Source organism: Azospirillum agricola (genome assembly GCF_020005195.1).
Classification (GTDB): Bacteria; Pseudomonadota; Alphaproteobacteria; order Azospirillales; family Azospirillaceae; genus Azospirillum; species Azospirillum agricola.
In genome coordinates, this window is record NZ_JAIFZR010000008.1 from 56,827 (window position 1) to 114,497 (window position 57,671).

General features: G+C 69.0%; 49 protein-coding genes (2 of these 49 only partly in view). 23 read left to right on the top strand and 26 right to left on the bottom strand.

All coding sequences use genetic code 11. The features are described 5' to 3' along the window. The 3 genes from JN22_RS32595 to JN22_RS32605 form a co-directional block, all read left to right on the top strand. A protein-coding gene (locus JN22_RS32595; protein WP_085558075.1) for a bifunctional protein-serine/threonine kinase/phosphatase crosses the window boundary here: on the top strand, positions 1–1,548 show its 3' portion. Its footprint begins 150 nt before the window's first position; only the last 1,548 of its 1,698 coding nucleotides appear in the window; its start codon lies beyond the left edge, outside the window; the stop codon is at positions 1,546–1,548. Between the two features lie 240 nt (positions 1,549–1,788). Further along, positions 1,789–3,138 (top strand): sigma-54-dependent transcriptional regulator, encoded by a 1,350-nt coding sequence (locus tag JN22_RS32600; protein WP_085558076.1) that lies wholly within the window; start codon positions 1,789–1,791, stop codon positions 3,136–3,138. Between the two features lie 16 nt (positions 3,139–3,154). Further along, positions 3,155–5,290, top strand: coding sequence for a cache domain-containing protein (locus tag JN22_RS32605; protein ID WP_223678021.1), 2,136 nt, complete (start codon positions 3,155–3,157; stop codon positions 5,288–5,290). A 38-nt stretch (positions 5,291–5,328) separates the two neighbouring features. Here JN22_RS32605 and JN22_RS32610 read toward each other — a convergent pair whose 3' ends face one another. Together JN22_RS32610 and JN22_RS32615 are read right to left on the bottom strand one after the other, a co-directional pair. Beyond that, positions 5,329–6,669 carry a caspase family protein gene (locus JN22_RS32610; protein ID WP_085558077.1) on the bottom strand — a complete coding sequence of 447 codons (1,341 nt, stop codon included), beginning with the start codon at positions 6,667–6,669 and terminating at the stop codon, positions 5,329–5,331. Between the two features lie 197 nt (positions 6,670–6,866). Then, positions 6,867–7,781 (bottom strand): formate dehydrogenase accessory protein FdhE, encoded by a 915-nt coding sequence (locus JN22_RS32615; protein ID WP_085558078.1) that lies wholly within the window; start codon positions 7,779–7,781, stop codon positions 6,867–6,869. Between the two features lie 347 nt (positions 7,782–8,128). Between JN22_RS32615 and fdnG the strand changes: the two genes are divergently transcribed. From fdnG to fdhD, 4 genes are read left to right on the top strand one after another with little or no spacing between them, the layout of a single operon-like run. Next, on the top strand, positions 8,129–11,236 hold the full coding sequence (gene fdnG / locus JN22_RS32620; RefSeq protein ID WP_085558079.1) for a formate dehydrogenase-N subunit alpha: 3,108 nt from the start codon (positions 8,129–8,131) through the stop codon (positions 11,234–11,236). Positions 11,237–11,238: 2 nt separating this feature from the next. Beyond that, positions 11,239–12,207: a formate dehydrogenase subunit beta gene (gene fdxH, locus JN22_RS32625; RefSeq protein ID WP_085558080.1), complete on the top strand. Its 969-nt coding sequence runs from the start codon at positions 11,239–11,241 to the stop codon at positions 12,205–12,207. Then, complete coding sequence (locus JN22_RS32630; RefSeq protein ID WP_085558081.1) at positions 12,204–12,830, top strand: formate dehydrogenase subunit gamma; 627 nt, start codon at positions 12,204–12,206, stop codon at positions 12,828–12,830. The genes fdxH and JN22_RS32630 overlap by 4 nt, the downstream gene beginning before the upstream one ends. A 56-nt stretch (positions 12,831–12,886) precedes the next feature. Then, positions 12,887–13,729: a formate dehydrogenase accessory sulfurtransferase FdhD gene (gene fdhD / locus JN22_RS32635; RefSeq protein WP_223678022.1), complete on the top strand. Its 843-nt coding sequence runs from the start codon at positions 12,887–12,889 to the stop codon at positions 13,727–13,729. Between the two features lie 21 nt (positions 13,730–13,750). Here the strand turns inward: fdhD and JN22_RS32640 are convergent, their stop codons facing one another. From JN22_RS32640 to JN22_RS32695, 12 genes are all read right to left on the bottom strand, one after another. Next, a complete protein-coding gene (locus JN22_RS32640; protein ID WP_085558082.1) occupies positions 13,751–14,251 on the bottom strand; it encodes an L-2-amino-thiazoline-4-carboxylic acid hydrolase in 501 nt (166 codons plus the stop codon). A 40-nt stretch (positions 14,252–14,291) separates the two neighbouring features. Then, the gene (locus JN22_RS32645; RefSeq protein WP_085558083.1) at positions 14,292–15,002 is read right to left on the bottom strand and encodes an ABC transporter ATP-binding protein; all 711 of its coding nucleotides are present in this window, start codon (positions 15,000–15,002) and stop codon (positions 14,292–14,294) included. Next, positions 14,999–15,769 (bottom strand): ABC transporter ATP-binding protein, encoded by a 771-nt coding sequence (locus tag JN22_RS32650; protein WP_085558084.1) that lies wholly within the window; start codon positions 15,767–15,769, stop codon positions 14,999–15,001. The genes JN22_RS32645 and JN22_RS32650 overlap by 4 nt, the downstream gene beginning before the upstream one ends. Continuing rightward, positions 15,766–16,800, bottom strand: a complete 1,035-nt coding sequence (locus tag JN22_RS32655; protein WP_211099737.1) for a branched-chain amino acid ABC transporter permease — start codon at positions 16,798–16,800, stop codon at positions 15,766–15,768. The genes JN22_RS32650 and JN22_RS32655 overlap by 4 nt, the downstream gene beginning before the upstream one ends. Then, entirely contained in the window at positions 16,787–17,701 is a 915-nt protein-coding gene (locus JN22_RS32660) for a branched-chain amino acid ABC transporter permease (protein ID WP_085558085.1), read from the bottom strand. Before JN22_RS32660 ends, JN22_RS32655 begins: the two co-directional genes overlap by 14 nt. An 87-nt stretch (positions 17,702–17,788) precedes the next feature. Continuing rightward, positions 17,789–18,910: an ABC transporter substrate-binding protein gene (locus JN22_RS32665; protein ID WP_085558086.1), complete on the bottom strand. Its 1,122-nt coding sequence runs from the start codon at positions 18,908–18,910 to the stop codon at positions 17,789–17,791. Between the two features lie 55 nt (positions 18,911–18,965). Then, positions 18,966–19,478 (bottom strand): L-2-amino-thiazoline-4-carboxylic acid hydrolase, encoded by a 513-nt coding sequence (locus tag JN22_RS32670; protein WP_085558087.1) that lies wholly within the window; start codon positions 19,476–19,478, stop codon positions 18,966–18,968. Then, positions 19,475–20,821: an NAD(P)/FAD-dependent oxidoreductase gene (locus JN22_RS32675; RefSeq protein ID WP_211099738.1), complete on the bottom strand. Its 1,347-nt coding sequence runs from the start codon at positions 20,819–20,821 to the stop codon at positions 19,475–19,477. Before JN22_RS32675 ends, JN22_RS32670 begins: the two co-directional genes overlap by 4 nt. Before the next feature lie 169 nt (positions 20,822–20,990). After that, complete coding sequence (locus tag JN22_RS32680) at positions 20,991–22,190, bottom strand: M20 aminoacylase family protein (protein ID WP_396022024.1); 1,200 nt, start codon at positions 22,188–22,190, stop codon at positions 20,991–20,993. A gap of 106 nt (positions 22,191–22,296) precedes the next feature. Then, on the bottom strand, positions 22,297–23,703 hold the full coding sequence (locus JN22_RS32685; protein WP_223678023.1) for a sensor histidine kinase: 1,407 nt from the start codon (positions 23,701–23,703) through the stop codon (positions 22,297–22,299). Between the two features lie 2 nt (positions 23,704–23,705). Further along, on the bottom strand, positions 23,706–24,170 hold the full coding sequence (locus JN22_RS32690) for a response regulator (protein WP_085558090.1): 465 nt from the start codon (positions 24,168–24,170) through the stop codon (positions 23,706–23,708). A 4-nt stretch (positions 24,171–24,174) separates the two neighbouring features. After that, positions 24,175–26,538 (bottom strand): ATP-binding protein, encoded by a 2,364-nt coding sequence (locus JN22_RS32695; protein ID WP_085558091.1) that lies wholly within the window; start codon positions 26,536–26,538, stop codon positions 24,175–24,177. A 317-nt stretch (positions 26,539–26,855) separates the two neighbouring features. Between JN22_RS32695 and JN22_RS32700 the strand changes: the two genes are divergently transcribed. After that, positions 26,856–27,305, top strand: a complete 450-nt coding sequence (locus tag JN22_RS32700; RefSeq protein ID WP_085558092.1) for a hypothetical protein — start codon at positions 26,856–26,858, stop codon at positions 27,303–27,305. 31 nt (positions 27,306–27,336) lie between these two features. On the opposite strand, the gene JN22_RS32705 is transcribed toward JN22_RS32700, so the two are convergent. From JN22_RS32705 to JN22_RS32730, 6 genes are all read right to left on the bottom strand, one after another. Next, positions 27,337–28,209: an SDR family oxidoreductase gene (locus JN22_RS32705; protein ID WP_179166337.1), complete on the bottom strand. Its 873-nt coding sequence runs from the start codon at positions 28,207–28,209 to the stop codon at positions 27,337–27,339. A gap of 46 nt (positions 28,210–28,255) precedes the next feature. Continuing rightward, on the bottom strand, positions 28,256–31,789 hold the full coding sequence (locus tag JN22_RS32710; protein WP_085558094.1) for a serine/threonine-protein kinase: 3,534 nt from the start codon (positions 31,787–31,789) through the stop codon (positions 28,256–28,258). Then, positions 31,786–32,457 carry a hypothetical protein gene (locus JN22_RS32715; protein WP_085558095.1) on the bottom strand — a complete coding sequence of 224 codons (672 nt, stop codon included), beginning with the start codon at positions 32,455–32,457 and terminating at the stop codon, positions 31,786–31,788. The genes JN22_RS32710 and JN22_RS32715 overlap by 4 nt, the downstream gene beginning before the upstream one ends. A 119-nt stretch (positions 32,458–32,576) precedes the next feature. Next, a complete protein-coding gene (locus tag JN22_RS32720; RefSeq protein ID WP_179166338.1) occupies positions 32,577–33,926 on the bottom strand; it encodes a TfuA-like protein in 1,350 nt (449 codons plus the stop codon). Beyond that, entirely contained in the window at positions 33,923–35,158 is a 1,236-nt protein-coding gene (locus JN22_RS32725; protein ID WP_211099739.1) for a YcaO-like family protein, read from the bottom strand. Before JN22_RS32725 ends, JN22_RS32720 begins: the two co-directional genes overlap by 4 nt. A gap of 91 nt (positions 35,159–35,249) precedes the next feature. Then, positions 35,250–35,477: a hypothetical protein gene (locus JN22_RS32730; protein ID WP_085558098.1), complete on the bottom strand. Its 228-nt coding sequence runs from the start codon at positions 35,475–35,477 to the stop codon at positions 35,250–35,252. 358 nt (positions 35,478–35,835) lie between these two features. Between JN22_RS32730 and JN22_RS32735 the strand changes: the two genes are divergently transcribed. Continuing rightward, the gene (locus JN22_RS32735) at positions 35,836–36,681 is read left to right on the top strand and encodes a GGDEF domain-containing protein (protein WP_179166339.1); all 846 of its coding nucleotides are present in this window, start codon (positions 35,836–35,838) and stop codon (positions 36,679–36,681) included. Between the two features lie 53 nt (positions 36,682–36,734). Beyond that, on the top strand, positions 36,735–37,520 hold the full coding sequence (locus tag JN22_RS32740; RefSeq protein ID WP_085558100.1) for a PP2C family protein-serine/threonine phosphatase: 786 nt from the start codon (positions 36,735–36,737) through the stop codon (positions 37,518–37,520). Here JN22_RS32740 and JN22_RS32745 read toward each other — a convergent pair. Further along, complete coding sequence (locus JN22_RS32745; protein ID WP_317852942.1) at positions 37,501–40,197, bottom strand: HWE histidine kinase domain-containing protein; 2,697 nt, start codon at positions 40,195–40,197, stop codon at positions 37,501–37,503. The two genes, JN22_RS32740 and JN22_RS32745, sit on opposite strands and share 20 nt — an antisense overlap. Positions 40,198–40,296: 99 nt before the next feature. On the opposite strand from JN22_RS32745, the gene JN22_RS32750 reads away from it, so the two are divergent. From JN22_RS32750 to JN22_RS32795, 10 genes are all read left to right on the top strand, one after another. Then, positions 40,297–40,677 (top strand): c-type cytochrome, encoded by a 381-nt coding sequence (locus JN22_RS32750; RefSeq protein ID WP_223678024.1) that lies wholly within the window; start codon positions 40,297–40,299, stop codon positions 40,675–40,677. 19 nt (positions 40,678–40,696) lie between these two features. Continuing rightward, on the top strand, positions 40,697–41,863 hold the full coding sequence (locus tag JN22_RS32755) for an HPP family protein (protein WP_085558102.1): 1,167 nt from the start codon (positions 40,697–40,699) through the stop codon (positions 41,861–41,863). 122 nt (positions 41,864–41,985) lie between these two features. Then, the gene (napE, locus tag JN22_RS32760; protein ID WP_085558103.1) at positions 41,986–42,210 is read left to right on the top strand and encodes a periplasmic nitrate reductase, NapE protein; all 225 of its coding nucleotides are present in this window, start codon (positions 41,986–41,988) and stop codon (positions 42,208–42,210) included. A 10-nt stretch (positions 42,211–42,220) separates the two neighbouring features. Beyond that, on the top strand, positions 42,221–42,745 hold the full coding sequence (napF, locus tag JN22_RS32765) for a ferredoxin-type protein NapF (protein ID WP_085558104.1): 525 nt from the start codon (positions 42,221–42,223) through the stop codon (positions 42,743–42,745). Continuing rightward, positions 42,735–43,046: a chaperone NapD gene (locus JN22_RS32770; RefSeq protein WP_085558105.1), complete on the top strand. Its 312-nt coding sequence runs from the start codon at positions 42,735–42,737 to the stop codon at positions 43,044–43,046. The genes napF and JN22_RS32770 overlap by 11 nt, the downstream gene beginning before the upstream one ends. 46 nt (positions 43,047–43,092) lie before the next feature. After that, positions 43,093–45,585 (top strand): periplasmic nitrate reductase subunit alpha, encoded by a 2,493-nt coding sequence (gene napA, locus JN22_RS32775; protein WP_085558106.1) that lies wholly within the window; start codon positions 43,093–43,095, stop codon positions 45,583–45,585. 15 nt (positions 45,586–45,600) lie between these two features. Beyond that, entirely contained in the window at positions 45,601–46,098 is a 498-nt protein-coding gene (locus tag JN22_RS32780) for a nitrate reductase cytochrome c-type subunit (protein ID WP_085558107.1), read from the top strand. After that, complete coding sequence (locus JN22_RS32785; protein ID WP_085558108.1) at positions 46,095–46,721, top strand: cytochrome c3 family protein; 627 nt, start codon at positions 46,095–46,097, stop codon at positions 46,719–46,721. The genes JN22_RS32780 and JN22_RS32785 overlap by 4 nt, the downstream gene beginning before the upstream one ends. 250 nt (positions 46,722–46,971) lie before the next feature. Next, positions 46,972–47,904 (top strand): BKACE family enzyme, encoded by a 933-nt coding sequence (locus JN22_RS32790; protein WP_085558109.1) that lies wholly within the window; start codon positions 46,972–46,974, stop codon positions 47,902–47,904. Between the two features lie 69 nt (positions 47,905–47,973). After that, positions 47,974–49,179 (top strand): ABC transporter substrate-binding protein, encoded by a 1,206-nt coding sequence (locus tag JN22_RS32795; protein WP_085558110.1) that lies wholly within the window; start codon positions 47,974–47,976, stop codon positions 49,177–49,179. A 29-nt stretch (positions 49,180–49,208) separates the two neighbouring features. On the opposite strand, the gene JN22_RS32800 is transcribed toward JN22_RS32795, so the two are convergent. The 4 genes from JN22_RS32800 to JN22_RS32815 all read right to left on the bottom strand — a co-directional run bounded on the left by JN22_RS32800 (position 49,209) and on the right by JN22_RS32815 (position 53,860). Next, complete coding sequence (locus tag JN22_RS32800) at positions 49,209–51,518, bottom strand: xanthine dehydrogenase family protein molybdopterin-binding subunit (RefSeq protein ID WP_085558111.1); 2,310 nt, start codon at positions 51,516–51,518, stop codon at positions 49,209–49,211. Further along, positions 51,515–52,507 carry an FAD binding domain-containing protein gene (locus JN22_RS32805; protein ID WP_085558112.1) on the bottom strand — a complete coding sequence of 331 codons (993 nt, stop codon included), beginning with the start codon at positions 52,505–52,507 and terminating at the stop codon, positions 51,515–51,517. Before JN22_RS32805 ends, JN22_RS32800 begins: the two co-directional genes overlap by 4 nt. Then, a complete protein-coding gene (locus JN22_RS32810; protein WP_085558113.1) occupies positions 52,504–53,040 on the bottom strand; it encodes a 2Fe-2S iron-sulfur cluster-binding protein in 537 nt (178 codons plus the stop codon). Before JN22_RS32810 ends, JN22_RS32805 begins: the two co-directional genes overlap by 4 nt. A 121-nt stretch (positions 53,041–53,161) precedes the next feature. Continuing rightward, on the bottom strand, positions 53,162–53,860 hold the full coding sequence (locus tag JN22_RS32815) for a pirin family protein (RefSeq protein ID WP_085558114.1): 699 nt from the start codon (positions 53,858–53,860) through the stop codon (positions 53,162–53,164). A gap of 151 nt (positions 53,861–54,011) precedes the next feature. Between JN22_RS32815 and JN22_RS32820 the strand changes: the two genes are divergently transcribed. Beyond that, positions 54,012–54,941 (top strand): LysR family transcriptional regulator, encoded by a 930-nt coding sequence (locus JN22_RS32820; protein WP_085558115.1) that lies wholly within the window; start codon positions 54,012–54,014, stop codon positions 54,939–54,941. Positions 54,942–54,966: 25 nt separating this feature from the next. On the opposite strand, the gene JN22_RS32825 is transcribed toward JN22_RS32820, so the two are convergent. Then, entirely contained in the window at positions 54,967–55,854 is an 888-nt protein-coding gene (locus tag JN22_RS32825) for an AraC family transcriptional regulator (RefSeq protein ID WP_085558116.1), read from the bottom strand. Between the two features lie 146 nt (positions 55,855–56,000). On the opposite strand from JN22_RS32825, the gene JN22_RS32830 reads away from it, so the two are divergent. Together JN22_RS32830 and JN22_RS32835 are read left to right on the top strand one after the other, a co-directional pair. Next, the gene (locus tag JN22_RS32830; protein WP_085558117.1) at positions 56,001–56,756 is read left to right on the top strand and encodes an SDR family oxidoreductase; all 756 of its coding nucleotides are present in this window, start codon (positions 56,001–56,003) and stop codon (positions 56,754–56,756) included. Positions 56,757–56,973: 217 nt separating this feature from the next. Beyond that, positions 56,974–57,671: the 5' portion of an ABC transporter substrate-binding protein gene (locus tag JN22_RS32835; protein WP_085558118.1), read on the top strand. It continues 412 nt past the right edge of the window; 698 of the gene's 1,110 nt are visible here — the first part of the coding sequence; the start codon lies at positions 56,974–56,976; the stop codon falls past the right edge of the window.

Here is a 57,671-nt window from a genome sequence, read left to right on the forward strand (position 1 = left end):
GCCAAGGGCGGCCGCATCGCGGCCGAGCTGGCGGTGCGCACCTTCATCGACGGCTATTACGCCCAACCGGAGCCGCTCGGCGTCCAGCGCGCCGCGGCGCGGGTGATCGAGGCGGTCAACCGCTGGATCGTCGCGCAAGGGCGGGCCGACCCGACGCTGGAGAACATGGCCTCGACCTTCGCGTGCCTGATCCTGCGGCACCGCAACGCGCATGTCCTGCATGTCGGCGACAGCCGGGTCTACCGGCTGAGCGACGGCCAGCTCACCCGCCTGACCGAGGACCACACGCTGAACCGGCCCGACCACGCCCATGTCCTCTACCGCGGACTCGGCATCGAGGAGGCGGTGCGGCTGGACTACGGCGTTCACCCGTTGCGCCTGCACGACCGTTTCCTGCTGTGCAGCAACGGCGTGCACGGGACTCTGACCGACGTTGCCCTCCGCAGCCTGCTGATGCGGCGGGACACGCCGGAGACGGCGGCCCGGCTGATCGTCGACACCGCCCTCGACGCCGGCAGCAGTGACAACGCCAGCGCCGTCGTCGTCGACATCGTCGGGCTGCCCGCCGTCGAACACACCGAGCTGGAAAGCGTCGCCGCCAACCTGCCGATCCTCGCTCCTCCGGCGGCCGGCGAGGAGCTGGACGGTTTCCGGCTGGACGCTCCGCTGTCGGACGGGCGCTACAGCCGGCTTTTCCGGGCGACGAACCTGGAGGACGGGCGCGCGGTCGTCATCAAGTTCCCGCAGCCCGAGGTCGCCGCCGACAAGACCTTCCGGCTCGCCTTCGTCCGCGAGGCCTGGGTCGCGGCACGGGTGCGCAGCCCCTGGGTCGGCGAGGTGATCGAACTGCCGCCGGGCCGGCAGACCCGGCTCTACACCGTCATGCCCCATTACGAGGGCGAGACGCTGGAGCAGCGGCTGCGCCGCAAGCCGTCCCTGACCCTGGCGGAGGGGGTGGAGATCGCCATCACGCTGGCGCGCGCCCTGTCGGCGCTGCACCGGGCCGGCATCATCCACCGCGACATCAAGCCGGACAACATCATCCTGGGGCGGGGCGGCCGCCTGACGCTGATCGACCTCGGCGTCGCCCGGCTGCCGCAGCTCGAGGAGTTCCCGACCGCCGACGTGCCGGGCACCCCCAGCTACATGGCGCCGGAGCTGTTCGCCGGATCGGCGGGCGACGAACGCTCCGACCAGTTCGCACTGGCCGTCACCATCCACCGCGCGCTCAGCGGCGGCGGCTATCCCTACGGCGAGGTCGAGCCCTTCTCCCGCCCGCGCTTCGGCAAGCCCGTTCCGCTGGCGCGCGGGCGCGGCGACGTCCCGGCCTGGTTCGACCAGATTCTGGCGCGGGCGCTGTCCCCTGCCCCGGCCGACCGCTTCGGCGACGTCATCGAGTTCGCGCAGGAGCTGGAGAACGCGCTGGCGCACGGCCGGCCGGAGATCGTCCGCAGACGACCGCTCTACGAGCGCAACCCGGTCCTGGTCTGGCAATGCGTGTCGGCGGCGCTGCTGTGCGCGGTGCTGGCGCTGCTGACGCGTGGCTGAGCGGGCAGTTGAGCGGACGGCGCGTCATACGGTCGCATGGAGCAACCCGCCCGCCGCGGCGGCGCCTTCTCGCTGGTGCGGGATGACCGATCCGCGATAGTCTTCCGGCATCGTCCGGAGGCTTGCCCCGCTCCGGCCGGGTCGTTTTCTCCGGGCACCCGTCACCGTCCCGCGACGCGCATCACCGTGCCCCCTGACCTCTTCCCCTCCGACAACGCCGATCCCGTGGAATCTCCCGCCATGCCGTCCGTGCTGGTGGTGGACGACGAGGAGGGCATGCGCAGCTTCCTGTCGCGCGCGCTCGCCCGGCGCGGCTGGCGGGTCGAGACCGCCGGCAGCGCCGAGGACGGCGCCCGCGTGCTGGAGCGCGCGCATGTCGATCTGGTGATCCTCGACATCGCGCTGCCGGGCCGGTCGGGCCTCGACTGGCTGAAGGAGCTGGTCGGCACCGGCTTCGCCGGCGAGGTGATCCTGATCACCGCCTTCGCCGACATGAACACCGCCATCGACGCCCTGCGCTCCGGCGCCGCCGATTTCGTGCTGAAGCCCTTCCGCATCGAGCAGATCCTCAACTCCATCGACCGCTGCATCGAGCGCGCGCGGCTGACCCGCGAGAATTTCGTGCTGCGCCGCCAGCTCTCCTCGCGCGAGAGCGGGCGCGAGGAGATCGTCGGCCAGTCGGACTCGATGACCCGGCTGCGGACGCTGGTGCGGCGCGTGGCGCCGACCCCCTCCACCGTGCTGATCCAAGGCGAGTCCGGCGTCGGCAAGGAGCTGGTTGCCCGCGCCCTTCACGAATACTCCAACCGCGCCGCCCACCCCTTCGTCGCGGTGAACTGCGCCGCCATCTCCGCCGACCTGATCGAGGCCGAGCTGTTCGGCCACGCCAAGGGCGCCTTCACCGGGGCGAAGGAGTCGCGCAAGGGGCTGTTCTACTACGCCCATGGCGGCACCCTGTTCCTCGACGAGATCGGCGAGCTGTCGCTGACCCTGCAATCCAAATTGCTGCGGGTGCTGGAGGAACGGCGCATCCGCCCGGTCGGCAGCGAGCAGGAGGTGCCGGTCGACGTCCGGCTGGTGACGGCCACCAACCGCGACCTGAAGGCCGAGGCTGGGCAGGGCCGCTTCCGCCCCGACCTGTTCTACCGGCTGGAGGTGATGACCCTCACCATCCCGCCGCTGCGCCAGCGGGCGATGGACGTGCCGGAACTGACGGCGCTGTTCATGCGCCACCTGTCGGCCCGCCTCGCCGTTCCGCCGCTGCCGGTGACGCCGGAGGTGACGCGGGCGCTGATGGCCCATTCCTGGCCGGGCAACGTGCGCGAACTGCGCAACTTCGTCGAGCGCTCGCTGCTGTTCGGCGAGTTCCCGCTGAACGACCTGGACAACGCGGCCGGCGGCGGCCACGCGGCGGGCGCGCTCTCCTCGCCGGCCCCCTCGCCCGCCAACGTGCTGCCGCTCGCCGAGGTGGAGAAGCGCCACATCCTGGTGGTGCTCGGCCAGTGCGGCGGCAACAAGACGCGTGCCGCCGAACTGCTCGGCGTGTCGCGCAAGACGCTCGACCGGAAATGCGCCGAATGGGGGGTGTAAACTGGGGGAGCCGGGCGTGCCCGTGAAGCTCCCCCTCGCCACCACCTTCAACGCTTGGCTGAAGGGGCTGGCGAAGACCTTCTCCGGCTCCGTCCGGCTCAAGCTGATGACGCTGGTGCTCGCCCCGCTGCTGCTCGGCGTGCCGATCCTGCTGGCCATCGTCTGGGTGTGGGGCACGCAGGGTTACGACCAGCTTCTCGTCAACAAGGTCAGCTCCGACCTCGGCACCGCGCGCCAGTATTTCGATCGGGTTCAGGGCGCCCTCGGCACCCGGTTGGAGGGCTTCGCCTCCTCGCACCGGCTGGCGCTGGCGCTGGAACGGGGAACGCCCGACGAGGTGCGGCGGCTGCTCGACGAGGCGGCCGAGGAGCAGGGGCTCGATTACCTGCTGCTGCTCGACGCGCAGGGCCAAGTGCGGGTCGGCGGGAAGTTCCAGGGGGCAGCCGGCCGCTCCGGCTGGGCGGTGGTGCGCGAGGCGCTGCAAGGCTACCCCCGGCACGGGCTGGAGGTCTTCGCGCCGGAGGAGCTGGAGGCGCTCGGCACCGCCCTGCGCCGCGCCGCCCACATCCCGCTGGTGCCGACCCGCAACGCCCGGCCCGATGGCCGCGGCGTCGAGGAGCGCGGCCTGATGATCCAGGCCGCCGTCCCCATCGCCGGGCCCGACGGGCTGGTCAGCGGCGCGCTGGAGGGCGGCGTCCTGCTCAACGGCAACCAGGGCATCGTCGACCGCCTGAACACCATCGTCTACCAGGAGGCATCGCTGCCGCTGGGCAGCCAGGGCACCGCCACCCTCTTCCTTGGCGACACCCGCATCGCCACCAACGTACGGCTGTTCGAGGGCCAGCGGGCGCTGGGAACCCGCGTTTCCAAGGCGGTCGCCGACCGCGTTCTGGGCGAGGGGCGGGTCTGGCTCGGCTCCGCCTTCGTGGTCGACGACACCTACGTGTCGGGCTACCAGCCGCTGACCGACACCGCCGGGCAGAGGGTCGGCATGCTCTATGTCGGCTTCCTCGAAGCACCCTTGCGCGACGCGCTGTACCGGGCGCTGGCCGGGCTGTTCCTGCTGTTCCTGCTGGTGTCGGGGCTGGGCACGCTGGCCGACCTGCGCTGGGCGCGCGCCATCTTCCGCCCGCTGGAGCGGATGAACCGGGTGATCGCCCGCATCGAGGCCGGCGAGGAATCCGCCCGCGTCGGCCCAACCCACAGCCGCGACGAGTTGGGCCGGCTGTCGCGCGCCTTCGACCATCTGCTCGACAGCATCGCCGCCCGCCGCTGGGAGCTGCAACGCTCGGCCGAGGAGCTGGACCGCAAGGTCGCCAAGCGCACCGCCGCCCTGGAGGAGGCCAACGCCACCCTGCGCCGCGCCCAACAGCAGCTCGTCATGAACGAGAAGCTGACGGCCATCGGCGAGTTGACGGCCGGGGTCGCCCACGAGATCAACAACCCGGTCGCCGTCATCCAGGGCAACCTCGACCTGATGCGCGAGGTGCTGGGCGACGCCATCGAGCCTGTGGCGGAGGAGGTCCGCCTGATCGACGAGCAGACCCGCCGCATCCACGCCATCGTCACCAAGCTGCTGCAATTCGCCCGCCCCGGCGATTTCGCCGGCTACGCCGAGGCCGCCGACGCCAACGCGGTGCTGGCCGACTGTCTGGTGCTGACCCGGCACAACCTGAACCGCGGCAAGGTCAAGGTGGAAACCCGGCTGGCCGCGACCAGCAGCGTCGAGATGAACCGGGGCGAGTTGCAGCAGGTCCTGATCAACCTGATCGTCAACGCCATGCAGGCGATGCCCGACGGCGGCACGCTGACGCTGGAAAGCCGCGACATCGGCCCCGGCGACTGGCCCGCCGGAAGCGAGCCCTTCGAGGGCGCGCTCTTGCACGTCCAGGACACCGGCCACGGCATCGCCGCGGTCGATCTGGGGCGCATCTTCGACCCCTTCTTCACCACCAAGAAGCAGACCGGCACCGGGCTCGGCCTGTCGATCAGCTACGCCATCGTCCAGCGCTACGGTGGACGCATCACGGTGGACAGCACCCCCGGCCAATGCACCCGCTTCACCCTGTGGCTGCGCCGGCAGGCCCGCTATTCGGCCCAGCCGACCGCGCCGCTGTTCGCCGCCCGGCTGATCACCCCGGACGGCGGCTGACGACCCGCGCCCCTGCCCGGCAGCGTCGGGATGCCGCCCTACGGCAGATCCGGATAGGTCCGCGTGCTGTCGACGATCTCGAATTTGGTGTAATCGTCGCTGTGGGTTACGACGACATGCCCGGAGACGCTGCTCTTTCCAAAAATCTTTGACCGCAGATCTTCCACCACGGATCTATAATCACTACAGCCATCCCTCCGGTATAGACGGAAAGAAATTCGAAAAAGACTATCATCCAAGAACAGAAACGTTAAATAGCTCTGCGACGACAGGCAAGGTCCTTTCGGCATTTTCGGAATCATACCCGCAATAACAGTATCTTCTGAAAAATATTTCCAAAAATACCGCACTTCGTTATTTTTATATTCTCCTGCTATTGGAAGGGAGGCCGGCTGGACCGTGGCAAACGGCGTCCCAAGCTTCCGATTGACCTGCGCCGCCGACATGCCCAAATGGAAGGGCCCGATGCCGTATCTCATATCCCTACCCGGCTGCTCCGTGAGGACGGCGGGAGGTGTCATCACGGCTGTGACCTGAGGGCCTTGGTCGGGGGTGCCCGCGAAATAGAAATCACCGGTCAACGACGACGCTTCCCACGGAATCTGCGCATCACCCGATGACGAGGACACCGCCGCCCGAACCTTCTTGAACACCTGTTCGATCGGAAGGCCCGGTTGCTGAATCGCTTTCAGCAACTCCTTGGTGTAGAGGCCGTTTCCACCCGAACCGTCGCTCGCCGTTCTCCCTGGCGCCGTCGCATACGCGATCATCGTTCCCTTAGGCGCGCTCATCTGCGCCAGACCGCCGCTCAACGCCCGGAACGGGCGCTCGAACGGATTGTTCCGGCAGGCGTCGAGGATGAGGATGTTCACCCTCGAACGGGCTTCCATCATCTGCGCCAACACGTTGTCGGCATCGACCGCCATCAGCGGCACCATGCGCTCGCTCGAAATCTCCGCATCCACTGGAATGAGATAATTCCTGCCTGACACCTGAAGACCGTGCCCCGAATAATAGACGAGCCCGACCGAGTCCTCGCTCAGCCTCCCGCCAAAGTCGATCACCGCCTTTTCCATCTCCGCCTTGCCGGCGTTGATGCGCTCGATCACCTCGAAGCCAAGCCCGCGCAACACCGCAGCCATCGCGCGTGCGTCGTTCGTCGGATTCCTCAATGGCGCCGTCGGGTAAGCATCGTTGCCGATCACCAAGGCCACCCGCCGCTCGCCCGATCCGACGCCGGTCCGCCTTAACGCCCTGTCCACCGCAACGCCCTGCGACACCTCCGGCGTTTGAAGCTCGCTCGCCCAGGATCGGTCGTCCACCGCCAAGCCCAGCACCAAGATCGCCATCGTCAGCAGCCAACGCCACATCGTCGCCATGAGCCACTCCGATCCAAAACCCCCGAGTGCATCACGCTAACTTAGACGGATATACGATCCAAGGTCATTGAGTGAAAACAACCTGGAGGCGCCAGGAGAGGCACTGGCATGAGGACAGGCTTCATCGGGAAACCCACCGGAACGGGCCGGCCGGCTTCCTCCGACCCGGCGCGCACCGGCAACCGGGCGCGCCCGCTTCAGTCGGCCAGGACCAGGAAGGGGTTGCCGCCGATGCGCTGGTAGCCCTCCTCCCCGACCAGGATGTCGAGCGCCAGCGAGGCGAGGTCGTCGGCCACCGGGTCGAGATCGGGCGCCTTGTCGAGGAACAGCAGCTTCAGGTAGCTGTGGCAGGCGCCGCAGGTCTCGGCGCGGACGGGGCCGTCCTTCCCCTGCCCCCCCTTGGTCCGATCCTCACCCGTCCCTTCGAGGAAGCGCTGGTCGACGTGCTTGCCATCGCCGCAGGACACGCAGGAGGCGCGAACGTGATGCCACGCGGTGTGGCAGATCCCGCAATGCAGGTAACGCAGCCCCCCCGCTTCCATGCCGACATGCAGCACGCCGGCCACCGGCGCACCACCGCAGACCGGACAGACCTGGGCGGTGGCATGGACCGAGATCGTGTTGACGTCCAGCACAGCGGCGTGGCGGGTCCAGGCGACCTGGAGGGCGGCGGTGACGAAGGGGGCGGCCGGCAGGTCGGTCGTCTCCAGCTGGTCGTTGATCAGGCGGTCGGCGAAGGCCGCCAGCCGGCCGGACTCCCCCGGCCCGAGAAGGCCGAGCGCGACGCGGGCCGGAGGCGGCACGGTGTCGCCGAGCCGCGCCAGCAGGGCTTGCAGGTCGAGCGGCCATTGCGCGGCCGGCGGGGCCGAGGCGGTCGCGGCAGCCAGCGCGTGCTGGGCATCGGCCAGCGTGGCGACGAAGGAGAGCCAGCCGCCCAGGCTGTGCCCGCCGGCAAGGCGGCGCAGGCGGGCGGCGCGGCGCTGGAAAAGACTGGTCGCGTCGGGCAGCCGCAGCGGCGACGGCGACTGGCCGGGCACCAGCCCGGCGGCGGCCATGGCGGCGGCGGTCGCCTCGGAAACGTCTGCGGCGGGGGCGTGGGGCGCGGCGGTCATGGGGCGGCTTTCGTGTCGGTCGTGATGAGGCGGCGATGGCGAGGCGAACACCCATGCAAGATCGGGGCAATGCCCGCACCGGCCCGCTCCCCCTGTTTGCCACCACCGTCAGGGCCCCGTCAAACTGTCTACCCCACCCGCCATAGGGACATTTTGTCTAAACCTTTTGGACAAAATGTCCCTATTGGCTGTGTGACCAATCAAAAAACCATGACGTCCGTGCGGCTTTCGCGGTTGGCACGGAATCTGCCTTTGGGCGCGGCGCCGTGAGTGGTCGGTCCTGCCGACGGCTCCGTTCCGGGTCCCAACGCCCCGGGCACGGCACAACCGTTTCCGAGGGAGGTTCCATGCCGATCACGCCCACGCAGCCCGCGCCGACGCAGGCTACGGCCACGCAGGTCTCACGGCGGCAATTCTTCAAGCTCACGGCGGGTTCGCTTGCCGCGTCCAGCATCGGCGCGCTGGGCTTCCTCCCGGCCGAGGCGCTGGCCGAGGTGCGCCAGTACAAGCTGAGCCGCGCCAAGGAGATCCGCAACACCTGCCCCTACTGCTCGGTCGGCTGCGGCCTGCTGATGTACAGCCTGGGCGACGGCGCCAAGAACGCCAAGGCCGAGATCATCCACATCGAGGGCGACCCCGACCACCCGGTCAGCCGCGGCTCGCTCTGCCCCAAGGGCGCCGGCCTGCTCGACTTCATCCACAGCCCGAACCGCCTCAAACACCCCGAGGTGCGCGAGGCCGGCTCCAGCACGTGGAAGCGCATTTCCTGGCACGAGGCGGTGGAGCGCATCGCCCGCCACATCAAGGACGACCGCGACGCCAACTTCATCGCCAGGAACGCCGAGGGCGTGACGGTGAACCGCTGGGTGTCCACCGCCATGCTGACGGCGTCCGCCTCGTCGAACGAGACCGGCATCCTGACGCAGAAGGTCATGCGCTCGCTCGGCATCGTCGGCACCGACGCGCAGGCCCGCGTGTGCCACGGCCCGACCGTGTCGGCGCTCGCCTCGACCTTCGGGCGCGGCGCGATGACCAACAGCTGGGTCGACATCAAGAACGCCGACTTCATCCTGATCATGGGCGGCAATCCGGCCGAGGCCCATCCGGTCGGCTTCAAATGGGCGATCGAGGCGAAGAAGAAGGGCGCGCGAATCGTCGTCGTCGACCCGCGCTTCAACCGCTCCGCCGCCGTCGCCGACGAATACATGCCGATCCGCGCCGGGTCGGACATCGTCTTCCTGGGCGGCGTCATCAACTGGCTGATCGCCAACGACAAGATCCAGTGGGATTACGTCAAGGCCTTCACCAACGCCAGCTTCATCGTGCGTGACGGCTTCAGCTTCGACGAGGGGCTGTTCAGCGGCTACGACGCGGCCAAGGGCCAGTACGACCGCAGCAGCTGGAACTACGAGTTCGACGAGAACGGCAAGGCGAAGACCGACCCGACGCTCCAGGATCCGCGCTGCGTGTGGAACCTGATGAAGGCCCACTACGCGCGCTACACGCCGGACGTCGTCACCGACCTGACCGGCACGCCGAAGGACGGCTTCCTGCGGGTCTGCCAGCATCTCGGCTCGACGGCCGTGCGCGACCGCGTCGGCACCATCCTCTACGCTCTCGGCTGGACCCAGCACACGGTCGGCGCCCAGAACATCCGCACCATGGCGATGATCCAGCTGCTGCTAGGCAACATCGGCATGCCGGGCGGCGGCGTCAACGCGCTGCGCGGCCACTCCAACATCCAGGGCCTGTCGGATCTGGGGCTGCTGTCGACCAGCCTGCCCGGCTACCTGAACCTGCCGGCCGAAAAGACCAACCCGACCTTCGCCGACTACATCGCCAAGAACACCCCCAAGCCGCAGGCCGACGGCCAGCTCAACTTCTGGGGCAACACGCCGAAGTTCTTCGTCAGCCTGCTGAAATGGTTCTGGGGCGACAAGGCGACGAAGGAGAACGACTGGGGCTACGACTGGCTGCCCAAGTGGGACAAGATGTACGACGTGCTCCAGGTCATGGACCTGATGCACAACGGCAAGGTCAACGGCTTCATCGTCCAGGGCTTCAACCCGCTGACCTCCTTCCCGGACGTCCGCAAGACGGCGGCCTCCTTCGCCAAGCTGAAATACATGGTGGTGATCGACCCGATCACGACCGAGACCTCGTCCTTCTGGCAGAACCACGGCGAGATCAACGACGTCGACACCGCCAGCATCAAGACCGAGGTGTTCCGCCTGCCCTCCACCTGCTTCGCGGAGGAGGACGGCGCCATCGTCAACTCGGCGCGCTGGCTGCAATGGCACTACAAGGGCGCCGACGCGCCGGGCGAGGCCAAGAGCGACCAGGAGATCCTGGCCGAGATCTTCGTCGCCGTCCGCGACCTCTACCGCAAGGAGGGCGGCACGGTTCCCGAGCCGATCCTCAACCTGTCCTGGCCCTACAAGAACCCGCTGGAACCGACGCCGGAGGAGCTGGCGAAGGAGCTGAACGGGCGGGCGCTGGCCGACATCCCCGATCCGAAGGACCCGACCAAGTTCCTGGCCCGCAAGGGCGAGCAGCTGCCGAACTTCGCGATCATGCAGGCCGACGGCTCGACCATGAGCGCCTGCTGGATCTTCGCCGGCTGCTGGACGCAGGCCGGCAACCAGATGGCGCGGCGCGACAACACCGACGCCGGGCTGGGCAACACGCCGGGTTGGGCCTGGGCGTGGCCGGCCAACCGCCGCATCATCTACAACCGCGCCTCCTGCGACCCGTCGGGCAAGCCGTGGGATCCCAAGCGCAACCTGATCTCGTGGAACGGTGCCGCCTGGGCCGGCGCCGACGTGCCGGACTTCAAGGCGGATTCGGCGCCGAGCGAAGGGATGAATCCCTTCATCATGAACCCGGAGGGCGTCGGGCGGCTGTTCTGCACCGACAAGCTGGCGGACGGTCCTTTCCCCGAGCATTACGAGCCGATGGAAAGCCCGCTCGGCACCAACCCGCTGCACCCGAAGGTGGTCAGCAGCCCGGCGGTGCGCATCTTCAAGGCGGACAAGGAGCGGCTGGGCACCCATGACCAGTTCCCCTATGTCGGCACCACCTACCGTCTGACCGAGCATTTCCAGTTCTGGACCAAGGGCGTGCGCCTGAACGCCATCGCCCAGCCCGAGCAGTTCGTCGAGATCGGCGAGGCGCTGGCGGCGGAGAAGGGCATCAAGGCCGGCGACTGGGTGCAGGTCAGCTCCAAGCGCGGCCACATCAAGGCCAAGGCGGTGGTGACCAAGCGGATCAAGGCGCTGACGGTGACCAACCGCACCGTCCACCAGATCGGCATCCCGCTGCACTGGGGCTGGGAGACGGTGGCCAAGAAAGGCTTCCTGTCCAACACCCTGCCGCCGGCGGTCGGCGACTGCAACACCCAGACCCCGGAATACAAGGCGTTCCTGGTGAACGTCGAGAAGATCGGAGTGGCGTAATCATGGCCCTGCAATCCCTGGACATCCTGCGCCGCTCCGCCTCGCCGACGCCGACCCCGCAGGCCCGCAACCCGCAGGAAGTCGCCAAGCTGATCGACGTGTCGGTCTGCATCGGCTGCAAGGCCTGCCAGGTCGCCTGCTCGGAATGGAACGAGCTGCGCGCCGACGTCGGCACCTGCACCGGCGTCTACGACAACCCGATCGACCTCGGCCCGCAGGCCTGGACGGTCATGCGCTTCAACGAGGTCGAGGAGAAAGGCAAGCTGGAGTGGCTGATCCGCAAGGACGGCTGCATGCACTGCGCCGACCCCGGCTGCTTGAAGGCCTGCCCGTCGCCGGGCGCCATCATCCAGTACAAGAACGGCATCGTCGACTTCCACCAGGAGAACTGCATCGGCTGCGGCTATTGCGTCTCCGGCTGCCCGTTCAACGTGCCGCGCATCAGCACGGTCGACAGCAAGGCCTACAAGTGCAACCTCTGCTCCGACCGCGTTGCGGTCGGACAGGAACCGGCCTGCGTCAAGACCTGCCCGACCGGCGCGATCCAGTTCGGTTCCAAGGAGGACATGATCGAGGTCGCCGAGACCCGCATCACCGACCTGAAGTCGCGCGGCTACGACCAGGCCGGGCTCTACGACCCGGCCGGCGTCGGCGGCACCCACGTCATGTACGTGCTGCACCACGCGGACAAGCCGCAGCTCTACTCCGGCCTGCCGGAGAACCCGGCGATCAGCGCCGTGGTCGGCCTGTGGAAGGGCATGCTGAAGCCGCTCGCCACGCTGGGCGTGGCCGCCGCCGGCCTGTTCGGGTTCTTCCACTTCATCACCGTCGGTCCGAACCGCGCCGACGAGGACGAAGAGGAGCATGGTGGGCACGACAGCCCCACCGGCGGGCATGACAGCCCGACCGGCGGTCAGGACCGCCCCAGACACGTCGCAAAGAACAAGCAACCGGAGGACGCGCTGTCATGAAGGAAAAGCTGATCCAACGCTACGGCGCCGCCGAGCGCATCAACCACTGGATCGTGGCGGTCTGCTTCGTCCTGCTGGCGATCTCGGGGCTGGCCTTCTTCTACCCGGCCTTCTTCTGGCTGACCGGCGTGTTCGGCACGCCGCAGCTCGCCCGCATCGTCCACCCCTTCGTCGGCGTGGTGATGTTCATCGCCTTCGCCCGGCAATTCTTCCGCTACGCCCACCACAACCTCATCAACAACGAGGATGTGAAGTGGATGATGTCGGTGCGCGAGGTGATGAAGGGCAACGAGGTCGGCGACATCGGCCGCTACAACGGCGGCCAGAAGGGCATGTTCTGGATGATGGTCCTGTGCATGCTGGCGCTGATGGCGTCGGGCTTCATCGCATGGCGGCCGTATTTCGCCGAGCTGTTCCCGATCCCGGTGATCCGCGTCGCCCTGCTGGTCCATTCGGCCAGCGCGCTGGCGCTGATCGCCGGCATCATCGTGCACGTCTACGCGGCGCTGTGGGTCCAGGGCACCATCCGCGCGATGGTCGAGGGCGTCGTCACCCACGCCTGGGCAAAGAAGCATCACCCGCGCTGGTACCGTCAGGTCACCGGCAAGGAAACCGGGCACTGAAGAAAAACCCTCTCCTCCCCGGGGGAGAGGGCTTCAACCGACAGGAATGCATCGCCATGACCGCCATGCTCACCGCCCCGCCGCCCGACGAACGCCGCGCCCCTCTGCACCGCACCACGGTGCTGCGGCTGGGACCGGAGGGGGCCGAGCTGTGCGACGACCATGTCGTGGAGGAGGTGCCGGTGGCGCTCACCTACAACGGCATCGTCCACGCGGTGATGCTGGCCACACCCGAGCATCTCGACGAGTTCGCGCTCGGCTTCAGCCTGTCCGAGGGCATCCTCGCCTCGGCGGACGAGCTGTACGACGTCACCGTGGCCGACGGCTGCGACGGGATGGAGGTCCGCATGGACATCCCGCTCGACCGCTTTATGGCGTTGAAGAAGGGAAGCCGGCGCAGCCTGACCGGACGTTCGGGCTGCGGGCTCTGCGGGCTGGACAGCCTCCAGGCGGTGACCCGCGTCACCGGCAGCGTCGCCGAGGGCACCACCCTGCCGGTCAGCGCGGTGGCGAAGGCGCTGGGCCGTTTCGGCGACCTCCAGCGCCTGCACCGCATCACCGGCGCCGTGCATGCGGTGGCCTGGGTGGACGCGACCGGCGACATCCTGGCGCTGCGTGAGGATGTCGGCCGCCACAACGCGCTCGACAAGCTGATCGGCTGGCTGGTGGCCAGCGGGGTGGACCGAAGCGCCGGCTTCGTCCTCACCTCCAGCCGCGCCAGCTACGAACTGGTGCAGAAATCGGCCGCCGTCGGCATCGGGGCGCTGGTGGCGATCTCCGCCCCCACCGGCATGGCGGTCCGCATGGCCGAAAGCACCGGCCTGACGCTGGCCGGCTTCGCGCGCGGCAACCGGCTGGTGGTCTACAGCCACGAAAAGCGCTGGCGTCAGGACATCTGACACCGGCACCTCGGTTACCCGTCAGCTTCCCTGCCCGTCCTTCGGCTCGAAGCGGTAGCGGAAGTCGCAATGGTCGGCGCCCTGCATGATGGTCTGGGTCCGCTCCATCGTGATGCGCGGGTCGTAGCCGACGCAGAAGGCGGCGTCGCGGTTGCAGGACAGCAGGTGGCCGATGGAGCCCAGCCCCATCTCCCGGTACATCTCGGCGTAGCGGCAGCGGGTGACGCTGTAGTCGAAATGCGCCTCGTCCTGCCGTTTCACCTCAAGGCGCAGCGCGTCGTCCTTGGTCCACAGCGGCTGGAGGTCGGCGAAGCTTTGCAGGCTGGTGCCGTTCGGCTCCGACGCCGCGAAAGCCTCCGCCGCGGCCAGCGCCGCCTTGGTGATGGCGGCGCCGAGAATCTCCTGGGCGACCGTCTCGCCCAGACGGGCCGCCATCTCCTCGTAGACCGGCTTCAGGATCTCCGCCTCGATGCGGCGGCGTTCCAGGATTCCCATGGCTGGCTTGTCGGCTGGCTGGGTCATCGTGTTCTCCTTCCTGTCGGAAACCATCCCTGGTGGGCCGTCAATGGACATGCCCGCCGAGATAGGCCTCGGCAATGCGCGGGTCGTCGCGGAGCTGGGCGGCCGGGCCGGCCAGCAGGATGCGGCCGTCCTCCATGACCGCCGCGTGGTCCGCGATGCGCAGCGCGGCGCGGGCGTTCTGCTCGACCAGCAGGATCGACACCCCCTCCGCCCGGATGCGCTCGACCAGATCGAAGATCTGCGCGACGATCTTGGGCGCCAGCCCGAGCGACGGCTCGTCGAGCAGCAGCAGGGTCGGCCGGCGCATCAGGGCGCGGGCGATGCACAGCATCTGCTGCTCGCCGCCCGACAGCGAGCCGGCGTTCTGCCGCAGCCGCTCGCCCAGCACCGGGAACATGCCCAGCACCCGGTCCAGCTCGCCCAAGCCCACGTCGCCACCGCCGAGCACGAGATTCTCCCGCACGCTCATGTTGGAGAAGATCTGCCGCCCCTCCGGCGCCTGCAACAGGCCGAGATTCACGATTCGATGGGCCGGCAGATTGGCGATCGGCTGGCCGTCGAAGCTGATGCTGCCGCGCCGCGCCCGGTAGATGCCGGACACCGCGCGCATCAACGTGGTCTTGCCGACGCCGTTGGAGCCGAGCACGGCGACGATGCCGCCCTTCGGCACGGCCAGCTGCACCCCGTGCAGGATCTCCTGCGGGCCCATGGCGACGTGCAGGTCCTCGATGGCGAGCAGCGGCGCGCTCATGATTCCACCCCAAGATAGGCTTCAAGCACCGCCGGGTCGCGGCGGATGGCGTCGGGCGGGCCGTCGGCGATCTTGCGCCCCGAGGCCAGCACCAGGATGCGCTGGCAGATGCCCATGACCAAGCCCATGTCATGCTCGACCAGCATGATGGTCAGGCCCTGCCCGTGCAGCCGCTTGATGAAGGCGGCGAGCGCCCGCGTCTCGGTGTCGTTGAGGCCGGCGGCCGGCTCGTCGAGGATCAGGAAGCGCGGGCGCATGGCGAGCGCGCGGGCGATCTCCAGATACTTGCGCTGCCCATAGGGCAGGTTGGCGGCGAGCTCGCCGGCCAGATGAGTCAGGCCGACCGCCTCCAGCGCCTCCCAGGTGCGGCGGCTGATGGCGTCGGCGCGCTCGCTGCCCGCCTTGGTGAAGCCGCCGAACAGGGCGCCCGCCGGCCCCTGCGGCAGCGTCCCCACCGCGCCCACCGACACGTTGTCGAACACCGACATGTTGGGGAAGACGCGCAGGTTCTGGAAGGTCCGGCCGATGCCGAGCCGCGCCACCTGGTTGGGCTTCATCCCGTTGATCGTCCGCCCGGCGAAGGCGACCGTTCCGGAAGAGAGCGGCGTGAAGCCGGACATCAGGTTGAACAAAGTCGTCTTGCCGGCCCCGTTGGGGCCGATCAGCCCGACCAGTTCGCCCTCGTCCACATGGGCGGTCACGTCGTTGACGGCCTGCACGCCGCCGAAGCGGCGGCTGGCGTTGCGCACGTCGAGAAGATGGGTCATCGCCAGCCGATCCCTTCACCCTTGCCGGTGCTGCGCCACGCGCCGCCGAGCTGCCGGCGCACCAGCCGCAGGGCGGAGACCTCGCCCAGCAGCCCCTTGGGCAGCAGCAGGATCGACAGGAACATGACCAGACCGACCATCACGTTGCGGAAGTCGCCGAGCGCCCGCAGCCCCTCCGGCAGCAGGATCAGCAGCAGGGCGCCGATGATGGCGCCGGGCAGGCTGCCCAGGCCGCCGACCACGACCATCGCCAGGATCAGGATGGATTCGGAGAACTTGAAATCGCCCGGCGAGATGTAGCCGGTCATGTGCGCCCACAGGGCGCCGGCCACCCCGGCGAAGAAGGCCGACAGGGTGAAGACCTCCATCTTCAGCCGCACGGTGCGCACCCCCATGGCGTCGGCGCACTGGTCGTCCTCGCGGATCGAGCGCAGCGCGTTGCCGTAGTAGGAGTGGCTGAGCCGGCCGATCGCCACGACGCACAGGACCACCACCACCGCCACCGTGTAGTAGCTGGCGAGCCGGCCGGACAGCGCGACGCCGAACAGCTCGAACCCCTTGGTGACGATGATGCCGTTGGGGCCCTTGGTGAAGTCGACCCAGTTCAGCATGACCAGATACAGCATCTGCCCGATCGCCAGCGTCGCCACGGCGAAATAGATGCTGACCAGCCGCATCGTCGGCAGCGCCACCAGGAAGGCCAGCAGCGCCGCGACCACGCCGGACAGCGGCAGCGTGACGGTGAAGCCCAGCCCCAGCTTGGAGGTCAGCAGCGCCGCCGTGTAGGCGCCGACGCCGTAGAAGGCGGCGTGCCCCAGATGCAGCAGCCCGGCGACCCCGGTGACCAGATGCATGGAGGCCGACAGCAGGACGAAGATCAGCGCCAGATTGGCGATCTGGTAGAAGTAGCCACGGTCGAAGCCGGCCAGCACCACCGGCAGCGCTCCGAAGACCAGCAGGGCGAGCAGGGCCGGGACCAGCCAGCGCCGCTGGCCGCCCTGCTCGGGAAGGGTTCCCTCAAACGCGTTCACGGCGCGCTCCGAACAGGCCGTTGGGGAAGAAGATCAGGGTCAGGATCAGGAAGGCGTAGGCCACCATGTCCGACCAGCCCGACGAGACGAAGGTCGTCGCCATGCTCTCGGCGACGCCGAGGATGAGGGCACAGACGACGGCGCCGGGGATCGAGGACAGCCCGCCCATCACCATGGCGACGAAGGCCTTGATGCCGGGCACGAAGCCCATCGCCGGGAAGATCGCCCCGTAATAGAGCCCCATCAGGATGCCGGCCGCCGCCCCCATCATCGAGCCGACCACGAAGGTGGTGATGATGGTGCGGTCGGTGTCGATGCCGACATACTTGGCGCCCAGCGGGTTGTTCGACACCGCGCGGATCGCCAGCCCGATGCGGGTGCGCGTCAGCAGATACTGCAAGCCGATCAGCATGGCGGCGGCGACGCCGAAGATGATGAAATCGCCGGTCACCAGGATCACAGGGCCGATGCGCACCGGCGTGTTGATCAGATAGTCGAAGGGGAGCGAGCGCATTTCCGACCCGAACAGGATCTCCAGCGCCTCGCGCACGACGATCGACACCGCCAGCGAGGACAGCAGGGTCGATTCCCGCATGGCCCGCGATTTCAGCGACGCCTCGTCGGTGAAGCGGCGGAACGGCTTGAAGGCCAGCCGCTCCAGCGAGAAGCCGGCCAGCGCGCCGACCGCCAGCGCCCCGAAGATCACCGCGACGATCGGCGGCGCCACCGCCGAGATCAGCACGAGCCCGGCGAAGGCGCCCAGCGTGTAGATCTCGCCATGGGCGAAGTTGACGACGTTCAGCACCCCGAAGATCAGCGTGAAGCCGATCGCCATCAGGGCGTAGGTCATGCCCAGCGACAGGCCGATGGCGAGCTGCTGGAGGTAGTAAGGGTCGATCATGCGGGCCCTGTCGCTGCGATGTGAACACACACCCGCCGCCGGCGCGAACGACGTTCGCACCGGCGGCGGGTGGGGAAAAGACAAGCCTCAGTCGGCGACCGGAACGAAGGCGCCGCCCTTGACCTCGACCTTCACCAGCTCCTTCTCGGCCTCACGCTCGGCGTTGAAGGTGGTCTTGCCGGTGACGCCGGGGAAGTCCTTGGTCTGGGCCAGCGCGTCGCGGACCTTCTCGCGGGTCGGGTTGGGCGACGCCTTCTCGACGGCGGCCAGCATGATCTGCACCGCGTCGTAGGCCTGGGCCGGGAACTGGCCGGGGACGGTACCACCCGAGCGGGCCTTCCACTCCTCGACGAAATGCTGGATGTGCGGGGCCGGGTCGGTCGGCAGGAAGTTGGAAGTCAGATGCACCCCTTCCGCCGCGTCGCCGGCCAGCTCGATCAGCTTGGGGCTGTAGGCCGCCGAGGTCGAGTAGACCGGGGTCTTGACGCCGAGCTGCTGGAGCTGACGGAGGAACTGGGCGCCGTCCTCGTAGAAGAAGCCAGTGTAGATGGCGTCGGGCTTCGCGCGCTCGATCTTGCTGATCAGCGAGCGGTAGTCCTTGAGGCCGCGGTTGAAGAATTCCGAGAAGGCGACGGTGCCGCCGTTGGCCTTCACCGCGTCGGAGAAGCCGCCGACCACCGACTGGCCCCAGTCGGTCTGCTCGGCGATCACCGCGATGTTCTTGAAGCCCTTGGCCGCCATCCACTTGGCGTTGTAGGGGCCTTCCTGCGCCTGGGTGGCGATGTTGCGGAACTGGTACTTGGAGATCTTGGCGTAGTCGGGGTGCGAGGCGGTCTGCGAGAGCTGCGGCAGGCCGGCCTCCTTGTAGACCTGCGCCGCCGCCATCGAGACGCCCGAGGTGAAGTCGCCGAGCACGCCGACAATCGCCTTGTCGTCGACGAACTTGCGGGCGATGTTGGTCCCCTCCTTGGCGTCGGAGCGGCTGTCCTCGAAGACGATCTCGACCTTGAACGGCTTGCCGGCGGCGTTGAACTCGGCCAGCGCGATCTCGGCCGCCTTGCGGAAGTCCTGGCCGTACTGCGCCGTGTCGCCGGTCAGCGGCAGTTGGTAGCCGAGCTTGACCGTGTCGGCGGCCAGCGCGGACCCGGCGATGGCGGTGGTCGCCAGGACGGCGGCCAGGGTGGAGAGCGTGCGGAGACGGACGGTCATGGTGGCGGCACCCTTTGTCATGGTTCGCAAAATCTCGTGATCGGCCTCAAGTGCCTCATCCGGCGGTGCCGGGCCGCACCTTCAGGCGGCAGCAGCCCTCGTCGCCCGGCTTCCAGGTCTCGCCCTTGAAGACGAAGCCGGCCGCCTCGAACAGGCCGCCGTCGATGGCGCCGGCCATGCGGCAGAGCAGCTCCAGATCCGTGTCCGAGCGCCCTTGGGCCTGCCAAGCCTCCTTCAGCGGGCAGCGGTGGAAATGGATGTCGAGCGCCTCGCCGTCGCATCGCGTGATCTCGGGCGCGAACATATCGTCGCGGTTGGGGATGCCGTCGAGGAAGGCGTGGCACAGGCCGGTCAGGTCGTCCGGGCCGTGGGCGGCGAACTTCACGCCCATCGCCGCGCCCAGGCGCCGCGTCGCCTCCTGCCCGACCTCCAGCGCAATGTCGGTGCCGAAGCGCTCGCGCAGCACGTCGAACATGTGGGCGTAGGACGCCGCGCGCATGGCGTAGGCGTTGCGCAGGAGGGTGGGATAATCGGGAAGCGCGCTTCCCTTTGCCTGTTCCTCGGTCATGCGATCTCTCGGGAATCGTTCCAGCGGTATTGCAGAATCTTCAGCGGGCCGACGCGCTGGAGCAGCTCGTTGAAGGGCAGCGGCGTCGGCGGGGTGAAGGGCAGCGCCAATTCCGCCGGGTCGCGGCCGAGCGCCGCGCGCGCCATCTCGCGCCCGAGCGCCACCGACAGGGCGACGCCGCGCCCGTTGCAGCCGGCCCAGGCGAATCCGTTCGGCCCCAGCCGGTGGACGCGCGGGAAATAGTCGGTGGTCATGGCGATGCGGCCGTTCCACACATGGTCGAAGGCGACGCCGCGCAGCGCCGGGAACATCCCAGCCAGACGCTCGCCGACGATGCGCCGCAGCCGGTCCGGCCCGTTCACCGGAATCAGCAGGGCGCCGCCGCTGACCAACCGGCCGTCGGCGGTGTGGCGCATGAAGCGCAGGTCACCGTGGGTGTCCGACATCGCTTGCCGGCCCGGCAGGATCGCCCGGCGCACCGACTCGTCGAGCGGAGCGGTCGCCATCTGCCAGGACAGCACCGGCACGACCTCCGTCCGGATCTCCGGGAAGACGGCGGCGGCGTAGCCGTTGGTGCCAAGGATCAGCCGGTCGGCGGTCACCGCCCCCTGCGGGGTGCGGGCGACCCAGCAGTCGTTCTGCCGCTCGACCGACAGGGCTGGCGAGTTGACATGGACCGCCGCGCCGGCCGCCACGGCGCGGGCGGCCAGCCCGCGCACCAGAGCCAGCGGGTTGATGTGCCCACCGCTGCGGTTGATCCAGCCGCCGAAATAGGCGTCGGTGCCGAGGATTTTCGAGACGGCGGCGCGGTCGAGCAGCTCCACCGGCGCGCCGCGCCGGCCCCATTGCTCGACACGGCGCTCGGCAATCCTGATGCGGCCGGGCGAATGGACCGGCTGGACCCAGCCGGTCTGCTCCGCCGCGCAGTCGATGCCGAGGCGGCGGATCAGGTCGAACAGGTCGGCGGCGCTGTCGCGGACCAGCGCGACGAAGCGTTCACCCGCCTCCCCGCCGAAGCGGGCGACCATGTCGTCGGGGTCGGGACGGGTCAGGGTCGGGATCACCTGCCCGTTGTTGCGCCCCGAGGCGCCCCGGCCGAGTTCGGACGCCTCCAGCACCACCACCCGGCGGCCGGCCTCCGCCGCGTGCAGGGCGGCCGACAGGCCGGTGAAGCCGCCGCCGATCACCAGCAGGTCGGCCTGCGCGTGGTCCCGCAGGACCGGCAGCTCGGGGGCCGGCGGGGCGGTGGCCTCCCACAGGGAATCGGGCTTCCGCCAAATCCCACCCTGCCCCGGCCCCCCGCCGGCTCCCCGGTCCGCAAAATCCTGCGTCGTCTGTGACACGTCCGCCCCGCCTTCACCCGGTCCTGTGGTTTGGTTTCCGGTTGGACTATGTGACAGATTTCACACGCGTGCAATTACCAAGATTTTCTAGCGGAAATTTCCCCGTTATACGTCAGGCAAGTTGGGAATGCCGAAGGTTCATCCAGGGAACTGATCCGCCGGAAAACGGTCACGCGGCCTTCGGCATCAGGGTTTCGGCCAGCCGCACCCAGTAGCTGACGCCGATCGGCAGCAGCGCGTCGTTGAAATCGTAATGCGGGCTGTGCAGGTTGCGCCCGTGGTCCGACGGCCCGGCGCCGACCCAGATGTAGCAGCCGGGGCGCTTTTGCAGCATGAAGGAGAAATCCTCCGCCCCCATGCTGGGCATCGGGTCGAGATCGACGGCGCCCTCGCCGACCACGCGGACCGCCGCGCGACGTGCCAGCTCGGTTTCCCCGGCGCTGTTGATGGTGGAGGGGTAGCGCCGCTCGTAGCGGAAATCGGCCTCCACCCCGTTGGCGCCGGCGATGGCGGACGCCAGCTCGCCCATCCGGCGTTCCACCATGTCCTGCACCTCCGGCCGGAAGGTGCGGACGGTTCCGCGCAGGACACTGGTGGCCGGCAGGACATTCCACGTATCGCCAGCGTGGAACTGCGTGACGCTGACCACCGCCGCGTCGACCGGATGGACGCTGCGCGACGGGATGGTCTGGAAGGCCGAGACGATCTGGCTGCCCGCCAGGATGGTGTCGGTGCCCAGATGCGGCATGGCGGCGTGGGTGCCGCGTCCGGTGAGGGTCAGTTCGAAAATGTCGTAGGCCGCCATGATCGGGCCGGGCCGCAGGGCGATGCGCCCGACCTCCAGACCCGGCCAATTGTGCATGCCGAAGACCCGCTCGACCGGGAACCGCTCGAACAGCCCCTCCTCCACCATCACCCGGCCGCCGCCCTCGTTCTCCTCGGCGGGCTGGAAGACGAAGGCGATGGAGCCCTGGAAGACCGGATTCTCCGTCAGGTAGCGCGCCGCGCCCAGCAGCATCGCCGTGTGCCCGTCATGGCCGCAGGCGTGCATCCGCCCCGGGTTGCGCGAGCTGTGGGGAAGGTTGGTTTCCTCGTGGATGTGCAGCGCGTCCATGTCGGCACGGAAGGCGACGGACGGCCCCTCGCCGTTGCGCAGCACGGCGACGACGCCGGTCTTCGCCAGGCCGCGATGGACCTCCAGCCCGAAGGACCGCAGCTTCTCCGCCACGAAATCGCTGGTCCGCTCCTCCTCGAAGGCGGTTTCCGGATGGGCGTGCAGATCCCGCCGCCACGTCGTCATCTCGGTCGTCAACCCATCCAGACCCGGCACCGTCTCGACCATCATCCTCGTCCTCGTCCTGTCGCGCATGCGAGGGGATGATCATGCCCAAAAGCCGTGGGGACGCAAACGTCCTTCGCCGTGCCCATCCGGATGGGCCGGCCCGCGCCGCACGCATACGCGCGGCCGAACGCGCCTATTGCAGCCTGACGCGATCCGACAGGGGAATCACCAAGGTGCAGCGCACGCCGGCCAAGTCGAAATCGAGGCTCACCTTGCCGTCCAGCTCGTAAGGCAAGCCCCGCTCGATCAGCCGGGAGCCGAAGCCGCGACGCGAGGGCGGCACGACGGGCGGGCCGCCACGCTCCCGCCACACCAGTTCCAGCGCCATCCCGGCCCTCTCGACCACCGACCAGAACACCTCGACCGTTCCCCCCTGGACCGAAAGCGCGCCGTACTTCGCCGCGTTGGTCGCCAGTTCGTGAAAGGCGAGATGAAGCGAGACGGCCACGCCCGTCGACAGCATCACCGGCGGGCCCTCGATCCGCACGCGGTCGGCCTCGCGGTAGGGACCAAGCGTCAGGGTCAGGAGTTCGTCGAGCAGGGCGCCCTGCCATTGCTGCCTGGTCAGCAGATCATGCGCCTGCGCCAGGGCGTGCAGACGCGCCTGGAAGGATTCGGTGAAGGCGGCCGGCGTCGTCACCAACCGCAACGTCTGCGAGGCGATCGACTGGACGATGGCCAGCGTGTTCTTGACCCGGTGGTTCAACTCCTCCAGCAGAAGCAGCTGGCGCTCCTCCGCCTTCTTGCGCCCGGTGACGTCGAGGGAGACGCCGGTCATGCGGACGGGCCTGCCATCCTGGCCGTAGACCGCCCGCCCGCGCACCTGGATCCAGTGCAGGCCGCCGTCGGGCCACCGGCAGCGGTATTCGACGTCGAGGGCTCCGCCGGTGTCGAGCGCACGCTGCACGGCCGCCTGCTGGTGCGGCAGATCCTCCGGCAGGATGCGGGCCGTCAGCGCGTCGTAGCTGGTCAGGCAGCCACCATCCGGCAGACCGAAATTGGCGGCGCAGATATCGGAAGCCTGGAGACGGCCGGTGTCGAGGTCGAGATCCCACGCCCCCAGCCTCCCCGCCTCCAGGGCGAATCTCAGCCGCGCCTCGCTCTCGCCCAGCGCCCGGCTGGCGCTGTGCAGCCGGCTGCGGTCGCGCACCTCGATCAGCGCGCGTCGCACGACCAGCCGCAGCCGCTCCATGCGCAGCTTGACGACGTAATCGGTGGCGCCCTGCTTCAGCGCCTCGATCGCCCGCTCCTCCCCCAGGACGCCGGACACGAAGATGAAGGGCACCTCCGGCCGCTGGGCGCAGGCCAGGGCCAGGGCCTGCATGCCGTCGAAGTCGGGCAGGGCGAAGTCGGACAGGATCAGGTCGAACGGTCCGCCCCCGTCCAGCGCGTCGACATAGGCCTGCCGGCCGGTGACATGCTCGACGTCGAAGGCGAAACCGTCGATGTGGGCGAGATGCTCGTGGATCAGGTCGGCGTCGATGGCGCTGTCTTCGAGCAGAAGCACCCGGCAGCGCACGACACCCGAAGTGTCCGTCACGTTCATTCCTTGGAACCGCCTCGGCGATGGCTGCCCGGAGGGGGCTCGTTGAGGATCGCCCAAAAACTGCCGAGATCGCGGATGGCGTCGAAGAAGTCCCGGAAACCGACCGGTTTGACCACGAAGGCGTTCACGCCGAGATGATAGCTGCGCACCAGATCCTGCTCTTCCTTCGAGGAGGTCAGCATGACGACCGGGATCGCGCGGGTCGTCTCGTCGGACTTGATCCGCCGCAGCACCTCGATGCCGTCGATCTTCGGCAACTTGATGTCGAGGATGATGACCGCCGGGCGTTTGGCGCTGGACGGCGGCGGCGTGCCGTTGAGGAACAGATAGTCGAGCGCCTCGGCACCGTCGCGGGCCACCACGATGTCGTTGGCGAGCTGGGCCTCGGCGAAAGCCTCCAGCGTCAGCTCGAGGTCCTTCGGGTTGTCCTCGACCAGCAGGATGGGCTTCAGATCGGCCATGGGGTCACCTCGGGGGCACGCTGGTCGGGATCGGAGACGGAGGTTGGACGGGCAGCCGGCCGGGCGAGCGCGGAAACGAAATGTGGAAGGTGGCGCCTCGGCCGGGTTCACCCTCCGCCCAGGCGCGGCCGCCATGACGCTCGACGATCCGTCGGACATTGGCGAGGCCGATGCCGATGCCCTCGAAATCCTCCTCGCGGTGAAGGCGCTGGAAGACGCCGAACAGCTTGTGCACATAGGCCATGTCGAAGCCGCTGCCATTGTCCCGCACAAAGAACTCGAAGGCGTCCGGCGCCGTCCGGCATCCCACCGCGATGGCGGCGTCCGCGCGGTTCCGGGTGTATTTGATCGCGTTGGACAGCAGATTCTGGAACGCCAGCCGGATCGTCGTCGGGTCGCCCTGGATCTCGGGAAGCGCCTCCACCGACCAGCGGATGTCGCGCCCGCCCGCTTCGGTCACCAGCAGGCGCCGGACCTCCGCGACCAGCTCGTTCATGTCGATGGCGACGTGGGTCAGCGAAGCACGGCCGAGATGGGAGAATTGCAGCAGACCGTCGACGAGCTGGCCGGCGGAGGCCGCCGCCTCGATGATGGTGTCGAGATAATGCAGCTCCCGCCCGTCGAGCTTTTCCGACGCGCGGGCGCGCAGCAGTTCCGCGTAGCTGGTCACATGGCGGAACGGCGCGCGCAGATCGTGCGACACCGAGTAGGAGAAGGCCGTCAGCTCGCTGTTGCTGCGCTGGAGTTCGACGATCAGGGCCGCCATCTCCTCCGCCTTGCGCAGCACGATGCCGACGATGGCGTTGCGGAAATCGCGGACCGTCTCGATCTCGCTGGGGCGCCAGGGAACGGCTTGCCAACGCACGGTTTCCTTCCAGGTCTCGAAGGACGTCCGCGGCGACAGCGGGGTGCCGGGGACCGCCGACGGCTTGTTGGGATCACCGCCCCACCTGACCGTGCGGACCAGCTCGGGCCGGAACCAGAGCACGTAGCTCGGGTGCAGTTGGGAGATGGAGATCGCCAGCACGCCGCTGGCCGTGTCGATGCAGTCCCCCGCGTCGGGCATGAGTGTGGAGAGCGCGTGGGTGGCGAAGACCTCCTCATGGCCGCGCCCGCCGAGATGGCCCGCGATGCGGCGCACGGTGTCCTCGGACGGCGTGCGGCCGACCCGATGGCAGCGCCCCTCGAACAGGATGGCGGCGCCCTGCGCGTCGGCAAGCTTCAGGAAGTCGTCGGGCGCCCCGATCAGGCCGGCGACGAAATTCTCCGACGCGGCCATATGGGCGAGCAGCCGCGTCTCGACGTGCTTCAGCGCGATCCGGTGCTCCGCCTCGCCGCTGCGGTCGAGCGCCATCATCTGGATCGACAGCACCTGGCCGATCAGGTCGCAGGCCGTCCGCACCGAAAAGGGGATCGGACGGGGAACCGCATGGTGGCAGGAGATCAACCCCCACAGCCGGTCGCCGGACAGAACCGAGATCGACATGGAGGTGGCCGTGCCCATGTTCCGCATGTAGGCGAGATGGACGGGTGAAACGCTGCGCAGCACCGAAAAGCTGAGATCCAGCGCCTCGCCCCCGTCCCCACCCGCCCGACCGCCGCCGCCGCCGCCGCCACCGGGCGACAGGATCGGCACCGGCTGGTAGGAAGCGTCCACGATCAGCCGCAGCCGGTTCAGCGTGTAGAGCCGGCGCGCCTGCTCGGGAATGTCGGAAGCCGGGAAACGCAGGTCGAGGTAGGCGGGCAGCGTCTCGTTGCGGTCCTCGGCGATGACGGTCCCGTTCCACTGCTCGTCGAAACGGTAGACGAGCACCCGGTCGAAACCGGTCAGCGCCCGCACCTCCGCGGCCGTCCGCGTCATCAGTTCGTTCAGGGTCGCGGCGGCTTGCAGTCCCTGGATGCTCGCGCGCAGGTGGGGGTAGAGGCTTTCAAGGCTGCGCACGCCCTCGGTCGGCACGGCCTCCAGTTCGAGGATGACGGCGTCGCCCGACCGGTGCGCGATCGTCTGGAGCTGCCCCACCGGGCATTGCAGGACGCCGAGCTGAACCGGCTCGCGCAGCGGCACCTGCGCCAGCCCCCGGCACAGCTCGGCACCGGCCTCCCCGGGAAAGAGCCGGTCTGCCGGTTGGCCGAAAGCCTTCTCCAGCGTGATGCCGAGGAGATCGCCGACATGGGCGCTGGCCTGGAGCAGGCGCAGGTCCCCGCCCCCAAACACCAGGAGATGCCCGTGCGGCTGAATGCTGCCGGGCCTGTGGATCGGCTCCCGCGCGCAGGAATCGGTGTCGCCGATGTCCTCAAGGATCCGCTGGGCGGGCGTCGCCGCCGAAATGGTGGTCTTCGTTGAAGGCTGAACGCCGTTGCCAACCATGAAAGCCGTGAACCGTTGAACCAATGCCGGACGGAAGCCGTTCCGAGACTAATGGAAGAGATTGGTGATTACAAAATCAATTCAAGCACCCTGGGAACAGATTAACATATGTTAAGCGCACCCTGAAATCTATAACTTTAGTCGTACAGCCAGGATACTCTTGAAAAATTGCCAAATTCTGGAAATTTTCAACCATAAACGGCGCGGGCATTGCGCGATTGCTTGTGAGGACTTTCCGAGGCCAGACGACACGCGCCAGCTCCGGCTCGACACAAGCGATAGCCAAAGGCGGGCGGACGCGGCATGATCCCGACGCCATGGAGTCATCACCGCCGCCCCCGCATCTGAAACTGGCCGTCGACAACGGCGCGGCAGCCGCCCCGCCGGGTGGAGCGGCTGCCCGGAACGGCTTCGCGCGCCCGATTCCCGAGGATTACGGACTGACCGCGGCGGATCTGCGCATCTGGTACGCGCCCGGCCGCGTCGGACTGATCCTGGCCCTGCTGGTGGCGGGCGGCACCGCCCTCATGCAGATGCTCGCCAATCTGCGCTACACACCGCCATCGATCCTGGACTGGATCCTGACGGCGCTGTCGGGCCTGCTCCACGGAGCGTTCATCGGCGGCCTTGCCGGCCTCGGGGCGATGGTCCTGGTGCATTGGATCGACCCGCTCATCGCCCGAAGCTGGCCGGTCTACGGACGGCTGCGCCGCTACCGCGAAGCGCTGGCGCAGGCGCGGCGGGCCGGCGGGGATCAGGCCGCCTGACCGCCGCTCCGCAAACGGGAAGAGCCGCGCGTCACACCAGACCGCGCAAATGGTCGCTCAAGGGACTCGGCCGGAAACCGAGCACCCGCTCCGCCTCCGTGCTGTCGATGGCGCAGCCATGACGGGCGCACGCCAGCATGAGGGCCGCGAAGGAGCGCAGAAGCGGATCCTCGCCGGACAGCATGGCGTGCAAATTCTCCAGCGGAACGACGTCCCGCTCCAGGCGCGTCCCGCTCAGCGCCTCCATCCGGTCGATCACCTCGGCGAGCGACAGGGATTCCGGTCCGCCAAGCTCGAAGGTCCGGCCGAGCGCTTGCGGGTTGTCCAGGGCGGCGACCGCCGCCGCCGCGACGTCCGCGACCGCCACCCAACGGATCGGCCCAAGTCCTTCGCCGAAGACCCTGGCGCGCCCCTGGGCCGGATCGAAGCCCAGCGCCGGGCCAAGCCAGACCTCCCGGAAATGGGTCGGGTGCAGGATGGTCCAGGGAAGTCCGCTGGACCGGATCCTGTCCTCGACCGCCCGCTTGGCGTCCTGCAGCGGAAAGCCGGCGGGATCCGGCGGAAAGGACACATAGACGACATGGCCGACGCCCGCGTCCCGTGCCGCCGCCACCAGGGCGGTCTGTCCCTGGAGATCGACCGAATCGATGCTGTCGCCGTCGGTCCGCGACAGGGTCGACGAGGCGGTCGACAGCACGGCGCCGACGTCCCGGCAAGCGTCCCGCAACGACGCCGGATCCTTGAGGTCGCCGACGACGGTTTCGACCCCGGCCTCGACCAGGGCGGCCAGCTTGGCCGGGTCGCTGGTTTCGCGCACCAGCGCGCGGACCGGACGCCCCTTCTCCCGCAGCAACCGGCAGATGGCGCCACCGAGTATCCCTGTCGCTCCGACAACCAGATCCATGACCGTTCCACTTTTCATTGGGCGCTCCCCGGCGACGGGGGCGCCTTTAGATATACCCCAGTTCCTCGGCGGCGCTCAGGGCCTGCTCCAGTCCGGCTGCCAGCTCGGCAGCGTCCCCGGCCTCCCCGCCTGCCACGATCCGTCCCAACCCGAGATGGATCGGGTCGGGCAGATGCAGTTGCGGGGGGTTGAACATCAGGCCGGCAAGCGCAGCCACCTGCGGGTTGCCGGCGTCGCCGCGAAGCAGGGCAAGCTCGGTCAGGGCCGCGCTCCACTGGAACGGGTAGGTGAAGGGAAGCGCCTTCCAGATGTCGAGCGCCCGCTGATTCTCCTCCCGCGCTCTCGCGACGTCCCCGTCCTTGGCGGCGCACCATCCCAGACAGGCGTGGGCCAGACCACGGTAATCGTCCATCTTGCGTGCGGCGGCGACGCCGACCAGGCTGGTAGCGATGGTGCGGGTCTCGTCCGCCCGACCCTGCCGCCGGTGCACCATGGCGAGGTAGGCGAGCGCCCGCGTCTCGCCGGCTGCCTCGCCAATCCGCCGGCAGCCCTGCACCGCCTCGAACAGTTCGGATTCCGCCGCCTCCAGCTTTCCGGCGAACAGCAGGGTGAAGCCCAGGGTGAAACGGGCGAAGCCGATGTCGGCGAGGTTCCCGGATTCGATGGCGGCGTCGCGCATCCGCCACCCGTTGTCCAGAGTGTCGTCGCTGACGCGGAAGCGGAACTGCCGGTGGTTGCGCAGGACCACCGACATGAAATAGTGGTAGCGGTGCGCCGGCGTGCCGACCTGTTCGAGAAGCGGCCGGACCGCCTCCAGCTCGGCGTTGATCTCGGCGACCCACACCAGCCAATAGAAGACCCAGACGCGGTTCAGCTTGATCTGAATCCACTCGTGCTTCCAGGCGAGCGGAACCTCGTCGCCCTCGACCGACGGCAGGCTGCCGACGGCCTGGTCGTAGGCGGCCAGGGCCTGCTGGTGGTCGTGCTCGATCTCCCAGGTCTTGCCGGTCTTGCGCCACAGCCGCGCCTGGGTCAGCGGATCGCCATCACCCCCCGACAGCGCGGCCCGCGCGGCGTCGAAGGCGTCGCGCGCCTGCTGATGCGCGTTCTTCAGGGCCTGACAGTCGCCCAGCCCCTCGTTCAGGGCAATCTCCGCCTCGCGCCACTCCCCGCCGGCCGGATCCGGAAGGCGCCGCAGCTCGCGCAGGGCGGCGGCGAACAGACGGATGGCGTCCTCCAGCGCGTGCAGCCGCTGCGCGGCCTCCGCCGCGTGGCGCAGATGGGGGACGGCCCGCTCGGGCACGCCGCCGGCCGCCCAGTGCCGGCCAAGCGCGGCGCGCTGGGCCTCGCGCTCCGGACCGTCGGGGTAGGTGACCTCCAGGACCTCGGCGATCCGGCGATGCAGACCGCCGCGCGCCTCGCCGTCGAGCTGGAGTTCGGCGATCTCGTGGATCTTGTCGTGGACGAAATGGAAATTCTCGTTCCCGTCCGCTTCGACGATCTGGTGGCGCACCAGAGCGTCGACAATGTCCAGCATGCCGGTTTCGGACTGGGCCTCCACCCGCCGCAGCACCTTGAGGTCGAGGACTCGCCCCATCAGGGCCGCCGCGTCGACCACCCGCCGGAGCGGCGCCGACAGGCGCGTCAGGCGCAGTTCGATCAGCTGGTGCAGGGAAACCGGCAGCGGCAGCGCCTCGAAGGCGGTGCGGTCGAGCAGCGACTGCGCCGGCAGCGACCAGCGGCCGGCTGCGTCCCGCCGCAGAACCCGTTCGGCGATGGCGCTGCGCAGATACTCGGCGATAAAGAACGGGTTGCCGTTGCTGCGCTCGGTGAGGAAACCGATGAAGGTGCCCGGCAGGCTGCTCATCGCCAGCATGCCGCCGACCATCTCCCGCACCTCCGCCGCGCTCATGCGGAACAGGGTGCAGCCGACGGTGTGCGGCGCCGCGAACAGCTCGTCGAGCGGCTGCGTCCGCTCCTCGGACCGGAAGGTGCCGAGCAGCAGCAGCGGCATGGCTGGCAACAGCCCGTCGTTCAGGTGACGGATGAAACCGAGGGTGAGGTCGTCGGCCCATTGCAGGTCGTCGAGGACCAGCATGACCGGACGGTCCTGGCAATAGGCGGACAGCGTCCTGGCGAAGGCGGTGAACAGGCGCTGACGCGCCGCGAGGCTGGGCAGCAGCGGGGCGGTCCGTTGCGCCATGCCGGGCAGGGCGCGGATGGACGGGAAATAGTCGGCCAGCACCGGCCCATGATCGCCGAGCAGCCGCGCCTGGAGGTCGGCGCCCCCTTCGACGCAGCGGTCGGCCAGCAGATCCATCAGCGGACGGAAGACGTGCAGCGGCGCGCCCTGGGCGTAGCGGCCCTCCTCCCCCTCGGCGACCGTGGGCGAGCAGCTTCCGCTCACCACCTCGAGCCCGGCGCGGCGGGCCAGCAGACCGGCCTCCATCGCCAGACGGGTCTTGCCCGCCCCGCTTTCGCCGGCGATCAGGACCAGCCGCCCCTCCCCGGCCGCCCCCCGCCGGATCTCCGCGTCGAGCGAGGCCAGGAGGTCCTGCCGGCCGACGAAGCCGGAGCGGTAGAGGTAGGGCTTGGCCGCCGGCAGCGCGGAGGTCCAGGCCAGGGCGGGAAGGGCGAGGTCGCCCAGTGTTCCGGCGACGATCTCCGCGTAGCCGACGCGCTCGTTCGGCTCCTTGGCCAGCAGGCCGACGATCAGGCCGTTGAGGGCCGGCGAGACATCGGCGGCGATGGCCGCGGGGGGCACGACCACATGGCTCAGGTGGCTTTTGATGACGGAGCGGTAGGCGCCGGAAAAGGGGGTGCGGCCGGTGACGAGCTGGTAGAGGATGCAGCCGACGGAATAGAGATCGCTGCGGGCGTCCAGAATCTCGCCGCGCCCCTGCTCGGGCGACATGTAGGCCGGCGAACCGCTGATGCTGTGCTGGGGCGACGAGATGTGCTCGCGCCCGACAGCGCCGCGGGCGTCCTCGACCAGCCCGAAATCCGCCAGCAACGGCAGGCCGTTCTCGCGGATCAGGATGTTGTCGGGCTTGAGGTCGCGGTGGACGATCCCCTCGCCGTGCACGAAGGCCAGGCTGTCGCAGACCCGCTGCATGATGGCCAGCGCCTTGGCCAGCTCCCCGTCGCGCAGCCCCTGCCCGGCCGTTCCGGCCGACGGATCGGCTTGCGGGGACTCGGCCTGACCGTAAGCCGTCCCGATCATCGTGATCGCCGTCGGGGAATCCGCCGAGCTTGCCGACGGATCCCGGGTCACGACGCTGCGGTCGGCGTTGACCAGGCTGCGGAAGGTCGGCCCGCTCAGCCGCTCCATCGCGTACCAGGGCTGGCCGTTCTCCACACCCGAATCGAGGATGCGGATCACGCCTGGATGGTCGAGACGGGCCAGGGCGCGAATCTCGCGCCGGATCTGGCCGAAGCGCGCCGCATCCAGCCCGTCGACCGTCTTGATCGCGACGGGCGTGCCGTCGCGGTCGTGATGGCCCGCATACACCACGCCCATCGCGCCCTGCCCGAGCACGCCGGTGACGCGATAGCCGCCGAAGCTGTGGGGCAGGGTCATGACGGGGAGGCGGAAGGCTGGGTGCCGTAATTGACGGGCTCCCACTGCATCCACTGCGGGTTGGTCGCGACCGCCGTGTTGAGGGCGCCCTTGACGGCCGGCTGCTCACCCAGCCACGCCACGGCGTCCGCCGGTTCCGGCCAATGCTGCGACGTCGACCAGATTTGGACGTAGCGCCGCAGCAGGCCGGTCTGGGAATAGTAGGCGTTGGCCAGCGTCCAGCCATACTGCGCCGTGATCGGGCTCTTGGGGTCGGTGGAGCAGGCCGCCATGAAGTTGTCGAACGCCTGAAGGGCCGTCGGATCGGCCACGACGTCGAACGTCACTTGCAGGTAGAAGGTCGCCTTGGCCGTCTCGGAGGCCGTGGCGGCGCCCGACGGGTTGTAGCTCAGGGCCTGGAAGAAGTCCTGGGTCTCCGCCAGCACCATCGCGTCGAGATGCTGGTAGATCGGGTTGTCGTCGAACACCTCCATCAGATAAGGCAGGGAGTTGTAGTCGCTCACCCGCCAGACATGCAGGTAATGCTTGTTGGCGTCGGTGTCCGGGGGATTGGCCTGATCACGCTGCGCCGACCGCTTGGCGGTCAGCACCGGCTGCCAGCCCGGCCAGGGCGTCTGGGTGAAGGTCGGCAGCAACTCCCGCATGTACTCCTCGAAGGTCTGGCACATATGGTCATTGTCGGGAACGCTCAGGGACACTTGAAGATACCGAACGGGCAACACCATCGCCGACCTCCCTCAATTCTTGAAAAAGGATAGAAGCGTTTGATTCACATGCAAAGGAAATTTTATTCCACATTCTGGCGGCGGAACAGATAGTCGCGCGCCAGGGCCTGCAACAGGGTGAAGCGGTCCGACAACCCCAGCGCCAGGCAGTAGGCGTCGAGATCCTCGGGGACCGTGTCGCCCCGCCGTTCGACGAAATGCCAGCGCAGCAGCGCCTCCTCGCCCAGGCCGGTCGCCTCCAGACCGGCGGCCTGGAGATCGTTGTCCACCAGCCAGCGATGCTTGCTCTCGGCCCGCTCGAACAGGCGCCCGAAGCTGCCGGCGACCCGCAGGGCGTCGGGAAGCTGCGCCAGCATCTCGCCCTGGAACAGGGTCTCGACCTGGGCGATCCGGGTTTCCTGGCCGATCAGCCGGGTCAGCCCGTCGGGGTCGAGCCCCTGCTCCGTCAGCCAGCCGGCGATGTCCTCCGGCGAGCGCAGGCCACGGCGCAGGAAGAAGGCGTGCAGCGCCTCGCGGAACACCGCCCGGTCGACCGACGGCGTTCCGGCCCGCTCGGCCTCCCGCAGGGCCAGGGCGCGCGACAGGGCCAGGGCCATGGTTTCGCGGTAGCCGTTTCCCTCCAGCCGGACCTCCTCCAGCAGGATCTCGGGAGGAAGCGCCGCCGGCATGGCGGCGGCGACCTGATGGCCGAGGCGGCGCGACACCTGCTCCCAGGCGTCGGTCGGCTCGAACCGGTAGGTGACGCGCCGGGGCTCGAAGGGCTTCCGGAGCAGGTCGGCGATGGCACGCAGCATGGCCTGGGCATCCAGGCGCTTCTGGTCCACCCGGCCATCCGGCAGCCAGTCCAGGAACGCGGCACGCTCGGCCTCCGGAAGATCACCGGCAGCCACCGACTCGAAGAGGGCGGGATAGCTGCGCTCCGGGTAGTAAAGTTCCTTGGCCCGGCGCAGGAGGGCGTCCCGTGCACGCGGGGCGAGGACGCCCTGCTCCACCGCCCGCTCCAGGGTGGCGCGGATGTTGACCATCGCTTCCGAGGTCGCCGGATAGCCGAGCTCGGCCGGCCCGTGGACGATGGTCACCTCGTCGTCGTCGTCCAGCCGGCCGTCCCGGAAGGCCTCGAACACCGCCCCGACTCCGACCATGCCGAACGGGAACAGCTCCGCCGCCCGCAGGGCGCCCATGCTGGAGGCGCCGAACACATGGACCCCGCGGCTCATCGCCCACAGGATCTCCTTGTGCCAGACGGCGGGGACGCGCTCGAAATAGCCGTCGATCAGCCCGATGACGCGGGCGCCCTGGAGAACGGCGCGGTGGACGTCGCCCTGGGACACCGGCGGGCGGTAGTCGGCCGGCAGGATCGCCCTGGCCTCGGCCAGCGGCAGGCTGGGGCCGACGAAGATGATCACGCTCACGGCAAGGTTCCCCGTTGCGATCCGCCGGGTTCCAATCCACGGGCCAGGGCGGCGGCGCGCGGGCCGGGGACGTAGCCCGGCGCGTCGTGCAGCCCCTCGAGTCCCGGCACGACGACCCGCGTCACGGCGATTCCGGGCACGCGGGACTCGAAATCCACCACCGCGACCTGCCCGATACCGACCGCGCGCAGGCGTTCCAGCTCCCAGGCCACATCCTCGTCCAGGCTGCCGGAGGCGTGGTCGACCACATCCTCCCATCGGCGGGCCGGGGGCGTGGCGGGCTCTTCGATCTGCCGGCGGATGTGGGTGACCCGGTCGGCGTTGCGCGCCTCCTCGAACATGTCGCGGTGGGCGTCGTCGCGCGTGCCGGCGATGTAGGTCAGGCGGGTCTGGGCGGCCTCGGTCAGGGCGCGCAGCAGGGCGACCTCGCGGGTCGGGTGGCAGCCGCTGCCACGGCTGGAATAAACCTGCCCGATCGGCGAGCTCCGTCGGTCGGCGATGACGCATTGGAAGGCCGGCAGGCCGATGTCGCTGGTGATGTCCCACACCCCCACCGCCTGATCCGCCGCGTGCAGGCGGTCGAGCAGGGCGCGGCAGGACGGCGCGTCGACGCTGGCCGTGTCCAGGCGCCCCGCCGCATCGGCGGTCGCGCCGCGCAAGGTCCACAAGGCCAGGCAGTCGCGCTCCACGACCTCGCAAAGCCCGTGGCTGATCGCCTCCAGGCGATGGTTGCCCGAGGACAGGCCGTTGGAACTCATCATGAAATTGCCGCTGCCCGCGGGAAGCGGCCGGGTGAAGTTGGTGTGGACCAGCTCGAAGGGGACCCACAGGGGGGCGTCGCCCCGCATCAGGTCGCGGCCTTCGCACCACAGGATCGGCTTGTGAGCGTGGAACCCGCTGACCGAGAGCCGCGGCAGTCCGGACACATCGATGACCGCGAACGCCCCCCCGGCGGCGCGTTCGCTCAGCTCGGCGAGGCTGGCCAGCCGGAGCGGCATGTCCGGATGCTCGGCGTGCCAGGATTCGATCGCCTCCATCAGGCCGGACACCCTGGCGGCCGTCAGATCGACCCCCTTGCCCTGGGACACCGCGACGGAACGGGCGTTCGGCCGGTAGACCGCCACCACCGGCAGTCCGATCCGGTCCAGGCCGGTGATGTTGGCGACCCGGGTGATCCCCATGGCCGGCAGATGCGGACGGATGATCTCCAGCGTCTCGGCGGGAGAGCGCAACCGATGGGTTCCCGCGAGGAAACCCTTCGGCGCAGAAATGGACGGGGACGTCCTCGGAACGCCCCCGCCCATCGAACCATCGGTCACTGGACTATTCGTCGGAACGAATGGAGTTCAGATCGATCAGGTAGCAGGCGGCGCCGATGCCGGTGCCGCTCTGCGGGATCGAGGCCAGGATGGAGCCGCTCTTCAGAAGCTGCATCACGTCGGCCTTCAGCTCGTCGGGAACCTCGTTCTTCTGCCAATCCGCCTCGGCGACGAAATACACCTTGTCGCCCCAGCCGATCGCGATGCCATGCTCATATGCGTTGTCGCTCATGAACTCCCCCCAATGCTCGTAGCCGTTATGGCAGAACCGGCGCGATGGTAACGGAAGCCGTCTGTGATCGAAAGAGGCACGTTGCAACGATTCCTAGCGTTTTCCAGTTTCATTTCGTTGCCAGATTTCATCAATCCAAAATTGTTTCCATTTGATTTTATGCTGTCACACCGCTTTGGGATCCCGATAATCTGCAACTGCTTCCGCGAGCGGCGTCAGGGCATCGCGAGGCGGAGCACCCTTACACTCAAGCCATCGCAGAGGGCGTGCCTTGTCGGACCCTTTCAAGGACATTGATGGCGAGGTCACGCAAACCGTGGAGTGGGACACCCCCCAACCCGTGCTCGGAGACAAGGGGGTGCCCGTTCTGATCGCGGCGTCGGGCAACGAGGCCGGACGGCTCTACCCGCTCGAAAAGAGCGAGACGGTGATCGGCCGCGGCGAACGTTGCGACATCCGGGTCACAAATTCGGCGACGAGCCGGATCCACGCGCTGATCCGCCTGGGCGCGGACGGCGCCGAGCTGGTCGACATGAATTCCAGCAACGGCACCGTGGTCAACACGGAGCGTGTCCGGCGCTGCCTGCTCCAGGCCGACGACGTCATCCATTTCGGCAAGAACGCCGTCTTCCGCTTCACCTACATCACCGAGGCGGAAGGCCAGTATCTGAAGAAGCTTCACCAGGCGGCCCTGTGCGACACCCTGACCGGGCTGGCCAACCGGCAACTGCTGCTCGACGAGCTCGACAGCCGGCTGAACGAGAACCGCAGCGGTCTGCTGTCGCTGCTGATGATCGACGTCGACCGTTTCAAGCTGGTGAACGACACATTCGGCCATCTGCTGGGCGATCTCGCCCTGCAATATGTCGCCACCCTGATCGCCTCGGGAAGCCGGCCGAACGATCTGGTCGGCCGCTACGGCGGCGAGGAGTTCATGATGGTGGTCAACGGCGTGACGCTCGAGGAAACGCTCCAGGTCGCCGAACGCATCCGGATGATGGTCGAAAGCAAGCCCCTCCAGTCCGGCGACGTGACGCTGCCGTTGACCGTGTCCATCGGCGTGGCGAGCGCCTACGAGGTCGATCGGGACAAGCAGCAGTTGATCGCGCTCGCCGATTCCCGGCTCTACACAGCGAAGAAGCAGGGGCGCAACCGGGTCTGCCCGAACTCCATGCTGCACGGCGGCCTCAAGAAGCCGGGATGACGCAGGCAACTCGATAAACAATCCTCTGCAAAAGAGAGAAGAGCGACGTGGGAATGGGAATCGACTTCGGCTGCCGCAGCATCGTGGGCGCACGTTCCAACCAGGAAGACTCGTATGTTCTCCGCCCTCTTCCGGAGTGTTCGACGGGCGCAGGCGGCCGGCTGCTGGCCATCGTCGCCGACGGCATCGGCGGACACGCGCACGGTGCGCTGGCCAGCCGCATGGCCGCCGATGCCTTCGACGCGGCGTTCCAGGCCGGTTCGGAGCCGGTTCCCGTCCGCCTGAAGGCGGCGCTCCACATGGCCAACGACCGGCTGGCCTCCGCGATCACGGCCAAGCCGGAGCTGCGCGGCATGGGGACCACGCTGGTCGGGGCCTGCGTGGAGGAACAATCGCTGTCCTGGGTCAGCGTCGGGGATTCCCACCTCTACCTGCACCGCAACGGCGCCTTGAACAAGTTGAACGCCGACCATTCGATGAGCCCCTTCCTGCGGCAGGCCGTGGAGGAGGGCGCGGCCGCGGCGACCATCGTCCGGACCCATCCGAAACGCCGCGCGCTGTGCTCCGCGCTCACCGGACAGGAGATTCCCCTGGTCGATCTGGTCCAGCGGCCGATCGCCCTCCAGCCGGACGACACCCTCATCCTCGCCAGCGACGGCCTCAACACCCTCGGCGACGACGAACTGCACCGGGTCATCGCGGCGTGGAACGGCGCAGCCGCCGAGGAGCTGGCCGCGGCGCTTGTCGCCGCGCTGGAGGGCAAGGGCGTCCCGCACCAGGACAACGCGACGGTCCTGGTCGCGCGGCCACAGGCGCTCTCTAGCAAATGGACAGGGTGATCCGCCGCAGGCTCTCGATGATCGAGGCGGCCTCGTAGGGTTTGCGGACGATCGGAACGCTCTTGAACGTCGCGGGAATGTGCGAGCTGTCGCCATAGCCGGTGGCGAACAGGAACGGGATGCCCTGGCGCCGAAGCTCCTCCGCCACGGCGATGGAGGTCCCGCTTCCGAGATTGACGTCGAGAATCGCCACGTCGGGCACCTGCGCATTGATCTGAAGCAGCGCCTCGGCCGCCGAAGCGGCCGTCACGACGCTGAGGATCCGCGCGTCGGCAAGCATCTGCTCCAGCCCGACGGCGATGACGAGCTGGTCCTCGACGATCAGAACCCGCAACCCTCCGAGGTCGGCGCCGTCCCCCTCCGCCTGCCCCGGAGCGGGTTCGGGCTGTCCGGCCGCCTCGCCGTCATGCAGCGTGATGAAGCGGGCCGGAATGCGGAACAGCGCCCTGACCCCGTCGGGGTGGTACTCGATGTCGCTCGTGCCGCCGAGGTCGAAGGGAACGCTGCGGTCGATCAGGACCGTTCCGAAGCCCGTCCGGCTCGGCGGGGTCACCGCCGGACCGCCGCTTTCCTCCCACCGGATCTCGCACCCGCCCCCGGTATCGACCGACCACCGGACCGCCAGCCGCCCGCCGCTGCGGGACAGCGCGCCGTATTTCGCGGCGTTCGTCGCCAGTTCGTGAAGAACCAGGGCGAGGACCGAATAGGCGCGGGCGTCCAGGCCGACCGCCGGACCGTCGAGCGCGATCGTGACGCCGCCCATCCGGTAAGGCGACAGTTCGGCGTCGAGAAGACCGGCGAGGCGACCGCCGCCGTCTCCACGCACGATCTGGTCATGCGCCATCGAAAGGGCCTGGATGCGGCCTCGCAGCGTGGCGATGTAGCCTTGCAGGGTCTGGGCCTCCGCCACCGGATGCGCCACCAGCGCGCCGATCAGCGCGAGGATGTTCTTGACCCGGTGGTTCAGCTCCTCGTTGAGCATCCGCTGGCGGACCTCGGCCTTGGCCCGCTCGTCGGCGATCAGTTCGCTGTGATGGAGGACGACCTCGGCGATGGCGACGCGGATGGCCTCGGCGAACTGGCGGTCCTCGTCGCTCCAATGCCTCGACTGGCGGTGGACCATCTCCTTCCAGATCGCGAAGCTCTTGCGCGGAGTCAGACGGTCGCCGAGCGGCCCGGCCTCGTAGGTCTTTTCCGGGTTGCCGGCCCATTGGAGGGTTTCCACCACCTCCTTGCGGAAAAAGAGCAGGAAGTCGCGCGGCCGCTGCGACATCGGCACCACCAGCACGCCCGCCACGTCGGACGCGTAGTCCGCCGCCGCCGCGAACGCGTTCGACAGCTTGCCCGACGCCCAGACCCCTCCATCGGCGACGCTTTCGGCGAAGCGGACGAGGCCGGGCATCGCGTGCGCCGGCGGGACGACGCCCTGGACCGACAGCCGGCCATGGAGATGCATGGCAATGCCGTCGCACGGAATCAGCGACGCGAAGTCGGACAGGTGGGCCCGCAGGAATCCGTCGATGTCCCCGGCCTGGTTGGCGTTCAGCAGCAGGTGGTCGAGGGCGCCGCGCGCGCGCGTCGCCGCTTGCAGGGTGTTCTTGTGGCGAAGCGCCTGGATGTGGAGCGAGAAGAACTCGCCGAACACCTCCGCCGTCAGCCGCTGCGCCATCGACAGCGCGCGGGGACTGTAATGATGGCAGGCGATGAGGCCCCACAGCGCGCCGTCGACGATGATCGACATCGACATCGACGCGCAGACCCCCATGTTGCGCAGATACTCGCAATGGATCGGCGAGACGCTGCGCAGATGGGCCGAGGACAGGTCGAGCGGTTCGCCCGACTCGTCCAGCACCGGCACCAGGGGGATGGGCTGGGCATGAGCGTCCGAAATGATCCGGATCGGGTTGCGGAGATAGAGCGCGCGGGCCTGCTGCGGGATGTCGCTGCCCGGAAAATACTGCCCGAGGAAGCTTTCCAGCCCGGCCCTCTTCGCCTCGGCGATCACCTGTCCGGCCCCGTCGGCGCCGAGCTGGTAGATCATGACCCGGTCATAGCCGAGCATCGCCCGGATGTGGCGCGCGGCGTCACGGTGAAGCTGGTCGTCCTGCTCGATGCCGCCGATGTGAGCGATCACCGCCCGCACAAGTTCGAGCGGTTCGCCGACGCTGGAGGAGGCCGGCTCGAACTCGACGATCGCGTTGCCCTTGAAGCGGTGGACCGAGACATCGCCCACGACGCCGGAGGCCAGGACGACGCCGAACGCCATCGCCGGCCGTGCCGCTTCGCGGGTCCGGGCCAGGGTGTTGCGGATGGTGTGGGCAGCCTCCGCGCCGACGACCGCCTCCAGAGACCGGCCGTTGAGATCGCCTTCGACCCCCATCATGTCCGCAGCGTTTCGGGAATGACGGAGGATGACCACCGCGGCGGTGTCGCAGGCCAGGAGGCAACCGTGCGGTTGAATGCTGCCTGGAATATGGATCGGCTCGCGATCGCAGTTCGTCAGATTTACGGTCATCGTGCCGCTTATCATGGGGAGCAGGGCATCCGGAGGCAATTGCGCACGACCCGGAGCCCAAAAACAACCAGGCGCCGCGATCAGGCGGCAACGCCGCGGGCATCCTTCGGAATCGCCGATGGCATCCATCGAATAGTTTCGCTTTTTCGCGCCGCGGCACATCCGTAAGGTCCGCGGGCCCGCCCGGCGGCGGCCGCCCGGACAGGGTGGCGCACGGCCCCGTGCGTGGCTCGCCAACCGCCAAGAACAAGGATCGCTGACGTGACGTCATTGCGCGTGCTTCTGCTTGCCTGCGTTGTTTCCACAGCCGCGACGGGGATCGCGCGGGCCGACGGCGATGCCGAGGCCGGCCAGAAGGTCTTCAACGCCTGCAAGGCCTGCCACACCATCGAGGCCGGCGGCCCCAACCGGGTCGGCCCCAACCTGCACGGCGTCGTCGGCCGCCCGGTCGGCTCTGCGGCGGGCTTCAACTACTCCCCCGCGCTGAAGGACGGCGGCTTCGCCTGGGACGAGGCGCGGCTCGACGGCTACCTGAAGGATCCCAAGGGCTCGCTTCCTGGCAACAAGATGGCCTTCGCCGGCATCAAGAACGACACCCAGCGCGCCGACCTCGTCGCCTTCCTGAAAAGCCAGTCGCAATAACCGTCGCGGGCCCGCCGCCATGGCCTCGCTCGCGCAGCGCTTCGGCCGCTGGTGCCGCAGCTTCGTTCCCGCCCCGCCGGGCGTGGATTGGGTGGAGCGGACGCGCGCCTGCTGCGGCTCGTTCCTCGGCATCCTGGCGACCGGCCTCGTCTGCCGGACGATGGTCGGGCCGGTGGACGATCTGCCGCTGCTGATCGCTCCGATGGGGGCGTCGGCCGTCCTGCTCTTCGCCGCCCCCGCCAGCCCGCTGGCCCAGCCCTGGTCGGTGCTGGGCGGCAACGCCGTCTCGGCGCTGGTCGGCGTCGTCTGCGCCCGCTGGCTCGGGCCGGAGGCGGGCGTGGACATGGCCGGGACGGCGGCGCTGGCGGTGTGCGGCGCCATCGGGGCGATGTCGGCCCTGCGCTGCCTGCACCCGCCGGGCGGGGCGGTGGCGCTCACCGCGGTGCTCGGCGGCCCGGCGATCCAGGCCGAGGGCTACCGCTTCGCCCTGCTGCCGGTCGGGCTGAACGCGCTGATCCTGCTGATCCTCGCCCTCGCCTTCAACAACGCCACCCGGCGCCGCTACCCGCACCCGCTGCCGGTGCAGCACGCGCCCATCCACGCCACCGCCGACCCGCCGCCGGGCGACCGGCTGGGTTTCACCCCGGAGGATCTGGACGCGGTGCTGCGGCAGCACAACGAGTTCTTCGACATCAGCCGCGACGACCTCGACACGCTGTTCCGCGAGGCCGAGCTGCACAGCCTGCAACGGCGCTTCGGGGAAATCGCCTGCGCCGACCTGATGTCCCGCGACGTCGTCGCCGTCGCCCCCGACGCCAGCCTGCGGCAGGTGTGGGACCTGATGCGCCGGCACCGGCTGACCGCCGTCCCGGTGGTCGACGCGGCGCGCCGGGTCGTCGGCATCGTCACCCAGGCCGACCTGACGGCCCAGGCGATGGGAGACAGGCCGATGGGGGATGGGCCGCGAGCCGGAGGGGCGAAGCGTGCCGCCGCCGTCATGACGGCCGCCGTTCCCTCGGTGTCGACCGCCACGCCGGTGTCGGCGTTGATCCCGCTGATGTCCGACGGCGGGCTGCACCACATGCCGGTGGTGGACGCGGAAGGGGTGCTGGTCGGCATCGTCACCCAGACCGACCTGCTGGCCGCGCTCTACCGGGGCCGGCTGGCCGAATCCATCGCCGCCTGAAAGGAACCGGATGCGGCGGTAAGGAAAGGGCTACCCCGTCTGGAGCGCTTTCCCTCGCGAAACGCTTGGGACAATTCTTGGTTGGAGGAATGCCGGAAAAACGAGCAGAAGGCTGCGACCGGATGAGCCAGACCCGACCGAGCAACGGTTTCTCCACCGTTTCCCGATTGCCCCCCGGCGGCGCCCTGCCGCCCGATCCACGCGCAAAACGGCGGGAAATCGCCATGTTCCTGGTGCTCGCCGTGCTGATCTGGCCGGTGCTGTCGGTTGCCGTGGTGGGCGGCTACGGCTTCCTGGTCTGGATGTCGCAGTTGATCCTCGGACCGCCCGGCCCCCCGCCGGTTTGAGGAGCGTGTCATGGACGGCGACGCGACCGACTTAGGACGACGCGGTTTTCTCACGGGGCGGCGGAACACCCCCCGCCCAATCCGCCCGCCCTGGTCGATGAGCGAGTTCTTCACCTCCCTGTGCAGCCGCTGCGACGCCTGCGTGGATGCCTGCCCGGAGGCCATCCTGCGGCCGGGCGACGGCGGCTTTCCCGAGGCCGACTTCACGCTCGGCGAGTGCAGCTTCTGCGGCGCCTGCGCCGAGGCCTGCCCGGAACCGATCTTCGACCGTGCCACCCGGCCCTGGGCGCTCGCCGTCGGGGTGACCGACCGCTGCTTGGCCGCACGGCGCGTCGTCTGCCGGAGCTGCCAGGACGCCTGTCCGGAATCGGCCATCCGCTTCGCCCCGGCCCCCGGCGGTGCCGCCCACGCCCGCATCGACGGCGACGCCTGCACCGGCTGCGGCGCCTGCGTCGCCTCCTGCCCGGCTGGCGCGGTCACCCTGCACGCCCAGCCCGCGCCAACCATCCCACCGGGAGGACCGCATGCGTCATGACCTCGCGCCGGATTCCGCGCCGACGGGCGGGGAACGTCATCTCGCCTCCCTCCTGTTGCATGTCCGCCCGGAGCGGGCGGCGGCGGTGCGCGCCGCGCTGTCCGCCATGCCGGGCGTCGAAATCCACATCGAACAGCAAGGCAAGATGGTGGTCACCGCCGAAGGCCCGCACGAGGGCTGGATCGCCGACCGGATGACCGCCATGCACCTGATGGACGGCGTGCTGTCGGCCGTCCTCGTCTTCCATCACCTCGAACCCGCATCACGCGAAGTGGAGGAGGCCGGCACGGCCGGTGTCTGAGCGAGACGAAACGCAATCCGAACACGCAGAGAGAGGGGAAACGCCCATGATGGACCGTCGGGATTTCATCAAGGCCCAGGCGGTGGCCGCCGCGGCCGCGGCCGGCGGCATCGGCCTGCCGGCCATGGCCCAGACCTCGATGGTGGCGGGGGAGGACGCCTCGCTGAAATGGTCGAAGGCGCCCTGCCGTTTCTGCGGCACCGGCTGCGGCGTGATGGTGGCGACCAAGGACAACCGCGTCGTCGCCACCCACGGCGACATGCAGGCGGAGGTCAACCGCGGCCTGAACTGCGTGAAGGGCTATTTCCTCTCCAAGATCATGTACGGCCAGGACCGGCTGACCCAGCCGCTGCTGCGCATGCGCGACGGCCAGTACCACAAGGAGGGCGAGTTCCAGCCGGTCTCCTGGGACCGCGCCTTCGACGAGATGGCGGCGCAGTGGAAGCGCGTGCTGAAGGAGAAGGGCCCGGACGCGGTCGGCATGTTCGGCTCCGGCCAATGGACGATCTGGGAAGGCTACGCGGCGTCGAAGCTGATGCGCGCCGGCTTCCGCACCAACAACCTCGACCCCAACGCCCGCCACTGCATGGCGTCGGCCGCCGTCGCCTTCATCCGCACCTTCGGCATGGACGAGCCGATGGGCTGCTACGACGATTTCGAGCAGGCCGACGCCTTCGTGCTGTGGGGCTCCAACATGGCGGAGATGCACCCGATCCTGTGGACGCGCATCACCGACCGCCGGCTGGCCCACAAGCACGTCAAGGTCGCGGTGCTCTCTACCTTCGAGCACCGCAGCTTCGAGCTGGCCGACATCCCGATGATCTTCACGCCGGGCACCGATCTGGCGATCCTGAACTACATCGCCAACCACATCATCCAGACCGACCGGGTCAACCGCGACTTCATCGACAAGCACTGCAACTTCCGCCTCGGCCAGAAGGACATCGGCTACGGCCTGCGCCCTGAGAACGTCCTGGAGGTGCGCGCCGCCAACGCCAAGGATCCGACTGATTCCAAGCCGATCGACTTCGACGCCTTCGCCAAGTTCGTCAGCACCTACACGCTCGACTACACGGCCGAGCTGACCAAGGTGCCGAAGGAGCGGCTGCTGGCGCTGGCGGAACTCTACGCCGACCCGAAGACCAAGGTCATGTCGCTGTGGACCATGGGCTTCAACCAGCATGTCCGCGGCGTGTGGGTCAACCACATGGTCTACAACATCCATCTGCTGACCGGGAAAATCTCCGAGCCGGGCAACAGCCCCTTCTCGCTGACCGGCCAGCCGTCCGCCTGCGGCACGGCGCGCGAGGTCGGCACCTTCTCGCACCGGCTGCCGGCCGACATGCAGGTCGCCAACCCGACCCACCGCGCCCATACTGAGAAGGCGTGGAAGCTGCCCAAGGATCTGCTGCCCGCCAAGATCGGCTACCACGCGGTGCAGCAGGACCGCATGCTGAAGGACGGCAAGCTCAACGCCTATTGGGTGATGGTCAACAACAACCTCCAGGCCGCCCCTAACAGCGGCAACGAGACCTATCCCGGCTACCGCAACCCGGAGAACTTCATCGTCGTCTCCGACGCCTACCCGACGGTGACGGCGTCCGCCGCCGACCTGATCCTGCCCGCCGCCATGTGGGTGGAGAAGGAGGGCGCCTACGGCAACGCCGAGCGGCGCACCCATTTCTGGCACCAGCTCGTCACCGCGCCGGGGGAGGCGCGCTCCGACCTCTGGCAGCTCATGGAGTTCTCCAAGCGCTTCACCACCGACGAGGTGTGGCCGAAGGAGACGCTGGACGCCAACCCGGACTACCGGGGCAAGACGCTGTTCGACGTGCTGTTCCGCAACGGGCAGGTCGACCGCTTCCCGCTGTCGGAGATGGATCCGGAGTACGAGAACGCCGAATCCAAGGCCTTCGGCTTCTACGTCCAGAAGGGGCTGTTCGAGGAGTACGCCGGGTTCGGGCGCGGCCACGGCCACGATCTGGCGCCCTTCGACACCTACCACCAGGTGCGCGGCCTGCGCTGGCCGGTGGTCGACGGCAAGGAGACGCGCTGGCGCTACCGCGAGGGGCTCGACCCGTTCGTCAAGCCGGGCGAGGGCGTGAAGTTCTACGGAAACCCCGACGGCAAGGCGAACATCTTCGCCTTCCCCTACGAGCCGCCGGCCGAGGAGCCCGACCGCGAGTTCGACCTGTGGCTGGTGACGGGGCGCGTGCTGGAGCACTGGCATTCCGGCTCGATGACCATGCGGGTGCCCGAGCTGTACCGGGCGATGCCGATGGCGATGGTCTTCATGCACCCCGACGACGCCAGGGAGCGCGGCCTGCGGCGCGGGTCCGAGGTGACGGTGATGTCGCGGCGCGGCGAAATGCGCACGCGGGTGGAGACACGCGGGCGCAACAAGCCGCCGCGCGGCGTGGTCTTCGTGCCCTGGTTCGATTCGGCCCGCCTGATCAACAAATGCACGCTCGACGCCACCGACCCGATCAGCAAGCAGAGCGACTTCAAGAAATGCGCCGTCAAGGTCGTCGCGGTCTGAGGAAGGAGATGAGCCATGCGTCCCAGCCACCTCGCGGCGCTTGCCGTGCTGCCCTTCCTCGTCCCCGCCATGCTGTCGGCGCAGAGCGGCGGGCTCGACGCGCAGCCCAAGCGCCTGGACGATCCCTGGCGTCCGCCGGTGAACTTCGTCGACCAGAACCCGGCGCCGCCGATCCCGGCGGACGTCACCGATGACCGCCGCGTCGCCCGAAATTACCCCGAACAGCCGCCGGTGATCCCGCACAACGTGCGCGACTACCAGATCACGCTGAACAACAACCAGTGCCTGACCTGCCACAGCCGGCGCTTCACCGAAGCGTCGCAGGCGCCGATGATCAGCATCACCCATTACGTCGACCGCGAGGGCCAGACGCTGGGCGGCGTGTCGCCGCGCCGCTACTTCTGCATGCAGTGCCATGTGCCGCAGACGGTGGCGCAGCCGATCGTCCCCAACACGTTCAGGGACATCGACGCCCTGCTCAGCCGGCCGTCGGACAGGGGGGACCGGCGATGAGGGGGCGGCTGACGGCCCTCCTGCTGGGCTTCTGGCGCACCATCTCCAGCCCAAGCCGCTATCTCAGCCTCGGCTTTTTGACGCTGGGCGGCTTCGTCGCCGGGGTCATGTTCTGGGGCGGCTTCAACACCGCCCTGGAGGTGACCAACACCGAAGCCTTCTGCACGAGCTGCCACGAAATGCGCGACAACGTGTACGAGGAGATGAAGCAGACCATCCACTTCACCAACCGGTCGGGCGTGCGGGCGACCTGTCCGGACTGCCATGTCCCGCACAACTGGACCGACAAGATTGCCCGCAAGATGCAGGCCTCGAAGGAGGTCTGGGGCAAGATCTTCGGCACCATCGACACCCGCGACAAGTTCGTCGCCATGCGGCGCGAGCTGGCCGAGCACGAGTGGGCGCGGCTGAAGGCGAACAACTCGCTGGAATGCCGCAACTGCCACACCGCCGAGTCGATGGACATCACCAAGCAGGGCGCGCGGGCGGCGCGCATCCACCAGGAGTATCTGTTCACCGGCCAGCGCACCTGCATCGACTGCCACAAGGGCATCGCCCACCGTCTGCCCGACATGAACGGCGTGCCGCCGGGCTGGAGCGAGGCCGCCAGCACGCCGCGCTGACCGGCGGGAGACAGGCGGGGACGCGCCATAATGCGGCGGCGCGTCCCTCGCCCGCCCCTCCCAATCTCCGCAAGTTCGAACAGGTCGTTCGGCATACTGTCCGTCACGCCACCTTGTGCGGCAACCTACTTTTCAGTAACGTTCATTTCCGCAAAGTAGAAAAGTAGGCCGGCCGTCCCGGCGGCGAAAGCGCCCCGCCGCGAACAAGCCGCCCAACGGACAGCGGCCGGGAAGCCTGGAGGGAACATCCATGAAGCGCGCCGACAAGGTCATCATCACCTGCGCCGTGACCGGCTCGATCCACACGCCGACGATGTCGCCGCATCTGCCGATCACCCCGGACCAGATCGTGCAGGACGCGGTGGCGGCGGCCGAGGCCGGCGCCGCCATGATCCATCTCCACGCCCGCGACCCCGACACCGGCAAGCCATCCCCGTCGCCGGAGCTGTTCGCGCAATTCCTGCCGCGCATCAAGCAGCAGAGCGACGCCATCCTGAACATCACCACCGGCGGCGGACTGGGCATGACGCTGGACGAGCGGCTGGCGGCGGCCAAATGGGCGCAGCCGGAGGTCGCCTCGATGAACATGGGGTCGATGAACTTCAACATCTCCGGCGCCGCCGCGAAGATCGGACAGTTCCAGCACGACTGGGAGAGGCCCTATCTGGAATCGACGACCGACTTCATCCTGTCCAACACCTTCGCCCAGATCGAGCGGGGGATGCGGGAATTGGGCGACGCCGGCACGCGCTTCGAGTTCGAGTGCTACGATGTCGGCCACCTCTACACTCTGGCGCATTTCGCCGACCGCGGCATCGTCAAGCCACCCTTCTTCACCCAATGCATCTTCGGCATCCTCGGCGGCATCGGCGCCGATCCGGAGAATCTGATGCACATGAAGGCGACGGCCGACCGGCTGTTCGGCCAGGACTACTACCTGTCGGTGTTGGCGGCCGGGCGCCACCAGATGTCCTTCGTGACGCTGGGCGCGATCCTCGGCGGCAACGTCCGGGTCGGGCTGGAGGACAGCCTCTACGCCGGCAAGGGCAGGCTGGCGACGTCGAGCGCCGAACAGGTCGCCAAGATCCGCCGCATCCTGGAGGAACTGAGCCTGGACATCGCGACGCCGGAGGAGGCGCGCGCCATGCTCCAGACCAAGGGCGGCGACAACGTGGCGTTCTGACCGGACATCAGCAGAACGACAAGCCGGCGAACGGCAAGAACGAACGACAGAACAATGGGAGGATTGCGCATGACGCGGTGGATTCTGGCGGCGGGCGTGAGCGCGCTGGCCCTGGTGGCGGGAGCGGCGCAGGCCGAGATCTCCGACGGCAAGGTGAAGATCGCCGTGCTGAACGACATGACCGGCCCCTACGCCGACCCCACCGGCATGGGCTCGGTCGAGGCGGTGCGGATGGCGGTGGAGGAGATGGGCGGCAAGGTCGGCGGAAAGCCGGTCGAGATCATCTTCGCCGACCACCAGAACAAGCCCGACATCGGCGCGGCGCTGGTCACCAAATGGATCGACACCGAGCAGGTCGACGTGATCGTCGACGTGCCGACCTCCTCGGTGGCGCTGGCGGTGCAGGACATCACCAAGCAGAAGAACCGCGTCTTCCTGATCTCCGGCGGCGGTGCCGCGCAGCTCACCGGCGCCGCCTGCTCGCCGACGACCGCGCACTGGACCTACGACACCTACGCGCTCGCCCAGGGCATGGGGACGGCCGGCGTCAAGCAGCTGGGCGACACCTGGTACTTCATGACCGTCGACTACGCCTTCGGCCACGCCCTGGAAAAGGACGTGTCGGAGGTGCTGAAGGCCAACGCCGGCACGGTGGTGGGGGCGGTGCGGCATCCGCTGAACACCGCCGACTTCTCCTCCTTCCTGCTCCAGGCCCAGGGGTCGAAGGCCAAGGTCATCGCGCTGGCCAACGCCGGGGCCGACACCGCCAACTCGATCAAGCAGGCGCAGGAGTTCGGCATCCCCCAGGGCGGCCAGACCCTGGCCAGCCTGCTGATGTTCCCGACCGACATCCATTCGCTGGGGCTGCCTGCCGCCCAGGGGCTGGTGCTGATGGACGGGTGGAATCCCGAGCGCGACGACGACAGCCGGGCCTTCGCCAAGGCCTACACGGCGCGGACCGGCCGGATGCCCAGCATGATCCAGACCGGCAACTACTCGGCCGTCCGCCACTACCTGAAGGCCATCGAGGCGACCGGCAGCGACGAGGCCAAGACGGTGATGGCGAAGATGCGCGAGACGCCGGTCAACGACGCCTTCGCCAAGGGCGGCACGCTGCGCGCCGACGGCCGCATGGTGCACGACATGTACCTGATGCAGGTGAAGTCCCCGGCCGAATCCAAGGCGCCGTGGGACTACACCAAGGTGCTGAGCACCATCCCGGGTGACAAAGCCTACCGCCCGCTCGACAAGGGCGGCTGCCCCCTGGTCAAGTAACCCCTCCCCTCCACGTCAGGGCATCCGCGTCACAGCAGCTTGTCGAGCGTGATCGGCAGTTCGCGGACACGGATGCCGGTCGCGTTGTAGACGGCGTTGGCCACGGCGGCGCCGACGCCGGTGATGCCGATCTCGCCGATGCCGTGCAGCCCCAGCGGGCTGTGCGGATCGGGGATGTCGTTCCAGATCACGTCGATCTCCGGAACGTCGAGATGGACCGGCACATGATAGTCGGCGAGCGACGGATTCATGATGCGGCCGGTCCGCTCGTCGAACAGCGTCTCCTCGGTGAGCGCCAGCCCGAGCCCCATGATGATGCCGCCGCGGAACTGGCTGGCCGCCGTCTTGGGGTTGAGGATCCGGCCGGTGTCGAAGGAGCCGACCCAGCGCGTCACCCGCGTCTCGCCGGTCACGGCGTTGACCCGCAGCTCGCAGAACTGCGCCCCGTAGGAATGCATCGAATAGGCCTGCGTCTCGGCCGGCGGCGGGGCCGCCGCCTCGGCCACCAGTTCGCCTTGACCGGCTCGTCGCAGGATCGAGGCGTAGCTTTCGCCGCGCTGCGGGTCGTCGCGGTGGCGGAGCCCGCCGTCGCGCGCCTCCACCTCGGCCGGCTTCAGCCCCGCCAGCGGCGAATCGTTGCCGGCCAGCCGCAGCAACTGTTCGACCAGCACCGCCTGGGCGGCAGCGACGGCGGCGGCGATCGAGGCGCTCTGCGACGAGCCGCCGGCCAGCGTCCCGCGCGGCAGCGCGCTGTCGCCATACTCGAAGGTGACGCGCTCGACCGGCAGGCCGAGCCGCTCGGCCGCCTGCTGCGCCTGGACGGTCGCCGTCCCCATGCCCATCTCGTGCGCCGCCATCTGGACGACGGCCCGGCCGTCCGCCATCAGGCGGATGCGCGCCTCGCCGCCCGGCATCCGGTAATAGGGGTAGGTGGCGGTCGCCACCCCCTGCCCGATCAGCCAGTCGCCGTCGCGCCGCGCGCGCGGGGTCGGGTTGCGCCGGTCCCAGCCGAAGCGTTCGGCGCCGCGCCGGTAGGCCTCCACCAGATGCCGCGACGAAAAGGCGAGGCCGGAGGTCGGGTCCCGCTCCGGTTCCAGCCGGCGGCGCAGCTCGACCGGGTCGAGCCCCATCGTCTCCGCCAGTTCGTCGATCGCCGATTCCAGCGCGAAGGTTCCGATCGATTCACCCGGTGCCCGCATGAAGGTGTTGGCGACCATGTCGAGTTCGACCGCCGACTGGGTGATCAGGAAGGAGTCGGCGGCGTAGAGGTGGCGGGCCGGAAAGCTGAACTGCTCCGGGCACTGGTTGTGGCTGGTGACGCCGGTGACGCCCGAGTGGATCAGCCCGGCGAGCGTGCCGTCCGCCTTGGCGCCGAGCGCCACGCGCTGTTCGGTCAAGGTCCGGCCGCCGGTGGCGCGGAACACGCCCTCGCGCGACAGCGCCAGGCGGACCGGACGGTTCACCATCCGGGCCGCCGCCGCGGCGAGGATGTGGTGGTTCCACACCGCCTTGTTGCCGAAGCCGCCGCCGACGAAGGGCGACAGGACCCGGATCTGTTCCTCGGCGATGCCGAACACCGCCGCCATGGTCGAGCGGGTCAGATGCACCATCTGGGTCGCGTCGTGGATGGTGAGCGCGTCCCCCTCCCAGGCGACGGTGACGGCGTGCGGCTCGATGGCGCAATGGTTGTGGCGCGGCGTGCGGTAGGTCCGGTCGACGCGGAAGGCCGCCCCGGCGACGGCCGCCTCGGCATCGCCGACCTTGATGGTCGTCGGCTCGCCCAGGATGTCATCCGGCGGTGTGGCGTGCGGCTTGGCAGCCTCGAAGGACACGGCCGCCGCCTCGGCTTCGTAATCGATGCGGATCAGCGAGGCCGCGTGCTCCGCCTGTTCCTGCGTCCCCGCCACCACCAGGGCGACCGGCTCGCCGTTCCAGCGGATCGTCGCGTCCTGCATCACCGGCAGATTGCTGGCCGCCGCGCCGCGCGGGTCGGCCATCATCAGCGGCGGCGGCGAGAGTCGCGGCGCGTTGCGGTGGGTCATCACCAGCAGGACGCCGGGCGCCGCCTCGGCCTCGGCGGTGTCGAGCGCGGCGATGCGGCCGCGCGCGACGGCGCTGTAGCGCAACGCCGCGTACACGAGGCCGTCGAGCGGCACCTCGGCGGCAAAGCGGGCCTTGCCGGCCACCTTGAGCGGGCCGTCGACCCGCGACAGCGGCGTGCCGATCACGCGGCGCGCGTCGATCAGGGGATCGGGCGGCGCTTCGGACGGCAAGGCTCCGGGCAGCGTCTCGGGCACCAGACGGCGGACCGCGTCGATGGCATCGCGAATGAGGCTCATGACCGCTCTCCCCGGACCAGACCCGCGAGGGTGGCGACGATGGTCCGTTTGGCCAGTTCGATCTTGAAGGCGTTGCCGGGCAGCCCGACGGCGTCCATCAGTTCGGCCTCGGCCGCCGCGCGGAAGCTGGCTTCGGTCGCCGGAGCGCCGCGCAGGGTGGCTTCGGCCTTCGCCGCCCGCCAGGGCTTGTGCGCCACGCCCCCCAGCGCCAGCCGGACGGCGCCGACCGTGCCGTCGGCGGCGACGTCGAGCGCCGCCGCGATCGAGACGAGCGCGAAGGCGTAGCTGGACCGGTCGCGCACCTTGCGGTAGGTCGAGCGCGCGGCGGCGGACAGCGGCGGCAGTTCCACCGCCGTGATCAGCTCGTCGGCCGCCAGTTCGGTCTCGATGTCGGGCCGGTCGCCCGGCAGGCGGTGGAAATCGACGAAGCGCAGGGTCCGCCCGCCCGTCGGGCCCTCGACATGGACGACGGCGTCGAGGGCCGCCAGCGCCACGCACAGGTCGGACGGGTGGGTGGCGACGCAGGCCGGCGACGCGCCGAGAATGGCGTGCATGCGGTTGAAGCCGCCGACCGCGTCGCAGCCGGCGCCAGGGACGCGCTTGTTGCAGCGCGCCGCATCGTCGTAGAAGTAGCAGCAGCGCGTGCGCTGCATGATGTTCCCGCCAACCGTCGCCATGTTGCGGATCTGGCTGGAGGCACCGGCCAGAATGGCACGGGCCAGCATCGGAAAGCGCCTGCGCACCGCGGGATCGGCGGCGACGGCGGTGTTCCGCGCGGCCGCCCCGATCAGGATGCCGCCATCCGCCAGCACCTCGATCCGCCGGGGCAGGCCGGCGACGTCGACCAGCGAGTCCGGCTTTTCGATCGTCTCGCGCATCAGGTCGACGAGGTTGGTCCCGCCGCCGAGAAACTTGGTGTTCGGACGCGCGCCGGCAAGACGGACCGCCTCCGCCGGGTCGGCGGCGCGGGCGTAGTCGAACGGGTTCATCGCGCGTCCTCCCGCACCGGAGCGGCTTGCGCCGGGGCGGGGGCCATGGCCGCCTGGATCGCCTCGATGATGCCGTTGTGGGCGCCGCAGCGGCACAGGTTGCCGCTCATCCGCTCGCGCAGCTCGTCGTGGGTCAGATCGACGGAGTCTCCATCCAGATCCCCGGTGACGGCGCTCGGCACGCCGCGTGCGGCCTCCGCCATCATGCCGACCGCCGAGCAGATCTGGCCGGGGGTGCAGTAGCCGCACTGGAAGCCGTCATGCTCGATGAAGGACCGCTGCAACGGATGGAGCGCCACCTCTTCGCCCAGCCCCTCGATCGTGATGATCGGCCGCTCCTGGTACTGCACGGCCAGCGCGAGGCAGGCGTTGATCCGCTCGCCCTCGACCAGGACGGTGCAGGCGCCGCAGGCGCCCTGGTTGCACCCCTTCTTGGTTCCGGTGAGGTGGAGATGGTCGCGCAGCAGATCGAGCAGCGAGGTGCGCACGTCCAGCGCCCGCTCGACCGATTGCCCATTGATGATGAAACGCATCCGCCGGTGCTCCCTGGCCACGGGCGCCGGCCGGACGACCACACCGCCCCACGGCACCCCGCCGCCTGAACAGGAAGCGGGGTGCGGGAGTTCCCTCGCCGGATAAAGGGCGAGGACCGCGTCAGGCGGCGTCCACCAGGACCAGCTCGCTGTCCTCGATCGCCGTCACCGTGAAGCGCTCGACGTCCGAGATCGCCGCGCCGTCGCGGGCGTTCACCCGCACCCCGTCGATCTCGACCGCGCCGGTGGCGGGCACGAGGTAGGCGCGGCGATCCGAGCCCAGCGCATACTCCGCCGTCTCGCCCGCCTTCAGCGTCGCCCCCACCACGCGGGCGTCGGTGCGGATCGGCAGCGCGTCGCCGTCGTCGGCGTAGCCCGAGGCCAGCGTCACGAAGCGCCCGCCGCGCTCGCCCTTGGGGAAGGGTTTGGCGCCCCAGCCCGGCTTCTCGCCGGTCCGCGTCGGCAGGATCCAGATCTGGAAGATGCGGGTGGTCACGTCCTCCCGGTTGTATTCCGAATGGGCGATGCCGGTGCCGGCCGACATCACCTGCACGTCGCCCGCCTCGGTGCGGCCCTTGTTGCCGAGATTGTCCTCGTGGGTGATGGCCCCTTCGCGGACGTAGGTGATGATCTCCATGTCGCGGTGGGGGTGCGGCGGGAAGCCGGTGTGGGGTGCGATGGTGTCGTCGTTCCAGACCCGCAGGTTGCCCCAGCCCATCCGCTTGGGATCGTAGTAGTTGGCGAAGGAGAAATGGTGCTTGGCATCCAGCCAGCCATGGTTCTCACCGCCGAGCCGGGCGAAGGGACGAAGCTCGATCATGGTCGGTCTCCTTGGGAATGCCGGGGGCCATCGGTTGGGCGCGGCCGGCGTGTTTCGTTGGAGAGACTGTATCGGTTGCCGCCGTTCAGGTTCAGCCGCATAAAACACGACAAGATGTTCGATGAAGTTGAACGATGAGCGGAGTTGAGCGATGAGCACCCCCGGAACCCCAAGCTTCGACCAGCTCCGCATCTTCCTCGCGGTCGTCGACGCCGGCAGCTTCGCCGGTGCCGGACGGCGGCTGAACCGCGCCGTCTCCGTCATCAGCTACGGCATCGCCAACCTGGAGGCCCAGCTCGGCCTGCCGCTGTTCGAGCGGGAGGGGTCGCGCAAACCGACCCTGACCACCGCCGGACGCGCCCTGCTCGCCGAGGCGCGCGCCATCGCGCAGGGGATCGACGGCCTGCGGGCCAAGGTCAAGGGGCTGCTCGACGGGCTGGAGGCGGAGGTCGATCTCGCCGTCGACGTGATGCTGCCGGCCGCGCGGCTGGGGCGGGTGCTGCGGGCCTTCGCGCGGGAATACCCGACGGTCTCGCTCCGCCTGCACGCCGAGGCGCTGGGGGCCGTGACGGCGCTGGTGCTCGACCGCCGGGCGGTCGTCGGCCTCTCCGGACCGCTCGCCGCCGGGGTGCAGGGGCTGGACTGCATGGCCGCCGGCTCGGTGCCGATGGTCCCGGTCGCGGCGCCCGACCATCCGCTGGGGCGCATGGAGCGCATTCCGCCCGGTGCCGGTCGCGACCATGTCCAGCTCGTCCTCACCGACCGGTCGCGCTTCACAGAGGGGCAGGATTATTCGGTGATGAGCGCCCGCACCTGGAGGCTCGCCGACCTGGGCGCCAAGCACGCCCTGCTGCGCGAGGGGATCGGCTGGGGCAACATGCCGCTGCCGATGATCGAACCGGATCTCGTGGCCGGCACGCTGGTGAGGCTCGCGATGCCCGACCATCCCGGCGGCACCTACCGCTTCGCCGGGATCTGGCGGCGCGACGCCCCGCCCGGCCCGGCCGCCTCCTGGCTGCTCGACCAGTTCGTCCGGCTGGGGGCGGAGGACCGCGAGGAGGCGGGGTTCACCGACCTCTGACGGGGACACCCTCTTCGGAAATCCTTCAGGCGGCCAGACCGCCTTCCTTCGCCGCCCTGACGTCGCGCACCGGCGGCCGGCCGAACAGCCGTCCATACTCCCTGGTGAATTGCGGGACGCTCTCGTAGCCCACCTCGAAGGCGGCGTGGCTGGCGGGGCGGCCTTCCGCCAGCATCAGCCGGCGCGCCTCGATCAGACGAAGCTGCTTCTGGAATTGCAGGGGCGACAGCGTCGTCACCGCCCGGAAATGCTTGTGGAAGGAGGACGGGCTCATGCCGGCCAGCGCCGCGAGCTGCTCGACCCGCAGGGGCTTGGCGAAGTCGCTGCGCAGAAGGGCGACGGCGCGGGCGATGCGTTGGCCCTGCTCCCCGGGCCATCCCAACCGCCGGATCGTCGGACCATGGCGGCCCGCCAGAAGCCAATAGTGCAGTTCGCGCACCATCGGCTTGCCCAGCACGGGAAGCGAGTCCGGCCGGTCGAACAGGTGCATCAGCCGCGACGCGGCGTCCGCGACCTCGGCTTCGGTCGGATCGACGCGCACGGGCGCGGCGTCGGTTCCGGCCTCCGGCGTCATGGCGCCGCACAGTTCGGCGATGATGGCCGGGTCGAGTTCGAGCACCAACGAGTAATAGGGCGCCGCCGGGCTCGCCCGCGTGATCTGGCTGACCGTCGGCACGTCCGCCGCCACGAGCAGGGACTCCCCCGCCGCGAAGTCGAAGCCGTGGACGCCCATCGTCACGCGCTTGGCCCCCTGCACCACCAGCGCCACCAGCGGACGCGAGATCGCGTAGACCAGATCGGTCGGGCCCAGCGCCCGGATCGTCGTGAGTCCCGCGATGGCGGTCCGGGCGATCCCGTCCCGGTCGGCGTGGGCATCGGCGTGGCGGCGAACGGCATCGAGCAAGCTGGTCATGCGGCGATCATAGGCGCCCCACGCCCTCCTGCGAAGCGGATATGGAGGATCAGGCAAGAAGCACGGAGCATCCGGCAACACGCGCGGGCCCGGCCGGGCGATACCGGACCGGCCAGCAAGTGGCTTCACCAGGAAGGAGCAAGGCCATGACCAAGATCACCCTCGTTACCGGGTCCAGCCGCGGCCTGGGCCGCAACACCGCCCTTGCCATCGCCCGGCGCGGCGGCGATGTCGTCGTCACCCATCGCAGCCGCGCCGACGAGGCCGAGGCGGTGGTTTCCGAGATTCTGGCCATGGGCCGCCGGGCCGTCGCCCTTCAACTCGACACCGGCGCCGTGGACGGGTTCGCGTCCTTCTCCAGCCGGCTGCGTGCCGCGCTCGACGAGAACTGGCAACGCCCGACCTTCGACCATCTCGTCAACAACGCCGGCCATGGCGACATGGCACCGATCAGCGGGACGACCGAAGCGCAGTTCGACCGGCTGGTCGACGTCCACTTCAAGGGCGTCTTCTTCCTGACGCAGACGCTGCTGCCCCTGCTCGCCGACGGCGGGCGCATCGTGAACATCTCTTCCGGCTTGACGCGCGTTTCCTATCCGGGTTTCGCGGCCTACGCGGCGGTGAAGGGCGCCGTCGAGGTTCTGAGCCTCTATCTCGCCAAGGAGCTGGGGCCGCGCGGCATCGCCGTCAACACGGTGGCGCCGGGAGCGATCGAGACCGATTTTCTCGGAGGTGCGGTGCGCGACACGCCGGACCTCAACGCGGTCTTCGCCGGCATGACCGCGCTGGGCCGCGTGGGCGTGCCCGACGACATCGGGCCGATGATCGCCAGCCTGCTGGGCGAGGACAACCGCTGGATCAACGCCCAGCGCATCGAGGTGTCGGGCGGTCAGGCCATCTGACACGCCATCCCGCTCATCGCGCGTCGTTCCGCCGCATCCTCTCCCCGGCGGGCCGACGGCGCGTGATCCTTTCGTCCTGCGGGTGGCCGTGGGACCGGCCGGAGGGTCGCCGAAACCCATGATCGCGCTTTCAAATGCCTGCCGCTTCGGTCAGAAATGGACCACGCTGCGGCCCGGAGGACAAGGGTCGGGCACATAATATCTTGGGAGAATCACCATGCGTCTCACCGCCATTTCCTTCGTCAGCGCGACGGCGCTTCTGGCCGGCCTCGGCACGGCGCAGGCGGACATCGTCATCGGCCTCGGCACGGCGACCACCGGTCCGGTGGCGGCGCTGGGTGAACAGTCGGTGTACGGCGCCAGGCAGGCGATCGCCGACATCAACGCCAAGGGCGGCGTGCTGGGCCAGAAGCTGGTTCTGAAGGTGGGCGACGATGCCTGCGATCCGCGCCAGGCGGTCGCCGTCGCCAACCAGTTCGTGCGCGACAAGGTCGCGGCGGTGGTCGGCCATCTCTGCTCGGGCGCCAGCATCCCGGCGGCGGACGTCTATCAGGAAGAGGGCATCGTGATGGTCAGCCCGACCGCCACCAACCCGCTGCTGACCGCCAAGGGCCACCCGAACATCTTCCGCGTCTGCGGTCGCGACGACCAGCAGGGCGTTGTGGCCGGCAACTATCTGGCCCAGGCCTTCAAGGGCAAGAACATCGCGGTCCTCGACGACAAGCAGGCGTACGGCAAGGGGCTGGCCGACGTCGTGGCCCAGACGCTGGAAAAGGCGGGCGGCACGATCGCCTACCGCGGATCGGTCACCGCCGGCGAGCGTGACTTCTCCGCCCTCATCACCAGCCTGAAGGGCAAGTCGGTCGATGCGGTCTATTACGGCGGCTACCACCCCGAGCTGGGCCTGATCGTGCG

Coding starts and splice junctions, on each gene's coding strand:
- JN22_RS32830 (WP_085558117.1), top strand. CDS start 56,001: ATGACCAAGATCACCCTCGTTACCGGGTCCAGCCGCGGCCTGGGCCGC.
- JN22_RS32755 (WP_085558102.1), top strand. CDS start 40,697: ATGGCCTCGCTCGCGCAGCGCTTCGGCCGCTGGTGCCGCAGCTTCGTT.
- JN22_RS32795 (WP_085558110.1), top strand. CDS start 47,974: ATGACGCGGTGGATTCTGGCGGCGGGCGTGAGCGCGCTGGCCCTGGTG.
- fdnG (WP_085558079.1), top strand. CDS start 8,129: ATGCCGATCACGCCCACGCAGCCCGCGCCGACGCAGGCTACGGCCACG.
- JN22_RS32715 (WP_085558095.1), bottom strand. CDS start 32,457: ATGTGCCAGACCTTCGAGGAGTACATGCGGGAGTTGCTGCCGACCTTC.
- JN22_RS32690 (WP_085558090.1), bottom strand. CDS start 24,170: ATGGCCGATCTGAAGCCCATCCTGCTGGTCGAGGACAACCCGAAGGAC.
- JN22_RS32820 (WP_085558115.1), top strand. CDS start 54,012: ATGAGCACCCCCGGAACCCCAAGCTTCGACCAGCTCCGCATCTTCCTC.
- JN22_RS32745 (WP_317852942.1), bottom strand. CDS start 40,197: ATGTGCCGCGGCGCGAAAAAGCGAAACTATTCGATGGATGCCATCGGC.
- fdxH (WP_085558080.1), top strand. CDS start 11,239: ATGGCCCTGCAATCCCTGGACATCCTGCGCCGCTCCGCCTCGCCGACG.
- fdhD (WP_223678022.1), top strand. CDS start 12,887: ATGACCGCCATGCTCACCGCCCCGCCGCCCGACGAACGCCGCGCCCCT.
- JN22_RS32810 (WP_085558113.1), bottom strand. CDS start 53,040: ATGCGTTTCATCATCAATGGGCAATCGGTCGAGCGGGCGCTGGACGTG.
- JN22_RS32650 (WP_085558084.1), bottom strand. CDS start 15,769: ATGACCCATCTTCTCGACGTGCGCAACGCCAGCCGCCGCTTCGGCGGC.
- JN22_RS32730 (WP_085558098.1), bottom strand. CDS start 35,477: ATGAGCGACAACGCATATGAGCATGGCATCGCGATCGGCTGGGGCGAC.
- JN22_RS32600 (WP_085558076.1), top strand. CDS start 1,789: ATGCCGTCCGTGCTGGTGGTGGACGACGAGGAGGGCATGCGCAGCTTC.
- JN22_RS32615 (WP_085558078.1), bottom strand. CDS start 7,781: ATGACCGCCGCGCCCCACGCCCCCGCCGCAGACGTTTCCGAGGCGACC.
- JN22_RS32740 (WP_085558100.1), top strand. CDS start 36,735: ATGGGAATCGACTTCGGCTGCCGCAGCATCGTGGGCGCACGTTCCAAC.
- napE (WP_085558103.1), top strand. CDS start 41,986: ATGAGCCAGACCCGACCGAGCAACGGTTTCTCCACCGTTTCCCGATTG.
- JN22_RS32630 (WP_085558081.1), top strand. CDS start 12,204: ATGAAGGAAAAGCTGATCCAACGCTACGGCGCCGCCGAGCGCATCAAC.
- JN22_RS32695 (WP_085558091.1), bottom strand. CDS start 26,538: ATGGTTGGCAACGGCGTTCAGCCTTCAACGAAGACCACCATTTCGGCG.
- JN22_RS32645 (WP_085558083.1), bottom strand. CDS start 15,002: ATGAGCGCGCCGCTGCTCGCCATCGAGGACCTGCACGTCGCCATGGGC.
- JN22_RS32805 (WP_085558112.1), bottom strand. CDS start 52,507: ATGAACCCGTTCGACTACGCCCGCGCCGCCGACCCGGCGGAGGCGGTC.
- JN22_RS32770 (WP_085558105.1), top strand. CDS start 42,735: ATGCGTCATGACCTCGCGCCGGATTCCGCGCCGACGGGCGGGGAACGT.
- JN22_RS32610 (WP_085558077.1), bottom strand. CDS start 6,669: ATGGCGACGATGTGGCGTTGGCTGCTGACGATGGCGATCTTGGTGCTG.
- JN22_RS32670 (WP_085558087.1), bottom strand. CDS start 19,478: ATGACCGAGGAACAGGCAAAGGGAAGCGCGCTTCCCGATTATCCCACC.
- JN22_RS32785 (WP_085558108.1), top strand. CDS start 46,095: ATGAGGGGGCGGCTGACGGCCCTCCTGCTGGGCTTCTGGCGCACCATC.
- JN22_RS32790 (WP_085558109.1), top strand. CDS start 46,972: ATGAAGCGCGCCGACAAGGTCATCATCACCTGCGCCGTGACCGGCTCG.
- JN22_RS32640 (WP_085558082.1), bottom strand. CDS start 14,251: ATGACCCAGCCAGCCGACAAGCCAGCCATGGGAATCCTGGAACGCCGC.
- JN22_RS32705 (WP_179166337.1), bottom strand. CDS start 28,209: ATGGATCTGGTTGTCGGAGCGACAGGGATACTCGGTGGCGCCATCTGC.
- JN22_RS32815 (WP_085558114.1), bottom strand. CDS start 53,860: ATGATCGAGCTTCGTCCCTTCGCCCGGCTCGGCGGTGAGAACCATGGC.
- napF (WP_085558104.1), top strand. CDS start 42,221: ATGGACGGCGACGCGACCGACTTAGGACGACGCGGTTTTCTCACGGGG.
- napA (WP_085558106.1), top strand. CDS start 43,093: ATGATGGACCGTCGGGATTTCATCAAGGCCCAGGCGGTGGCCGCCGCG.
- JN22_RS32680 (WP_396022024.1), bottom strand. CDS start 22,190: ATGCGCGACAGGACGAGGACGAGGATGATGGTCGAGACGGTGCCGGGT.
- JN22_RS32660 (WP_085558085.1), bottom strand. CDS start 17,701: ATGATCGACCCTTACTACCTCCAGCAGCTCGCCATCGGCCTGTCGCTG.
- JN22_RS32780 (WP_085558107.1), top strand. CDS start 45,601: ATGCGTCCCAGCCACCTCGCGGCGCTTGCCGTGCTGCCCTTCCTCGTC.
- JN22_RS32710 (WP_085558094.1), bottom strand. CDS start 31,789: ATGACCCTGCCCCACAGCTTCGGCGGCTATCGCGTCACCGGCGTGCTC.
- JN22_RS32800 (WP_085558111.1), bottom strand. CDS start 51,518: ATGAGCCTCATTCGCGATGCCATCGACGCGGTCCGCCGTCTGGTGCCC.
- JN22_RS32825 (WP_085558116.1), bottom strand. CDS start 55,854: ATGACCAGCTTGCTCGATGCCGTTCGCCGCCACGCCGATGCCCACGCC.
- JN22_RS32665 (WP_085558086.1), bottom strand. CDS start 18,910: ATGACCGTCCGTCTCCGCACGCTCTCCACCCTGGCCGCCGTCCTGGCG.
- JN22_RS32700 (WP_085558092.1), top strand. CDS start 26,856: ATGGAGTCATCACCGCCGCCCCCGCATCTGAAACTGGCCGTCGACAAC.